A 57671-nucleotide genomic window follows, 5' to 3' on the forward strand; every position below is an offset into this window, starting at 1 on the left:
GCCTGCATCCAGCACCACGAGCGAGGCCAGCTTGCCTTTTGCCAGACCGTACTCCGCAAGCCCCATGATCGCCGCATTGGTCTCGGTCACCATCTCGAAACAGTGCGCCATCTCTGCAGGCGCGGTCATCTGCGCAACATGGAGCCCCATGAAGGCCACATCCAGCATGTCGCCCGTCCCCAGCGAGTACCAGGGATCGCGCACGCAATCCTGCCCCCAGCCCACGGGGATGCCCAAGCTTTGCATTTCCTTGACCCGGGTCAGCCCGCGCCGTTTCGGGTATGTATCATGCCGCCCCTGCAGCACGATATTGATCAGCGGGTTCGGGATCGCCGCGATCCCGGCTTCGGCCACCATGGGCAGCAGTTTCGAGACATAATAATTGTCCATGGAATGCATGGAGGTCAGGTGCGAGCCCGCCACCCGGCCCTGCAAGCCGCAGCGGATGGTCTCGGCGGCCAATGTCTCGATATGGCGCGACATGGGATCGTCGGTCTCGTCGCAATGCAGGTCTACGGGCAGCCCGCGATCCGCCGCGATCTCGCAAAGCGCGCGCACGGAGGCCGCACCATCAGCCATGGTCCGCTCGAAATGCGGGATCCCCCCGACCACATCGACGCCCATATCGAGGGCGCGGAGCGTGTTCGCCTCCGCCGTGGGGTCGCGGTAGAACCCATCCTGCGGGAAGGCTACAAGCTGCAAATCGAGATAGGGCTTCACCGTCTCGCGCACCTGCAACATCGCCTCGACACCCTTCAGGCTGTCATCGCAGGTGTCCACATGGGAGCGGATCGCCAAGAGCCCCATGGAAACCGCCCAATCGCAATACTCCAGCGCCCGTTCGACCATGGCATCGACATTGGTCTGGGCCTTGAGCTCCCCCCACAGCGCAATCCCCTCCAGCAAAGTGCCCGAGGCATTGATCCGCGGGGTGCCATAGCTGAGCGTCGCGTCCATGTGGAAATGCGGATCGACAAAGGGCGGGCTCACCAGATCGCCGCGCGCGTCGATCACCTGCCCGGCCTCGGCCTCAACCTTCGGGGCGATCTCGACAATGCGGTCCCCCGCGATCGCGATATCGGCCACCTGCCCGTCCGGCAGCGTCCCCCCCTGCACGAGAATGTCGATCATCCCGGCTCAGCCCCCGCTTGCTTGCGCCTCGGCGGCCTGCGCCTCTTTCTTGGCCTTGTGGGCAGCTTGCCGGGCCATCATATCCGTCTGCCATTGCCGCAGATCCGAGATGTCGCGCCCAAAGCTCAGAACGACCTTGTTTCCGACCTCCAGAATCTCGCAGCCGCTCTCGGCCACAAACTCGGTGATCGCCTTGGCCACCCCGTCAAAGCTGTAATCATCACAGAGCATCAGCCCCTCGGGCGCCAGTGCATCGCGGTAGCTGCGCAGGTCCTCGAGACAACCCTCATAGGAATGGTCGCCATCGATATAGATCAGATCCGCCTTGATCCGACGCTTGACCAGCACCGTTGCCGCCTCTCGCGAGGGGAGCGGCAGAGCGGTGATCACATCCGTCAGACCGGCATCGATCACATTGCGCATGAAGGTCGCGTGGATGGACGGGATCCCCGCCTGCATCTTCAGAGTGTCTTCGGCATAGCCCGCGCGGAGCCAGAGCCCGCTCGCCCCGAGAAACGTGTCGATGCAGAGGATATCGGTCTCGATCCCGGCCTCTCGGCAGGTCTCCGCCATATGGATCGCCGAGGCCCCTTTCCAGGTGCCTACCTCGACGATCTTGGCGGGTTTTAGCTCGGTCAGGAGCTTGGCGAAGATGCCCGCCGTGCTGCCCCAGCCCTGTCGATCGGGCGGCACGGAGGCCGCATCAAACCCGGCATAGGGGTCCTCGGTGTAGAAATAGTCGCGAAACTTCATGAGCTTGCCTGTCTTTTCTGCGCGAGCACCACCTCAGCGTGCGCCCTTGTTATAGGGCACCATGAGCGCGGCGGGAACCTCTGCGCGGCGCGACATGACCACAAGGGCGAGAATGGACAGGATATAGGGCAGCATCAGGAAGACCTGATAGGGGATATCCGCGCCCAGAGGCGTCTGTTGCAGCCGCACCTGCAGCGCGTCAAACGCCGCAAAGAGGAGCGCTCCGAGGAGCGCCTTGCCCGGACGCCACGCGCCGAACACCACAAGCGCGATGCAGATCCAGCCGCGCCCATTCACCATCTCGAAGAAGAAGGAGTTGAAGGCCGACATGGTCAGGAACGCGCCGCCCACCGCCATCAGGCCCGAGCCCACGATCACCGCTCCCATGCGGAGACCAGTGACAGAGAGGCCCTGCGCCTCCACCGCGCTGGGGTTCTCGCCCGCTGCGCGCACCGCCAGCCCTAGGGGCGTCCGGTAAAGAATGATCGCCGTCAGGATCGCCACGGCAAAGGCCAGATATGTCAGCGGCGTCTGGGAAAAGAGCGCCTCGCCCACCAGCGGCAGGTCCGACAGGAGCGGGACCTCGTAAGTCTGAAACGCCTCGATCCGCGGCGGGCTCGACACTTCGGGCAGCGCCACGCGATAGGCGAAATAGGTGGCCGACGTCGCAAGTAGGGTCACACCGAGGCCCACCACATGCTGGCTCAGCCCGAAGGGCACGGTCAGCGTCGCATGCACCAGGCCAAAGAGCATCCCGGCCATGGCCGCAATCGCCACCCCGGTCCAGAGATCGGTCCCGGAATAGACCGCCATCCAGCCCGCGAAGGCCCCGGCGACCATGATCCCCTCAATCCCGAGATTGAGCACGCCTGCCCGTTCGCAGATCAGCTCTCCCATGGTGGCAAAGATCAGCGGGCTCGCAATGCGGATCGCCGCGGCCCAGAAGCTCGCCGAGAGCAGGATATCGAACAGCTCTGCCATCTCAGCCTCGCACCACCCGGAACCGGGTCAGCATGATCGCCAGCACCATGCTCAGAAGCGCCAGCGCCAGCAGGATATCCGCAATGTAGGTGGGCACGCCCGCCGCCCGGCTCATACTGTCTGCGCCGACAAAGATCCCTGCCACGAAGAGGGCCGAGATCACCACGCCCAGCGGATTGAGCAGCGCCAGCATCGCCACGATGATGCCCGTGTAGCCAAAGCCCGGGCTCAGATCGAGGGTGAGCGAGCCCTTGAGCCCGGCCACCTCCGAGAACCCGGCCAGGGCCGCGAGCCCGCCGGAGAGGAAGGCGGTTTTCAGGATCACCTTGCCCACGGGGATCCCCGCGAACCGCGCGGCCTGCGCATTCAGGCCCACGGCCCGCATCTCATAGCCGAGCGTGGTGCGGGTCTGGATCACCCAGACCACGCCCGCCGAGATCAGCGCCAGCCCGAAGCCCCAATGGAGGCGCAGCCCCTCGATCAGGCGCGGCAGGCGCGCCTCCGCCACCAACCGCTCGGATTTCGGCCAGCCCATGCCCATCGGGTCCTTCATAGGTCCCTCGAGCAGCATGGAGACAAAGAGAAGCGCGATGAAGTTCAGCAAAAGCGTGGTGACCACCTCATCCACCCCGAGCCGCGTCTTTAGGATCGCCGGGCCCAGCAGCAGGAGCGCACCGGTCACCATGGAGGCGATCACCAGGGTCGGCAGAAGGATCCCCGAGGGCCAGGGCAAAAACCCTGTACCCAGAAGCACTGTGATCACCGCGCCGCCATAGAGCTGCGCCTCAGCCCCGATATTCCAGAGCTTGGCGCGAAAGGCGACGGCGACCGCCAGCCCGGTGAAGATCAGCGGGGTCGCGCGGTTGAGCGTCTCCAGCAGGGCGAATTTCGAGCCCACCGCCCCTTGCACAATCAGGCCCAGCACCGAAAACGGATCGCCCCCGGCCACCAGCGCCAGCCCGGAGGCCGCAATCACCGTCAGGGTCAGCGCAATCGCCGGCAGGCCCAGCGTGCGGCCCATCCCCGGGTCTGCAATCGGTTCAAGCCGCATGGGCGCCCTCCGCAAATCCATCGCCAGCCATCCAGACGCCCAGCTCCGCCGGGGTCATGGTGCCGCGCGCAAATTCGGGCGAGAGCCGCCCCTCGGACATCACATGGATCACATCCGACAGGGCCAGAACCTCGTCGAGATCCTCGGAAATCAAAAGCACTGCCGCCCCGCCATCGCGGGCCTTGATCAGCTGCTCCTGCACGTAGGTGACCGCGCCGATATCGAGGCCCCGCACGGGTTGGTTGGCGAGCACGATCCGCGGCGCATCCTCCAGCACGCGGCCCAGAATGAGTTTCTGCATATTGCCGCCGGACAGAAGCCGGATCGGCGTCTCCGGTCCCGGGCAGCGCACGTCATAGGTGTCGATCACCTCGCGCGCGAAGTCCCGCGCCGCGCCCCAGCGCATCCAACCGCGACGGCTGAACCCTGCGCTCAGATAGGCCTCGAGGATCGCGTTTTCGGTCAGGGAGAAATCCGCGATGGTCCCGGTCTTGTGTCGGTCCTCGGGGATCCGTCCGATGCGATGGGCCAGCGCCGCGCGGGGGGACCAATCCTCCACCGGGGCATTGCCGAACCGCATCTCGCCCGAGGCGGGCGCGATCAGCCCGCCGATCAGATCCGCGAGGGCCACCTGCCCGTTGCCCGAGACGCCCGCGAGTCCGGTGATCTGGCCCGCGCGCAGATCCAGCGTCACCTTGGCCAACCCCGGCGCCGCGCCTTCGCTGGGTGTGCTGACCTGAGCAAGGCTCAGAAGCGCCGGACCGGGCGTCGCCGGGCGTGGCGCCACCGGTGCGATCTCGGCCCCGACCATCATCTCTGCCAGCTTGTGCCGGTCAGTCTCAGCCGTGGCCACGCGCCCCACAACCTTGCCATGGCGCAGGACCACAACGCGGTTCGCAATGGCCGTGACCTCATGGAGTTTGTGGGAAATAAAGATCACCGACATGCCCTGGGCCACCGCCTTGCGCAGGGTGGCAAAGAGCGCGTCGGCCTCTTGCGGGGTGAGCACAGCCGTCGGCTCATCCAGGATCAGGATCCGGGCATCGCGGTAGAGCGCCTTGAGGATCTCGACCCGCTGCCGCTCTCCAACGGTCAGCGTCCCGACCCGGGCGTCCGGATCCACCTCAAGCCCGAAGGACGACGCCAGATCCGCCAGTTTGCGCCGCGCCGCGCCGGTGCCCAGGGCCGCCCGCCAGATCGATTGGGTCCCGAGGATCACATTGTCCAGCACGGTCAGGTTATCCGCGAGGGTGAAATGCTGATGCACCATCCCCACCCCCGCGGCGAGTGCCGCGCGCGGCTCCCCGGGCGGGAGCGGCTGGCCAAACACCTCCACCCCGCCCTCATCGGCGGTGTAATGGCCAAAGAGGATATTCATCAGCGTGGTCTTGCCCGCCCCGTTCTCGCCGAGCAGGGCCAGCACCTCGCCCTCGGCCAGATCAAAGGAGATCTGATCATTGGCCGTGAGCGCGCCGAAGCGTTTGGTAATGCTGTCGAGGCGCAGCACAGGCTGCGCCCCGGAAGGGCTGGTCATCAGGAGGATTTCGGCTCGGTGTCGTTGATCTCCACCGTGAAGCTGCCGTCGCGTATCGCCGCGTCGCGCGCCTTCACCAGATCCATGACTTCGGCGGGAACCTTGCCCTCGAAGGTGCCGAGCGGTGCGAGGCTGCTGCCACCTTCCTTCATGTAGGAATAGACGCCGTAATTGTCGGCCTCAAAGGTGCCCGCGTTCACAGCAGCAATGGCGGCCTGCAGGGTCGGTTCGAAATGCCATAGGGCGGAGGCGACGACCGTATCGGGGTAATCCGCCTGGGTGTCGATCACGTTGCCAATGGCCAGAAGCCCCCGTTCCTGCGCGGCATCGGACACGCCGAAACGTTCGGCATAGAGCATGTCCGCCCCGTTCTCGATCATCGCAAAGGCGGTTTCCTTGGCCTTGGGCGGATCGAACCAGGAGCCGATGAAGCTGACCTGGAAGGTCACGTCCGGGTTGGTCTCGCGCGCACCGGCCATGAAGGCATGCATCAGGCGGTTCACCTCGGGGATCGGGAAGCCGCCGACCATGCCGATATTGCCCGCCTCGGACATGGATCCCGCAATCAAACCAGTCAGATACGCGGCGTCCTGAATGTAGTTGTCGAAGACTGCGAAATTCGCGAGCCCCGGATCTTCCAGGAAGGACGAGCCCATCAGGAAGGCCACTTCCGGATAGTCGGCAGCCACCTCGCGGGCCTCAGCCTCGACGGCGAAGACCTCCCCGATCATCAGCTCGACACCGCTCTCGGCATATTCGCGCATGACGCGCGGATAGTCCGTATTCGCGACATTTTCCGAGAAGGTATAGGTGATCTGACCTGCGGCCGCGGCGGCCTCCGCGGCGATATGGATGCGGCTCACCCATTGCTGCTCGACCGGCACGGTGTAGATCCCCGCAACCTTGATCGGCTCGGCCGCGCGGGCCCCGGGCACCAGGGCACCCGCCGCCACGAGGGCCAGGGCCGAGCTGAGCAGCGCGCGCCGGGAGAGGCCCGTGCTGGGCGTGAGGGTCTTGCGGTGGGTCATGAGGTGGGCTCCCTATCGGTGTTTTTTTGTAATCCGCCCTGACGGAAAATCGGCATGCAGAGGGCTTCAAGCTGAAACCGGCGCCGAGCCGTGTCCGGGCTGGGGCGGCTTGTGCGCCCGCTGAAAGAATAGGCACGGAACAGCAGAACGCTCAAGACGCAGGCGCACGCCGCGAGACGATTTCCGTGGGCGCGGCCCAGCTTGCCGGGGCCACGAAAAAGGGCGGCACCCGAAGATGCCGCCCGTTGATCCGATGCGCGGAAGGGCTCAGTCCTCCTTGGCCGCGTCTTTCTTCCAATTGGTCCAGCCGCCTTCAGGGGCTTTCGAGGCTGCTGGCGCCTCGGGTGCTGCCGCAGGGGCTGCCTGCGCCGGAGCGGCCTCTCCGCCCTGGTTGCCGCCACCGAAACGTCCGGCGAACCGACCGGGTTGGACATTGCCGGGCGCTGCGTTGTCATCACCGCCGCCCTGAGCGTTGCGGAAGCGTTCGGCAAATCGGCCACCGCCGAAGCCGCCACCCTGTCCGCCTTGCGCATTGCGGAGACGTTCGGCCAGACGACCGCCGCCAAAGCCACCGCCCTGCTGGCCCTGGGCACCGCCCTGGGCCCCTTGGCCGCCACCCTGCCGGTTGGCGAGGAAGGCCGCGAGGCGTCCGTTGCCGAAGCCGCCCTGCCCCCCTTGTCCGCCCTGCTGGCCGCCCTGGCCACCTTGTCCGCCGCCGAAGCGCCCGCCGCCAAAGCCGCCGCCTTGCTGGCCACCCTGACCGCCCTGTTGGCGATTTGCGAGGAAGGCTGCGAGACGCCCATTGCCGAAGCCGCCCTGACCGCCCTGTTGGCCGCCTTGGCCACCGCCCTGCTGGGGCCGCTGACCGAAGCCGCCACCCTGACCACCGCCGAAGCGGCCGCCGCCTTGGCCCGCAGCCCCTTGGCCACCACCGAACCGGCCCGCGCCTTGCCCGGCACCGCCTTGGCCACCTTGGCCGCCACCGAAGCGACCGCCGCCAAAGCCACCGCCTTGCTGGCCACCCTGGCCGCCGCCGAACCGGCCCCCGAAGCCGCCCCCGGCTTGGCCACCGCCCTGGCCCGCCTGGCCACCTCCAAAGCGGCCGCCGCCAAAGCCGCCGCCCGCCTGACCGGCCTGGCCACCGCCTTGGCCGCCACCCTGGCCGAACCGGCCTCCGAAACCGCCGCCTTGCGCCTTGGCAAATCCGCCCTGGCCTGCGCCGAAACCGCCTCCGGCGCCCGCACCAAAGCGGCCACCACCACCGCCTGCGCCACCGGCACCACCAGCACCGCCCGCGGCGCCGCCGCCCTGAGCCTGTGCGGCAAAGCGACCGCGCCCGAAGCGACCCCGCAAACCGCCCGCAGGTGCAGCGCCGCCGCCAAAGCCCGTGGCCGGTGCTTGCGCGGCTTCAGTCGCCGGAGCGGCCGTCGCTGACGCCGGTTTCGCTGCGGCCTTCGCAGGGGCCTTTGCGGGAGCTTTCGCCGGAGACTTCGCCGTTGTGCTCTTGGCACGGGTGGTCTTAGCGGCGGGTTTGGAGGGGCTGGCCGGTTTCTTTGCCATGACAAAAATCTCCTGTGAGAAAGCGATCCGGGGATTTGAATGCGTTGATGTGACACAGCGCGCCTAGACGCGCCGTCCTCCTCTCCGGTATGCCGCGTTAGGGGTTTGTGTGTAAACACTCTTTGGAACCCCGCGCGGATACAGCAGCATCTTGCCCCGCGACTTTTGCGACGAAGGATCTTTCATGCACGACACTGTTGATTTTGTGGCCGTCGTGTCCGGCCTGCCCCGGTCCGGCACTTCGATGATGATGCGGATGCTCACGGCGGGGGGGTTCCCGCCGGTGGTGGATCACGAGCGGGAGCCGAATGACGACAACCCGCTGGGCTATTTCGAGTTCGAGCCGGTCAAGGCGCTGAAGGAAGATGACAGCTGGGTTGCGAAATCCACCGGGCAGGTGGTCAAGGTGATCTACAAGCTGGTCTATGACCTGCCCATCGACGTGCCCTATCGCATCGTTTTTCTTCAACGGGATCTGGGCGAAGTGGTCGCCAGCCAGGAAAAGATGCTGGAGCGCGAGGGGCTCGACCCGAACGCGGTGGATCGGGATCTGATGATCAAGCTCTTTCAGGGCGAGGTGTTCGATTTCCAGAAATGGGCGCGGGCCCAGCGGAATATCGAGATCCTCTTCGTGGATTACAGCACGATCGTGACCGATCCGGCCTCCTCCGCTGCGCGGATCGCCGAGTTCTTCGATTGCGGACTCGACGTGCAGGCCATGGCCGAGGCTGTGGACCCGTCGCTCTACCGCAACCGCGCCTGAGAGCTGCGCGTCCGCCAGCGGGGCAATTGGTCACAGGCGGGCGTCGACAGGCGCGCGGAGCATCGCATCACTGATTTGCGCGCCGCGCTAGGAGCCCGCGCCTACGGGATCCAGCCCCAGACCTCGATCAGGAAGAAGCGGACAAAGAGGCGGGTAAACGCCTCCCATGTCTTCATCTCCGCCCCGTCGATCTTGGCAAAGCCGGTCATTTCCGGGCGGAAGAACCCTTCCTCATTGGGGAACTGGGTTTTCACCCGCACCACCCGGCCGAAATCCTCGACCTCAGCCGAGGGGGCGATGGAGACCACCGTGCCCAACCGCTCTTCATCGGGGATGGCCCAGGCCTTGAGGCGGACCACGTCGCCCAGCTGGACCAATCCGATATCGGTCTCCGAGACACTGACCTCCGCCCGGGCGACCTCATGGTCTTCGATCTCAACAAACAGCTCGCCGACATTGAGATACTTGCCGCGCAGCAGATGCACGTTTTCGGAGACGATCCGACCCGGCGCGATGGCGCGCAGCTCCACCTTGTCGAGCTGATCCTGATGATAGACGAGCTCGGCTTTCAGCCGCTCGATCTCTGCCTCGGCCACGGCCACATCGGTGGTTGTGGGAGGCGCGGTGATCTCCGCATGGCGCGCCTCGGCAGTGCGCAGCTCGATCTGGCCGGTCTCGTATTGCATGCGGATCCGCTCATACTCGACCTGCGAGATGGCATTGCGATCCAGAAGCTCCTGCGCGCGCTCCGCCTGCGACAGCAGGAAGGGCAGCTCCGCCTGGGCGTGGGCGACGCTTTCCTCGACAATCGCGATCTCCTCGGGGGTGGCCCCGTCGAGCAAGTCTTCAAGCCGGGCCTCGGCCTGGGCCAGCTTGGCCCGCCGCACCTCAACCTCCATCCGCGGTTCCCAGTCGGACATCCGCGCCAGCAGATCCCCTTCGGCAACCACATCGCCCTCGGCCACAAAGATCTCGATCAGTTCCCCGGCGACGCGCGCGCCCACTTCGGAGCGGGTGTCGGGCAGGATGACGAATTCCCCGCCCACTTCGAACTCGTAGGGTTGGAAGGCCGCATAGGCCAGCGCCCCGAGAAGCACGAGCGCGCTCAGCCGGAAGATCCATTTGCTGCGCCGGGATTTGGCGGTGTTCTCGGCATAGAGCCCGGGCAAGGGGCGCGGCCCGGCCTTGGTCAGGTCCCGGCTCTGTCCGAGTGCGAGGGCGCGGCTGCCTTGGGGCACGGGGACAAGGGCGCGGCTCTGGGCGGCCGCCCCGCCGCCAGCGGCATAGGCACCAGCCCCCCCGGCCCCGCCAAACCCTGCACCGCCCCCAAAACCACCGGCCATGCCGGCGCCCGCCTGTCCGCCCCGCCCGCCCTGGGCGGCCTTTTCGGCCATTTTCTCGGCGATCACCGTCTTCATGGTCGCCTTGGCCATCTCTTCCTTCTTGGCCTTCATGGAGAGGATCCAGATGCCAAACGCCACCAGGAGCGCAAAGAAGATCGCCACGCCCGAGCCACCGAAGCGGCCCACCAGAGCGGTCGACACAAAGACCAGAAGGAAGCTCAGGATCAGCCCCGTGAAGAGCGTCGAGCCGATGATGTAGGAGACGAAGATCTTCTTCTCCCCCGGTGTCGGCTCCGGAAGGGTCATGCCCAGCTTGCTCTGATTGCCCTTGAACATCCACGCATAGGCGCGCTGCTTGAGCATTTCCTGCCGGAAATAGGTGGTCAGGTATTTGTACCCGTCCCCGGATGAGAGCGGGAAAGCCGTGAGCACAAGCGTGATCAGCGCGATTTGGGACACGAGCAGCGCCACATCCGGCAGCACTGTCTGCGAGGAGCGCGCAAAGGCCCAGAACACCGTCCCCAGGGCGAAAATCGCCAGCCGGGTGCGCATGGTCGTGGCATAGACCGCAAGCTTGCCTTCGCGTGAGAGCTTGCGCACCCCTGCCTCGTCCACCGCGAAACGCGGGATCACAAAGAAGAGCATGCGGAACCCGAAGCCTGGCGTCTCGCCGCCTTGGCGATGGATCGCCAGCCCGGTCAGAAACGCGGTGAAGAAGTTCACCGTCAGGGTCGAGGCGACGATCCGCCAGAAGAGATCGATCGCGCCCCGCGCGCTGCTGATGCTGGTGCCGTATTCCGAAAGCCGTGTGAAAACGGCCATGAAGGCAAAGATCGTCAGCGGCCAGAGCAGCCATTTGAACCAGCCCAGCCAGCCAAAGACCGCGTTGACCGCCGCAAAGAGCCCGGTCGGATTAAAAAGCGAGCGGATGCTCTTGATAGCCGGATCCGATTTCAGATCCGCGTGGCGCTCGAACTTGACCTTGCGCCCGGCAATGGCCGCGTTGGCGATTTGCGGCGCGTCTTCCTCGTGGGGCGTCCCGGGATCGGCGGGGTCTTCGGCGCCAGCACGGGCATGGGCGTCTGAACCACTCGCGGCACCAGGGTTGCCGGGCTTCGGCGTGGCAGGCTTGTGGGGGACCCCGTCACTGAGCCCGGTCTTGCGAAAGACCGGCTTTTTCGGGCTTGGTTTGGGTGTTTCCGCATCGGCACCGGAGGTCGCGGTCTCCCCATTGGGCTCGTTCGCGGGCTTGGGTGCGGCGGCGGACGTATCTGCCCCGGCCGGGGTCTCAGGCCCACGACGGCCGGCAGAGAAGCGGGAGGTCTTGGGATCAAAGCTCGGCGAGACCCGCGCAGCCTCTGCGGGCGGATCCTCCGGCGTGGGCTCCGCAGGGGCCGGATCCTCGTTCGGGGTCTCCGCAGCAAGCGCTTCCTCTGCCTCCGCTGCGGGCTCTGAGGGCTTCGGGACAGTGTCATCGCTTGGCGCAGCGCTCTCCGTCCGGGCGCTCCCGGCCTGGGTGTTCTCGATCCGAGCGCTCTCGGTTTGGGCGCTCTCAGCCGCGGTGCTCGCAGGCTGCTGAGCAATTTCCGCGGCCTCAGCCGCTTCCTTGATTTCCCTGGCCTTGGCTTGCAGGGCCTCCCGTGCGGCCATGGCCGCCGCCCGGAAGCTTGGCGGTGCTCCGCTCTCGGCAGGCTCCTTCGTCTGATCCGTCTCGGACGCGTCGGTTGGCGTCGGTTCTGGCGCAACCGGCGCGGTCTCGGAGAAAATCAGATCCTCAAGCCCGTCGATATCCTCATCCGGGTTCGGCAGCGTTTCCGGCTCGGAGGCCAACAGATCGGCATCCATCTCCGCCGCTTCGGCCTTCTCCACCGGGCTTGCACCGTCGCGCGCGGGCGGCTCGGCGCTCGGCGGCTGCGGCGCCGCGCCGTTATCCTCTAGCAGCACCCCCGCCGCAACCATCTGGGCGGCGAAGCCCGCAACGGTGGATTTGCGCACCGCCTGCCCGAAGGAGGTCTTGAACGCGGCCCCGGCCTGTTCGAAGCTCCGGCCCCGCCCCAGTTGCGACAGCAGAAAAAACTCTTCCGTACCAAGACGAAACAGCCGACCGGACTTCGCATCCTTGTAGAACCCATGAGTGCCCTTGCCCCCCTCCGACCGGGAGACCTTGGCATCTGGATTGAGTTTGTATCGTTTTGCCGGGGCCCCGTCGGGGACCAGCGCTGCATTGCCTCGGGGCATGGGTCCCGCCTGCTAAAAAACACAATCGGCCTTAGGGTTTAATTTCCACAACACTGCCTGTTTTTCAATCGCAGAGCGTGTCGCAGTTGACTAATGTTGCGCGGAACACGCGCCCCACCGGCCAATGACCCCCTAGGACATCTGTTTCTACATTGCCGACAGTTTACTGCTATTTGGTGTGCGCTCTGCGGTTTTTTCGCCTGCAAAACGACGCAGTTCGTGCAAATGCGTAGATCTTAAGCTAGAATTCACCCTAGGCTTGCGATGTAGTGATACAGCCAGTCTACACTCCCGTAGCTATTCAGTGACACAGGTCCCTCATGAGTCTCGAATTTATTTCCGAATGCGCCGCCGTTCAGTACGGCGATCCCGATCACCTGATCATTATGTTCAGTTCCAACGCCGCCGTGCGGCGCAAGTCTTTTGATTTCAAGGACTACGCCCGCGATCTGCCCCAGACCTTCCTATTTTTGCGCGAAACCAGCGTGCATACGGGATTCCATAACGGGATCCTCGGGCTGAGCAACGATCTCGATGAGACGGTCGAATTCCTGCAATACTTCATCAAGAAGATGGGGCCCAAGCGGGTCACCATGTTCGGTGCCTCTATCGGGGGCTACGCGGCCCTGATCTATGGCTATCTGGTGGGCTGTGATGATGTGATCACCGTGGGCACCGTGACCTTCGTGGATCCCAACACCCGTGATGCGCTCAATGGCGCGGGCGAGCGTGTGCCCGGTGCCATGGAAGGCATGGTTGAGTTCTACACCAGCCAGGGGATGGAGCCGCGCTATCTCGATGCTTGGCCGCTGATTGAGGCCAACCCGGACAAGGTGAAGGCCGTGCGCCTCTACTACACACCCGAGGATGCGATCGACACGACCCAGAGCCTGCATGTCGCGCGTCTGCCGAACATCAAGGCGATTCCCTGTCCGGGCACGACCCATCGCTATATCGGCGTGATGTTGATCAGAGACGGCACAATTGGGAATGATTTCGCCAATCCGGTGGAAGTCTTCGACGCTGCTCCTGCCTGATACTATCGGATAGCAAGGGGCATTGGTGTAGGGTAACGTCAGCCAAGTTTACACAAGGTATGATGATGCTGCGCACCAGACTTCTCCAGTTTATGTCCCTGAAACTCAGTTGCCTCGCGATCCTCGCGGCGGTGGCCGTGACCACCGCCCCGACGCCTGCGCAGGCGAAGTTCGAGCTGGTCGAACGGAAGATCAAAGTCGGCAATCGGGAGCGGAGCTACCGCGCCTATATTCCCGACCGCGTCCGCGCGGGACGCGAGACATCCGTGATCTTCGCCTTCCACCCGGCCCTCGGGTCGGGCAAGGGCTTCGTGGATCAGGCAAACCTGCATCGGGCCTCCGGGGCCGAGGATTTTATCATCGTCTATCCCGAAGGCTTCCGTCGCACCTGGAATGGCGGCGATTGCTGCGGACCGGCCCAGCGCCGCAAGATCGACGACCTCGGCTTCGTGAAAGCGATGTTTCAGGATCTCGAAAACTTCGGCCCGATCAGCAAGAGCCGGAACTTCGCCGCCGGGTTCTCCAACGGCTGGGTGATGAGCCAGCAGGTCGCCTGTCAGATGCCGGACCGGTTCCGTGCGATCGCCGGTGGTGGCGCGGTGAAACAGGATCTGAGCGGATGCGGGCGCGGCTCGGCAGTGTCCATCTTCATCATGCATGGTCTTGAGGACACGATTGCCCCCTATCAGGGCGGTAAAAGCTCCTTGAACAAGACCGGACGTGGGGCCGAGCTGCCCTCGGTCGCGCAAATGGCCAACTTCTGGAAAGGCGCCAACAATTGCGGTTCGAAATCGTCGAGCTCTCGTCTGCCCGGTGCGAGTTGTGAAAGCTTCAAGGGCTGCTCTGGCGGCGCCGAGGTCACGGTTTGCGCGGTCCCGAATATGGGCCATTGGTGGCCAGGACATGGCGGCGGCCGGAAGGGTGAAAAGACCTTCGGGCCTTCACGTGGCGATCTGAACGGCGCAGGAGCCGCGATCAGCTTCTTCCGCTCGAAACTCTGAGGGATTTGTTAGGCGGCGGTCTCGAAAGAGCCCGCCGCTGACCCAAGCTTTGGCTTACAGCTGGATTATTGAGGCCGGTTCGTCCTGGCTCGCATGCGCCAATCCGGTCAACTGCGCAGCCTCTTCCCAGACCTTCCAGGCTGCCTCCTCGTCATAGGTCGCCGGCGCCGAGGCGCCAATTGTGTCCATCTCCAGGTAGAGACCGGTTTCGCCTGCGAACTCGGGTGCGGTCGCCAAGGTCACAATGGCCATCGCGGATTCCTTGACCGAAGTGGCGCGTTGCTGCGGCTGGTCCGGGATCTCTCCATCTCCAGCAGCTTCCGGACGCGCCTCACCGGGATTGATCGCATTGACGGTGACCGAACTGCCCTCCAGCAGTTGCGCCATCACATAGCTCGCCTGCAAGTTCTGAAACTTGGCCTCCGCGTAGGCGTCCGTTCCCTGAAAAGTCGTCTCATCCGCATCCGGACCTTTGGCGTCGCGATGCTCGTCCGAACTGACCATGATGATCCGCGCGGCGTCTGCTGCTTGCAGAGGAGCTGCGAGCAAGTTGGACAACAGGAACGGCGCGATATGGTGGAGCGCGAGGGTCATTTCGAGCCCCTCCTCCGTTTCGCGCCGCGTATTGAAGCGCCGATCTTCGCTGTGGATCAGCAGATCGATCTTGGGGAAACGGGCAGAGAGGTCCATGGCGACGTCGCGCAGGGCTTCAAGGCTCGAAAGATCAGCTTCCAGAAAGGTGCCGGAGACACCGTTGAACCCGGTCTCGACTTCCTTGAGTAAGGCTTCGCCGCTTTTCGCGCTGCTATCCACCGCAGCGATTGTCGCTCCGAGGCGCCCCAAGAAAAGGGTTGTCGCCCGCCCGACCCCGCGCGTCGCCCCGGTGATCACGACGACCTTTCCGGCCAGTGGCGCCTCCCCCAATTCCAGCGCGCGTGAAACAAAGCCGCTTTTGCGCGGCAAAGGATCGAGTGCACCGTCCGACTGCAACTCATGGATCACCGCCTGCACCGTTTGCGACAGGGCGGGCCAAATGGACTTGCGGGGCACGAATCCGGTCCGCGCTTCCAACGCCTCAGTGGAGAAAACCGCGACCGTGGGCTGGTGGGACGGGCGCAGCGCGTCGTAGGCCTCTGCCTCGTCGGTCAGTAACCGTGCGATCCGGCCCAATTCCTGATCCAGTACCCGATCCGAGAACGCGACAGGGGCGGCCATATGGGTCGCCATCCCACGGGTTTTGTCAGATCGCGCAATCGCCAGCAGGGCCGCGATCACATCCTCGCTGTCAACAGGATGAAAGCGTCCCGGGGCGGCAGCATCCTCGGCCAGAATTCCACGTACCAGGTTGCGCGCGGCAGGGTTATTTGGGTCGAGGATCAGCGGCACACGCAGCACTGCCCAGTCCGCAGCGCTTTCTGCGAGCCGAGCCTCAAGCGTATGCGCAAGCCGGGCGCGTGGAGACATATCGTCCTCGGCGCGCATCGGAGCATCCTCATCGAGTTGTCCCGCAACGCCTTGCGGCGGCGCGTAAATCTCGGTCGTTCCGAGCAGTACGAGACGGAAGGCGGCAGAGGCCTCCACCGCCTCGATCAGTTTGGTCAAACGCTTGTCACGCGCCGCCTCCGGATCACCGGGAAGCTCCGCAAGATCCACCGCAAGCGCCAGCTCGATCCCCTGGAGCGCCTTTGCAAACACGTCCTTCCGCGTCGGCCATGGGCGCCATGTAATCCGAGGATCTTCGGCAAAGCGCGACGGCGCCGACGTCTCTGTCGAGAACGCGGTGACGCTATGCCCCGCTGCCCGCAGGGCTGCAATCAGGCGCAGCCCCAGAAAGGTCTCGGCCCCGGTGACAAGCACGTTCATCTTTGATCACTCCCCTTCACGCGCTCAATCGCCAATCAGATGCGGCGGCAGCTTGATGCCCGCGGATGAGTAGAATTCGAGGCGGCCCAGCACTTCGGAGATGCAGGCTTTCACGTCTATCCGCGCCGTCCAGCCCAAGGCATGCAACTTGGCGGGCTCGTATTTCCGCAGACCGAGATTGTTGCGCTCGGCCACATCGCGAAACGGGTTGTCGGTTTTGCCGACATTCATAATGTCCCAGGTCAGGGCCTGAACGTCATAGATCGTGATCGGCTCACTATTGGCCACGAGGTAGCGTTGGTTTGCCGCCTCGGGATGCTCGCCCACCAGCAGCGCGGCAGAGGCAACATCGGACCCATGAACCCATTGCATCGTGTCCCAGACTTGGCGCTGCGTGTCGAGCCCGTCCGGCGTGCGCAAAACGGCGATCACCATTTGCTCGATGAAATAACTCTTGCGTCCGGACACCAGGGTCGGGCGCACGATGGCATAGTCGAGACCATATGTGAGATGGGCGCGGGTAACCGCATCCTCGGCCGCCATCAGGGATTCCGAATGGGCGATCTGCTGCGCCCCGCCAAAGGCTTCGCGGTGGGTGGTGTCCGTGATGGGCCACTGCCACGGCTTTTCATGGGGCGAATAGACCACACTGGAGCTGCAGAGGACAAAGCGCTTCACTCGCCCGATCGCGTGGTTGATCAGGTTTTGCGTCCCGTCTGCATTCACATGCATCATGTGCTTGGCGGATTTCGCGGGCGGCGGTCCGACCAGCGCGCAATGATAGATGATGTCGACGCCCTCCACCGCCTCGGCAAGCGCCGTCTCATCGGACAGTTCGCCCATCACGATCTCGATCCGGTCGCGATAGTTGATGCGGTGCATGCTGTCCGGCAGGGACAGGACCCGGACCTCGTGGTCGGTCTGCATCAAGGCTTCGAGCACGTACTGCCCGATGGCGCCGGTCGGTCCGGTCACGAGTATGCGCACGCTGAAGTCTCTCCGGAGGGGTGTCATCCCGGGCACTGGCGCGCCCGGGACAGGTTAGTCTTGGTGGTGTCAGGCTTGCGGGGCGTTGTTGCCGCGGCGGCGCTGGATGATGTTGCGCATCAGGCCTCCGTTACGGCGGCGGCCCTGCCCTTGGGGCGGCAGCACTTCGCCGGTGACGGCGCCATCGCCTTGAGCGGCAGCCCCGTTTTGCTGCTGGGCGCGACGCTCCTGAATGCGGGCGCGCAGGCCGCCGGTCTGGGCCTGACCATTGGCGTTGTTGCCGTTGCGCTGCTGCGCCAGACGTTGCAGCACCTGCTGACGCCGGGTTGCGTTCGGACCTTCGCGGTTCTCCTGACGCTTGGCGCGACGGGCGCGGCGACGGGCGCGCGGATCCTCATCCTTGCGCGCGGCCACTTGCTCCGCGCGCTTGGCAGCGAAGACATCCTTGTAGATCTGGATCAGAGCCGCGCCAGACGCGCCGGGATTGGCTGCCTTGGCCGCATCGATTTCCGCCAGCAATTCGTCCCCTCCCTGACGCATGGCAGCGACGCCCGCGCGATAGGATTGTTCAGCGGAGTCCCATTTTTCTTCCTCGACAAAGGCATCGCCATAGAGCCGGTGTACCAGGCTCGAGGTTTTGCTGCCACGGGAGCTGCGCGCCAGAAGCGAGCGCGCTTCGCTCAGCTTGTGCTGGGGAATGAGGCTTTGGACCAGCGCGATGCGCGCCAAAGCGCCCCGCTCGCTGGAAGCCAGCGGGCGCAGCACCGTCTCTGCCCCTTCATAATCTTCGGCCCGCAGCTTCATGCGGCCAAGAGACATGGTCAGACGGCGATTGCCCGGCTGACCCTCAAGTGCCTTTTCGAGGATCGAGATCGCCTCGGCCTTATCCCCGTCGCGCATGCAGACATTGGCCAGTTGAACCGCTGTACCCCGGTCCGAGGGGTTCGCCGCCAAGGCATGCTCAAGCTGGGCCTTGGCTTCATCCGCCTGGCTGTTCTGACGCAGAAGCGCGGCGAGCTGACGCCGCACACGCGCGGATTGCGGATCCACTTCAACCGCGGTTTTGAGCACCTCTATCGCGGCTTCGGGTTTTTTGTTCTGGTTGTGCAGGCGCGCGAGCCCCATCAAGGCGCGCATATTGCGCGGATCGGCCTGAAGCGCCTTGTGATAGTTCGCTTCCGCATATTCGGAGTTGCCGCCGCGCACACCGATTTGCGCCGCCATGAGGGCAGCGGTGGTGTTGGTCGGATCAATCTCCTGAACACGCTCCACATAGGGCGCGGCCTCGTCCAGACGCTTTTCGCGCACCAGCGACACGCCATAGGCCAGCATCGCGCGCGTGTCCTGGGGATCCGCTTCCATCATCATCTGCAATTCGGCGCGGGCCTCGTCATTGCGGCCCTCTTTCATCAGGCTGCGAACGTAGTTCATCGCCTCGTTCTGGTCGCCGCCGACCTGTTGTACATTTGGGGTCCAATCTGGGGTTTGGGACATTGTCCTCACTCCTTCCTGTTTCGTTGAACGGCTTCTGCCGCTCTTATGACTTCAATCAATCACTGCGCGCTGATGGCCGCGCCTCGTTCCTCATTCGGCGCCGATGAGCCCGGCGCCGCCTCCTGATCTGACCCGGTCCGCCCCATCGGGGTCGGTCCGGTCTCCGCCAAACGGGGCTTTTGCCCCGGGCGCGGCAGCTCGCCCTTGGCTTGTGCAGCTTCCACAATAGCACGAAGTCCCTCGGCAAAGGGAACCGAAGGGTAGAACTTCAAATGCGTTTTCCCCTTCGAGATATCGTATTGCTGCACATAGCGACGCCAGACACGGGTCCGGTCCGGATCCATGTCGTCATTGGTCGCGCGTCCGATCGCGATCCGGGTCATGCGCCCGATATCGCGATAGCTGACCACATCCGGCCCTGCGACCGTGAAGGTGTCATTCTTTCCATCCGCCTCGAAACAGGCACGGAGGATCGCCTCAGCCGCGTCGGTCACATGGACGAACTGACGCGGGAACTTGCCCGCATCATCCTGGCCAAATTCGGGGTCCGGCGCTTCGGCCTTGACCATCTGGTCGATCACCGGATCACCGACGCCGTAGACCAGTGCGAGCCGAAGGATGGAATGCTCATAGCCGAACTTGCGGCTATAGAAACGCGTCAGGTTCTCCCCCGCGATCTTGGTCATCCCGTAATCCGCGAGGTCATTGCCGCCATCCACACGCAGGGGCGCGCTCTCATGGATCGGCCATTCCTTCTCGATGAACTGGCTCTGATAGCAGGCCACCGAACTGCAGAAGACGAAGCGTTTGCAGGCTTCCTCCCGGTTCACGGCGCGCAGGAGCTCGTGGGTCTGGGCCACATTCACCCGACGCAGCTGTTCATAGGATCCTGAGGAGGGCTGCTGGTCCGACATGTGCAGAACGATCCTGGCCCCCTTGACGAACGCCGCACGCGTCTCGGCATTGTCCAGATCGCCGGTCATGATTTGCAGATCGGGCTGGGGATCGATCTTGTCCGCGCGATCCTCGGCAACGAGGGCGCGGACCTTGTATCCCTTGTCGAGCAGCTTGGGCAGGACATGCCGCCCGAGATACCCATCGGCCCCAAGGATCGCCACATCGCAGGCCGCCTCCGGCGCCTCGGCCGCGACCGGTTCAGGCCGCGCGGGAGCGGTATAAGGCTCAATCCCGTCATCGCCGAGCAGGATCTCGGTCCCGCCATCGGGGTTCTCGACATATTGCCAACCGGAGGCAAACCGCGCCGGGCTCTTGCCGCCAAAGACATTTGCCGTGCCCACCGCCAGACCATGGGGCGTCGAAACCATGGTCCGCCCCCCATAGTTATAGGGGTTGTTGAGCCCGTTGATGGTCACGGGCTGCCAGTTCACACCGTCTTTCGTGCGCCAAAGCTCGAACCCACCGCCGACCTCGGCCAACTGCTCAAAACTCACCGCATCCACGAGGCGTTTGGCCGTGGGCGAAGGTCGGTGCGCGTATTGCAGGAAGACCGACCAGTCGAAGGTCGTTACATAGAGCCAGCCGTCATGGACACACATCCGCCATGTGTAGCCCGAGAAGATATTGTCAAAGCCCGGCGCGATCCCGGACAGCGGGTATTTGAACCCGTCCGGTGTGTCGCGCGGCATCCCGATCAGCAGATCCCAGCTGTCATCGGGCCAGATCCGGATGATCTCCCCCGCGCCCGGCCCCACAAGGTTGGTCCGATCATACCCGCCATTCTGGATCGAGGAGCCCACATAGAGAGCGCCGTTGAACTCCACCATCCCCATGGCAATCTCGGAAAGCGGGCCACGATAGGCCCCTTTCTCGATCACCCGGCGCCATTTCAGCGGACCATCCCCACAGGGCGGGGTCGTCCAGACCTGATAACCCTCGTAATGGTTGAAGGTGCCCGCATAGAGCTGATTATTTGCCTTTGACATCATGAAAATGCCGTTATTCGTCTTGTCTCCGAAACCCAGATCGCAGGCCACTTCCCAATTGCCCGGCTTCGGGTCATTGGAGCGTTTCAGCACCCCGGTCCGGTTAGAGTTGAACTGGATTCCCTCCCCCGCGGGCGGCGCGTAGAGATAACCGTCGAAATCCACCAACTCGCGGAAAGTCGAAATGTTGTCATTGCCGATGCCCGGTTCGCAGGCGGGTTCGAAATTCAGCCCGTCCTCGGAGCGCAGGACATGGGCCGCGCAGCCGCGCAGCACTGTGGACATGGTCGAGACATAGAGGTTCGGCTTGCTGTCGGATTTGCCCTGGAACACGCGCATGCCGCGATAGCCGAGATCGCGTGGCGCCTCCTCACCCGTCTTGCCCTCGATCAGAGGAGAGCGATAGGCCAGCTCCCAACTGTCGCTTTCCGGGGTCCAGCGCCAGATCTGCCCCTGCATGTCGAGATCGCGCACATTTGGTGGCACATCCACCGGCCAGGGGTCCAGCGCGGGCGGATCGATCGGGGGGAACAAGTTGAGCAGTTTGAAGGAGTTGCGGGTCATCCCGCAATAAAGACGCCCTTCGAAATACTCCATCCCATGGACATAGGCATTGGCCGGATCACCGATGCCATTCTTCGCCAGACGCCGGAAATTGCCCGCGGTCAGCGCGGGCCCGGCATCCGGGTGCGGCTGGCGTCCGCGCGGCACCTCATCCGTCAGAGGGGCAGCAGGTGTCTTCGGCTTCGTCAAAATCTTGCTCGCTCGGTTTGTCTGCGCCGGAGGGGTCGGGCCGGGGTTTTGGGTGCCTCAAGGGCATGCAACAACGCATCGGGTTTCAGCAAGGGGAAGAAATGTCCCGCATTGGGCACGGTCACCGTGGTCGTATCCTGCATCAACTGCTCCAACCCATCGCGGGTCTTGAGGTACCGCGAGCGGGAGCCGTAGATCAGGTCCACAGGGCGGCGCACCAAGCGGATTTTCTCTTCTTCCAGACCGCGTTGGTCGTGCATTTCCTCATGGGCATTGGTGCGGGCCATCAGCTCGCGCCATCGACGCATGGCCCGGGAGGGGCGCCTTTTGGCTCCGGTGCTGACCGGCATGGCGGAGAGAACCGCCGCATCCCCGAACCCACCGGGTTTTCCATTGGTCCCGTCCGCATCCGTTTCCAAAAGCTCCTCGAAGAACCCGTGTGCAACACGCGGCAACTCGCCTTCGATAACGATCCCGCGCGCGCGCAGGCGTTTCTGCAGAGAGGGCCAGGCGCTCGTATCCGAAAGCGGCGGCATAGCCTGCAAGGACGGTACCCAGGCATCCGCGAGGGTCAGACGACGGACCTTGCCGTCATCCAGCGTCGCCACCGCCAAAGCCACTGCACCGCCGAAACTATGCCCGATCACATGGGCCTGCTGAATGCCCAGATGGTCCATCAAAGCGATCACGTCCTCGGCCAGATCCACGGTGCGATAGCCCTCGTCGGACATGGCAGAGAAGCCATGCCCCCGCAGATCAAGGGCAGTCACACGGCAGGTCTCCGCGAGTTTTGGGGCCACGCGGAACCACCAAAACGCGATATTGCAGAACAGCCCATGGATCAGCACCACATCGGGACCGGTCCCGATCTGCTGATAATGGATGGTCTGCCCGCGGAGGGACGCCCTGGGCATGGTCTTACAGATATCCCAGGGATTTCAGGCGTTCGCGGATCTGCTCTTCGGCGTCGCCGGTGAGCGCGGCATCATCCGCCTCGCCCGCCGCGGCCTCATCGCTCTCCGTGTAGCGCACGGGGTTATCGGTTTTATACGCCTCGGCAAAGGCCTGCACCGCCACCTTGCCTTCCATATCCGAAGGCACCTCGACCCCGCAGGAGTAGAGCGCCGTAGGCGCCACATCGGCGATAAAGAGCGGATCAATCCGGGCCCCGGCTTCGATCCCCGGCCCGGTGGCCACGAAGATCCCGTCCGGGTGGTGCGTGGCATAGGGCACGCGCCGATCTTTGATCGGTTGATCTGCGCGCAGCACCGACAGGAAGCTGAAGTCGTGGAGCTGAAGGGTCAGATCCGGCGCACGATCGGTTTGCGTGCCCGGGAAGGCATCCTCACGCTTGAAGACCGATTTGATCACCGGCTTGCCCGTATCCGGGTCCTTGAAATCCAAGAGCTGCGCAATGAGGTCGTCGCGGAACGCCTCATACTCTGCATCGGTGACGCCCGGATCGCCCGGGTTCGCCGCGCGACGAATAAAGATTGCGTTGGAGGAGGAACTCAGGGAATAGGCCTTGGTGCTGGCCCAATCGATCAGCGTGCTGGCCTCGGTATTCTCGTCGAGAGCCACCCTCCCCTGGTCATCCATGGGCGTCCCTTCGTTCCAGGCGAGCATCCCCGCATGTTCGAGGAAGGTATTGGCGTAGAAAATCCGGGTGCCAGACCGGGTAAAGCCGTGATCGGACACGATAAAGACCTGCGCCTGTGGCCCGGCTTTCTCGATGATCTGGACGATGTAGTCGTCCACATTCCGGAAATACTGCAGCACGAGCTCTCGCGCGGCCACGGAGTCAGGTGTCATATAATCATCGCGGGTCGCCGGATCGATCAGATGCCAGCAGAGATGCTGGATCCGGTCCACGCCATCAAACAGCACCGCAGTGAGCTCAGAGGGCTCTTCCTCCATCAGCGTCAAAAGGATGTCCTGCCAGCGCTGCTCCCGCGTGATGTGGAACTCCACCCAATCGGTCAGCTGGTTCTCGGAGAGGCCCTGCACCGCCTTGCGCTCATGCTGCCAATCCGTGGACATCTCGGAGGCTTTGAACACGCCTTTGGCCTTCAGCATCTTGAAGGTCTCGCGCGGGTGGATCGCGCGGCCCAGATAGGACCAGGGCACATAGCCCGGGATCACCACGCCATCGATCGGCTTGGCCGGGAACATCACCGGATAGTTCAGGGTCGTCGCCCGCTTGCCCGCGGCACTGGCCAGCTGCCAGATCGTCGGCACCTTCACATCCGCGGAGGTGGCCAACGTATAGCTCGGCTTGGAGCCCTCGCGATCCACGCGGATAAAATCAAAGACCCCGTGATTGCCCGGCGAGCGCCCTGTCATCAGCGTCGCCCAGGCGGGCGGCGTCAGGGGGTGGATGGTCGAGGCGAGAATGCCGCGGGCGCCCTCCTCCATGATCCGGCCGAGATTTGGCATGATCCCATCGGCCACCAGATGGTCGAGCATATCGTAGGTCGCGCCGTCGAGACCGATGATCACGGTTTGAATGGTTGTCTCTGACATATCCAGTCCTTCCTCAGGCGTTCTGTCGGGCGCTCAGCTCGACGACAGATTTTAGGATATCGTCTACGGACATATCCTTAAGAAGTCGGTCCTCTTCCCGCATCTTTCGGAAGAGTTGGTCGCCGAGGCCATAATTCTGCTGCAGCTCGGAGATCAGATAGACAAGGCTGATCGATTCCACCCCGAGGTCGAGCACCTTGCTCTCGGGGGTCAGTTCGATCTCGTCCTCGCCCAGATCATCCGCAAGATCCTCAAAAATCTCCTGCATTACCTTGTAGGCGTCATCATATGTTACGGCAGCCATGTTCTATTTCCTCTGCGCTAATGCGGTGGTCCGTCATGCGGTCTGAGCACGACAGCGGCGATGAGATCGGGGGCAATCTCGGCAAGTCCATTCACCGCGATATTCAAGTTTAGAGACCGGTCGCGAACGACAGCCGGGCGGTCGCCCTGTGCATCGCTCTGGACCTCGAATCGATCAAGGGCTTGGGCCAATCCAACCCCAAAGCTTTTCCCAACTGCTTCCTTTGCGCACCAGAGACGGGTGCTGATGCGCGCTTGCGCAGCGGGATCAGGCTCGGCCGCTATCATCGCACGCTCAGCGGCGGTGAAGGCCGTTTCGAGAAAGGCGGGCGTGCGCGGCGCGACCTGTTCAAGATCGGCGCCGACACCGGCATAGCGCGCAGGATCCGCCGCCACGGCGATCGCTTGTGCGCCCTTATGGGCGATGGAGATCCGCGGCGCGCGGCCCCAGGCCTCCGGGAAGGCAGGGTCGATCACCGGGCCATCATCCTCCCCCGGCACGACCAGAGGCAGATCCGCCGGCGCAATTGCCAGCCCAAGGCAAGCCCGCGCCGCGTCCTTGGCCGCCGCACGCCCGCGCAGCCATTCCCAACGGCGTTTGTCTGTGGCCTGCGCCATGGCTGCAAACTCGGCGCGCTCTGGCGCCGAAAGGATCAGCCCGGCGAGCACTTTGGCCCAGATCCCGCCGGAACCATCGAGCAAATCATCGGAGATGTCATCGCAGGCCATGAGCGCCACGCCTTCCGGCAGCGCTCCCATCCCCGGTAGCGACAGGGGGCGCGACAGAGGGTTCTGGGCCGGAGCCAACCGGGCTTGAAAGAACCGATCCGGGAGCTCGAACCGCTTGTCCCACCAACCTTCGATCCGGCACTGCAGCCGATTGTCGGCGGTCACCACATCGATATAGGCGCGCATCTCGTCACCGCCGACGAGGCCGATCTGAGCGCGGCAGCGCGCGCGTTCACCGGGGGCGAGACGCGGGCGGAAGATATCCAGCCGCTCCACCCGGAAGGGGAAGATATGGAAGGCCTCTGGCAGCATCTCCGCCGACCAGACCCCGACCAATTGACCCACCGCATCGAGCGTGATCGCATCGGTTTCAAACGCGGGATTGGCGATCCCGGCATAGAGATCGTCATGGGGCAGGCCGACCAGCGTGCCTTCGACACCTTCGGCGCCGACCACATCCATGTTCTCAACCGCCCGAAGCCGGGGACCATGGAACATGATCCGCTCATAGACATCCGACTGGCTCCAGACCACGTCACGAGGGGCGCCATAGGACAGCGCTTCGGCAACCGGGGGTTCCGCATAGGCGGGCGCCAGGCGCACATCCGCCTCGATCAGGATCGGACGCAGGGCGGGCCCATCTGCGGTGCGGATGCGGACACGTACAATCGTCTCGGCCCCCTCCTCGCGCAACTCCGCCTGAGCCTCCACAACCAGTGGTGGCGTGTCCAGCGCGAACCAGCGCGAGGCGCGGACCTCAGTCATGCCGACCACGGTCAGGTTCGGGCACAGCGCGGCTGCCGTCTCAGCCAAAGCTTCCATGGAGAAGGTCAGCGGCACGACCGGCAGGCCGGTGAGATGGGGATCCCGCTGTGACAGTTCGCGACCAAAGCTATGATCGGCCAAATAGGGCGCTGTAGCCGGATCGATCTCGATCCGGGCAGTCAGGCTACGCCCATTGGCTGCGGGCGTCACGGCGGAGAGCATGGGAAAGCGCCGAGGCGCCGCCTCCGTCGGGTTGGGCGCGGGGGGCGCTACGGGCACGGGCGCGGCTCCACCAAGATAAGCGGACATGATCTCGGTTTCCGAAGACAGGAAGGTCTCGAGCGTGTTGAAATAGGCATCCACCACGGCAGTGGCCTCGGCAGGCACGTGCTGCGCGACGGTCGCCGCGGGCGGTTGGGAACCACCAGACACAACGGGCGGCTGCGGGGAATTGGCGACGGGCGTTGGCGGTGCCGAAGTCGGTGCGACGGGCGGCTTTGGCGCTGCCGGAGCAGGCGCTGGTTGCGACACCGCCTCGGTATTTTGGCGCGGCGCACGGTCCGGAACCTTGTCCACATCCATAGGCTGCACGCCCATCTTCAAAACCTGAGGCCGGCTGGGACCGGAATAGCCCGACGCGCCATCCTCGGGCGCGGCGAAGGCCGAAAGATCGAGGGCAACCCCTTCGACGGTGAGCTGCGCTGCGAGGTGATGCAGCTGATCCAGCCCCTTGACCGATGGGGTATCCACGGCCACGGCCAGATGATCCTGCCCGCGCAGAATGTCGTTCACAAAGGCCGAGAGATTGTTGCGCGGCCCGCATTCCACGAAGATCCGCGCCCCATCGGCATACATCTTCTGCACGGTTTCGACAAAGCGGACACGTCCGGACCATTGCTCCGCCGTCAGCGCGCGGATGGCCTGCGGATCGTCCGGGAAGACCTCGGTGCTGAGACAAGAATAGACGGGCCGTTCCGGCGCGGCGATCTCCATCCCTTCGAGGAAGGAGAGCAGCCGTTCGCTGAACGGCGCAAAGGCCGGGCTGTGATAGGCCCGCGCGAAGGGCAAGAGCTCTTCAAACCCGCCCAGCGCAGGGGCTAGGCTCAGGGCATAGTCGCGACCTGCATCGGTGAAAGCGGCCACGACTTTCTGGTTCGGGCAGTTGTCCATGGCGAGGTAAACGTCATCGCGCCCGGCCAGCTTGTCTTCCAACGCGGCACCGTCGACGGCCCCGAGCGCAACCAGCGCGCCTTCGGCAATCAGGCCTTCGGCAGACAAGGTCTCATAATGGTCGTTCAGGGCGCGCATCTCCTGCTGGAGTTGGGCCATATCCGACCGGCGGGTCACGCCGCCTGCATAGAGGGCCGAATACTCACCCGTGGAGTGGCCCACGAGCATATCCGCTTTCAGACCGATCTCATCATAAAGCGCCGCCACCGCCTGGTTTGCCGCAAAGATCGCCTCGGGGCCGATATCCATGCGCCAGAGCGCGCCGCCCTCCTCCGCCGTGTCGGGCGGCGGGAAGATCACCTGGCTCGGCAGGAGGTTGCGGCTGTGTTCGGCAAAGGCGCCGTCCACCAGATCGAACCAGTGCCGCATGGCCGGTTTGTGCAGCATCAACTCACGCAGCATGCCGATATGCTGGCTGCCCTCGCCCGGGAACATGAAGGCGACCTTGCCTTCGGCCCCGAGCGGCTTGGCGTTCAGATAGGCGCCTTTGCGGTCCTTGAGCCGGTCCTTGCCCTTGGCGATCCGGGACAGGATCTTGTCAATCTTGGCAGTCGCATCGGCGATATCGCGCGCCACCACGGCCGCGCGCCAGGGCCCGGTGTCGGGCGCGGCGTTCTGGCTGCGGGCAATCTCGGCGAGCGTTTCATCCGCAGCAAGCGCATCGCGGATTTCGGTCAGCCGCGCGCTCAGTCCCGCCGAATCCGGGGCGGAGGCCACCAGCAACTCGCTACTGCGGGTCAGGTTCGGCTGCGGCTGCGGCGCGCCGGTATACTCCTCGAGCACCACATGGGCGTTGATGCCCCCGAAGCCAAACGCGTTCACCCCGGCCCGGCGCGGGGTCGCCGCACCATGGATCCAGGGGCGCGTTTCAGTGTTGAGGTAAAAGGGTGACCCCTCGATCCCGAGATCCGGGTTCGCCTCATCCAGCAGCGTCGGCGGCAAAGTCCGATGATAGAGCGCCAGCGCAGACTTGATCAAACCGGCGGAACCCGAAGCCGGAAGACAATGGCCAATCATCGATTTGACAGAGCCGAGCGCACAGGAGGGCGCCTCACCCTGGCGCGGCCCCATCAGACCGGTCAGAGCCTCGACCTCCGTCGCATCGCCCAGCGCGGTCGCCGTGCCATGGGCCTCGATCAGGCCCACCGTCTCCGGCGCGATCCCGCCATCCTCATAGGCCCGCTCGAGGGCCAGGGTCTCCCCCTCGATCCGCGGCGCGAGGATACCGAGACCCTTGCCGTCGCTCGCCACACCAACCCCGCGGACCAGCGCGTAGATGCGGTCCCCAGCCGCCTCGGCATCGGAGAGCCGTTTGATGCACATCAGGCCAACCCCTTCGGCCAGCAATGTCCCATCGGCATTGGCGGAAAAGGGTTTGATCGCCCCTTTGCGGGACAGGGCCTCAAGCTGGCAAAAGATCTGGTAGATCGGCGCCGGGGTGGAGGCATGCACCCCGCCCACCACGGCCATATCGCAGCGCCCGGCCCGCAGATCGGCAACGCCCCGATCCATCGCGATCAGCGACGACGCGCAGGCCGCATCCACAATGTAATTCGCCCCCTTGAAGTCCATACGGTTCGAGATTCGACCTGTCACGAGGTTGGGGACCAGTGCTGGCGCCATCTCCGCATTAAACGGCGGCAGTGAGGCCTTGAGCTGCGCTTTGACGTCGGCAAGCTCACCCTCGGACGTGTCCGGGTGAAGCTTCTTCAGGATGGACAAAAACCGATCCACCATGATGCCGTGTTGCACGACGCTGGTGAAACCGCGATTGATATAGGTCCCCCGGCCAAGGATCACCGCGACCCGGTCGCCGGGCACGGGACGGGTTTCGAACCCCGCATCCTGAACCGCATCGGCAGCGACTTGCAGAGCCAGAAACTGGTCCGGCTCCCCCCCGTCGATGGAGTTGGGCATCACGCCATGGCGCAGGGGATCGAAAACCGCCAAGTCGCGGAGAAACCCACCGCGCTTGGTGTAGATCCGATCATTTGCCTTGCTCTCCGGATCAAAAAACAGATCGCCACACCAGTCATCCGGCGCGTCAGCGACAGCGTCTACCTTGTCGGTAATGTTGCGCCAGAACGTGGATGTATCGGGCGCCTCGGGGTAAATGGAGGCCATCCCGACAATCGCGATCGGTTCATTCTCCGGCAGGCGCGAAGGCCCACCATGTGATGTCATTCAGCGGCCTCTCTTGTACCACCCGCACCATAAGCCGCGGCGTAGGCCTCTGCATCGTCCTCCCAGGGGCCCCTACCCCAGACGACTTCTGATGCGGCCTCGTCACCACGCGTAATTTCAAACTCCAGCGCGCGCACACCGAGATATGGGTCAATCGGCTCGATCTTCATGGCATCGAACTGCGCCTTGATCTCGGGCGATACCATGCCGCCGCTGTCCCAAGGCCCCCAACTTATGGCGGTCACGCGCCCGGCCCATTGCGCATCGAGCACGCGGGCAAGCTTCGACACGGTCTCATTCGCCGCGCCATAATCCCCTTGGCCGCGATTGCCAAAGCGTCCGGCCACCGAGGTGAAGAACACGAGGAATTTCAGGGTCTCAGGACGCAGGGCACGGCTGAGGGCAAAGGCGCTCTCCGTCTTGGTCCGCGTGACATTGTCGAAGCTTTCGACCGTCTTATCGAGCACAAGCTTGTCCTCGATCACACCGGCGCCATGGATCACGCCATCGATCCGGTCGAAGCGGTCATAGAGCCCTGAGACCAACGCCTCGAGCGCATCCTGATCCCGCACATCACAGGCCACGTATTCCGCCGTGGCACCCGCCTCATCAATGCTGGCTAGCGCATTGCGAATGTCGCGCGCCTTCAAAAGAGTGTTGAACGCCGCCTCGATCGACGCGGGCGTTACGGCACCACCGGCGGCTTTGGTTTCGGCGATCAGAGCGGCTTTGAGGGCGCGCGGATCGTTGATCCCCGCCGTCGCTGCCGCCTCGTCCCCAGTTGGCGGGTTCGTGGATCCGGCCAAGATGAAGTGCGGCTTGTGCAATTCAGCCAAGTGACGCGCGATTTTCGCAGTGATGCCACGCGCGCCGCCTGTCACGAGCACGATCGCTCCGGGTTCAATATCCTGGACAACGCTCGAGTCCGCGCCGATGGGCACAGGCTCGGCAAAAAGACCGTGGCGCGCACCTTCGAGGAAGCCAACCTCAGTCTCCGGGCCCGGACGCCCAGCTTCGGCAATAACCTCGCTCGCGCATGTCTGAACGGTGGTGGCAGACGCGAAATCGACCGCCCGGCAATGGACCGAAGTCCATTCTTTCGCGACCGTCTTGAGCAGCCCCGGCGCGCCCCCTGCAGCAGGATCCACCGGCACCGTGCCATCAAAGCCAAATGCGCCGCCCATCCGCGTTGCGCAGAGAACAAGGCCATCGTCACGAATGCTCAGGCCTTCGCCCAACGCATTGAGCAGCGTGTAGAACGCGCGCGTGGTGGTATCCACAGACGCACGCCACTCGGCGCGCGACATCTCCATGAAACTGCACGCTTGAGCGAGCGGTGCCAGATGCAGAAGCCCGGCCACAGCCCCATCCATCTCGATCACGGCCGACCGCAAGGCCGCATCATCTGAGAAATCTAGCGTGCTCGGCTTTAACAGGCGAACACTACCGCCCTGCGCTTCAATATGCGCGGCAACTGCGTCTGCAATACCGGTCTCATCATCGGTCACGACATAAGTGGCCCCCGCAACAACCCATGGTTTCGGCGGGTCGGCCGGAATGGGCCGGGCCGACATGACAAAGCGCGGGCGCCAGGCATCCGCGTCAACCGAGGGGGATGCCGGACCGTCCATGGGCGCGGCAGCCTCGGTGGGCACGCCTGGCTGGAACTCGGCCACGACTGTCATGAATTGCGCCACAATTCCACGTACGGTCCGCTCGCGGGAGACGGGCCCCATTTTCTCGCGCGCGGCCTCGCCCGCATCGGGAAGCAGGTCACCGCGCAAGGCTCCAAGGATCTCAACACGCTTGATCGAGTCGACCCCGAGATCTGCCTCAAGGTTCAGGTCGAGATCCAGCATTTCGGTCGGATAGCCCGTGCGGTCGGAGATCAGATCCAGCAGAGCCGCTGTAACAATTTCAGTCGACAACTCCGGAGATGCCTCCACGGCGACCGGCGCAGGCGCGGCAGGTTCGGTCGCCGCTGCTGGTGCGAACTCTGATGCAACATCCATAAACTTCGCCACGATCCCGCGCACGGTCCGCTCGCGGGACACAGGCCCCATCTTCTCGCGCGCCGCATCGCCCGCATCCGGAAGAAGATCACCGCGCAGAGCACCGAGAATTTCCACGCGTTTGATCGAGTCGACCCCGAGATCTGCCTCAAGGTTCAGGTCGAGATCCAGCATTTCGGTCGGATAGCCCGTGCGGTCTGCGATCAGATCCAAGAGCGCGGATGTGACCGTCTCGGCCGTCAAACTCGGGCTTGAGGCTGCCGGCACGGGTACCGCCGCGCTAGCGGGGCTGGCGGCGTCAGACGGCGTCGCGAACTCAGCAACCACCTCCATGAACTTCGCCACGATGCCACGCACGGTGCGTTCGCGGGACACAGGCCCCATCTTTTCACGTGCGGACTCACCGGCATCGGGAATGAGATCTGCGCGCAACGCACCAAGGATTTCCACACGCTTGATCGAATCCACCCCAAGATCCGCTTCGAGATTGAGGTCGAGATCCAGCATTTCAATCGGGTAGCCTGTCCGGTCGGATATGAGCGCCAAAAGCGCGTCGCGCGCCTGCTCCTCAGTAATCGCTGCGGAAGCCGCAGGTGCTGGCTCTGTTGCAACCGCGGGCGCGGTAGGCGTGGGTTGTTCGACGATAGGAGGCGTGGGCACCGCAGGCGCGACGGGTTGTGCAGCGACCACCGGCTCCGGCGACGCCATGGGCAGGACGGGAACCGGTGCGGGGGCGGTAGCGGGTTGTGCGGTGGGTCGCGCAACAGGTTGCATGGCTGTGGGGATCACAGCCTGCGTGTCGGCCCCGCCAGCCTGCAGCCAGTTCATCATGATGGCCCGATTGTTCTCGAGAAACTGCGCCATCAGCTCTTGATGACGTCGCATAACCGTCTCACTCATATCGCTTCTCGCTGCAGCAGGCACTTGGGGTGTCGGAACAGAACTCGCCCCTGTTCTAACAGATTCGGGTGACGTCGTTGTGAGGTGAAGCGGCGCAGGCGCGCTCGGTGCCGGGGTGGCGGCAGAGGGAACCGCTGCGGCAGAAGGAGCGGCCTTTTCCTCGATCGGAGCGTTGTCCACTGGCGCCGGGTCCTCTTCAATGCGAGCGGCAAAGCCACGACGGGGCGTTTCCCCATCGATCGGCCGCGCATTGGCTGCATCCAGCTTCCAAAGCATGGCCCGCTGGGGATGGGGCGGCACGGCGAGGTTCCACGTCTTCACATCAAGCGGTCGGGTCTCACGTCCCGCCCAAACCTGCGCCAGGTCGAGCTTGAGACCTGCCGTGGCTGCGCCCGCCAGAAGGCAAAGCAGCTGCTGAACGCCGGAACGCCCTTTCATATCTGCGGTCAAAGCCAGGTGCGGCTTGCCGTCGAGGATGCGGTTGGTTAGCCGCGAGAGAACGGCGCCGGGCCCAATCTCGAAAAACAGCCGGGCGCCAGCATCATGCATGGCCTCGACGCTGCCCGCGAAGTTGACAGGATCCACCAGATGCTCTGTCAATTGCGCACGCACATCCTCAGGCGCGGTTGCGTACGGTGTCGCGGTCGCATTGGCAAAGACAGCCGTCTGCGGTGCCGCGATCTCAGCCTTTTTCAGCGCCGATGCGAGAAGATCCCGCGCAGGTGCCACACAATCCGAGTGGAACCCGCAGGCAACCGGCAGAAGCTTGGCGCTCAAGTCTGCATCCGCCAGCCGTTGCTGTGCGGCGTGCACGGCTTGAGTCGGCCCCGCAATGACGGTCTGATCCGGGGCATTCATATTGGCCAGGGTCACCCCCTCCAGATCGCCCAGAGCCGCGCGAACGGCCTCTGGTCCGGCATTCACCGCTGCCATGGTGCCGAGGTCATCCCCGCCTGCTTTGACAATCGCATCGCCGCGCGCATGGGCAAGCGCCATCAGCGTGTCGGCATCAAAGCTGCTGGCCGCATGAAGGGCCGTGTACTCACCAAAGCTGTGGCCGGCGAGTTGGCTGGCCTCCAACCCAAAGCCTCGAACGAGGTTGAGCACGGCATGCGACACCGCCCCAATCGCGGGCTGCGCGACAAAGGTCTGCTTGAGCGCTTCGATCTGGGCATCGTGCTCCGAAGGATCGAGCGTCGGGCGCGGATAGATATAGTCGGACAGGGGTTGATCCAGCCGATCCGCTAGGCTGCGCGTCGCGCCTTCGAGATCCTCGCGGACCTGCGGGAAGGTCATGGCAAGATCCGCTGCCATCCCGGGATACTGCGAGCCCTGCCCCGGGAACAGGAACGCCACCTCCGCCGTTGTCAGGGGTTCATCTGCCGAGAAGAACGCGCCTTGGGGGTCGATCGACCGCAGGTCCGTTTGATCCCCGCGCAACCCTTCAGCTGCGCGAGAGATCCGGGTGCTGGCATCGTCGAGAGAGCTCGCAACGATTGCAAACCGCGCCTTGGCCCCGGGATCGAACTGCGCGGCAAGGCTTGCTGCCACATCCGCCGGACGGATCTCGCGCGAGGCCTGGGCCATGGCCGCCGCGGCACGCTTCAGATTGTCGGCCAGATCGGTCTGGGACTCCGCTGAGAAGAGGAACAGCTCATGCGACCAATTCTTGCGGAAGGGCGCCTGATGCTTCGGCAGGTACCCCCCGGTATACTCTTCCAGGACCACGTGGAAATTCGTGCCTCCGAAGCCAAAAGCACTGACCCCGGCGCGCCGTGGCGTGGGCGCGGTGTTCAGCCAGGGGCGCGTTTCCGTCATCACGTAGAACGGACTGTTCGGGAAATCCGCCGAGGGGTTGGGTTCGGTGACATTCAGGGTCGGAGGCAGCACCCGGTGGTGCAAGGCCATCGCCATCTTGATCATGCCCGCGCAACCCGCAGCTGCTTTGGTATGACCGATCATCGATTTCACGGAGCCCACGCCGCAGAACTGCGTATCCTCGCGGGACTCCGCAAAAACCTTGGACAGGCTTTGAATCTCAGTCCGGTCCCCCACGACGGTTCCGGTGCCATGGGCCTCGACTGCACCAACGGTCCCGGGCGAGATCCCCGCATGGGCATAGGCGCGGCGCAGCGCCTCCTGCTGACCCTCGGCGCGCGGCGCCGTGAGCGACAAATCCTTGCCATCGGAGGACCCGGCAACACCGCGCATCACCGCATAGATCCGATCGCCGGACGCCTCAGCCTCGTCCAGTCGGCGCAGCACCATCATCGCCAGACCCTCGGAGATCGCAATCCCGTCCGCGCTTGCGTCGAACGTCCGGCACTTGCCGCGCGGGGAAAGCGCCCTTGTCTTTGAAAATGCGACGAAATCAAACGGATTCTGGAAGCTGTCGACACCGCCGACAATCACCATGTCGGAGGTTTCGTTCTCCAACTCGCGCGAGGCCATCATGACCGCCGCGAGGGAGGAACCGCAGGCCGCGTCCACGGTGAAATTCACGCCGCCCAAGTCAAACCGATTTGCAACCCGCCCGGCAATCACGTTGAGCAAGATGCCCGGGAAGCTGTCTTCGGTCCAATTCGGCAGACGGGCATCGGCCACTTCGGTCATGTGCCCATTGATCGCGGGCATGGAGGAGCGCACCGCGTAGCGCTGGCCCAAGGGCCCGGCCCCGCCGCCGACGCCGATAATCACCGAGGTCTTGCGTCGCAGCTCGGGATCCTCGATCACACCGTCCTTGAAGCCAGCGTTTTCCAGCGCCTGACGCACAGTCTCCAGCGCCAGAAGCTGTAGCGGCTCGATGCTTGGCATGGTCTTGGGCGGAATGCCGTACTTCACCGGGTTGAAGTCGATCTCGTCGATAAACCCACCCCATTTGGAGTAGATCTTGTCCGGCGCATCGCGATCCTCGTCGAAATACCGCCGCCAATCCCAACGCCGCTCGGGCACCTCTTCGATGGCGTCAACGGCGTCGAGAATGTTTTCCCAATAGGCGGCAAAATCACGGGCCTTGGGCAGGATCGTCCCGACCCCGGTGATCGCAATGCGCGCGCCGGGACCTTCGGGCATGGGCTCAACGCGCGCCTCGGGCGCAGCGGGCAGCGCCTCAGCGAGCAAGTCGCTCGCGCCGCTGCAAATCCCTGCATGCAGCTCGGCGATACTCATGGGTTCGGAATGCAGGCTTGCCGCCTGCCCGATCATATAAACCCCCAGCTGTTCCTGGGTCGCGGGATCAACTGAAACGAATTTCTCTGCGCCATCGACTTTGCCGAAATCCGGATTCCGGTCGATCCCTTTGGACGCAATGCGCGACCGGCCCACGTTGAACTTCTCCAACGTGTCCTTGATCTCATCGGGATCCACGCTGGCCGCCCGCAGGCGCGCCTTCTCCGAGAAGAACTCATCAACGATGGGGCTTTTGACCACGCGGGTCGCGTGGCCGGGCGCGGACTCAAGGAGCATCGTCTTGGCCGATGTCAGCGCAAGCTCCTGATATTTCTCAAGGACAGCTCCGGTCGCTACGGCTTCATGGGTCAGGATGTAGCCGGTGCCAACCACAACCCCGATTTTTGCCCCACGTGCCGCCAGACCCGCGGCGAGCGCAGAGACCATCGCGCCCGATTGCGCATCATGCACACCGCCCGCAAAAAGCAGCTCGCAATCGATCTCGGCGCCATCTGGATAGTAGTCTTCAATGGCGTCGATCGCCTGTTGCCAGAGAACAGCGCTCGACCGCGGTCCCACATGCCCACCGCATTCACGCCCCTCGAAAATGAAACGCCGCGCGCCGCTCTCCAGGAAAAGCGCGAGCAGTCCCGGCGACGGGACATGGAGGTAGGTCGGGATCCCTTCCGCCTCGAGCGCCAGCGCCTGATCCGGGCGCCCCCCGGCAATGAGTGCGAAGTCAGGCTTGTGGGCAGTGATGACGGCGGTTTGCTCGGCCCGCAGTTCATCATCAACGAACCCCAGAATGCCGACGCCAAGCGGCTTGTCGCCAATCTTCTCCTTGGTTTCCGAAAGCAGCGCGGCGCATTCCGCTTCGCGCATGAGCGCAAAGGCCAGAAACGGCAAGGCGCCTCCTTCGGCCACCGCGACCGCAAACCCGGACACATCGCTGACCCGGGTCATCGGGCCTTGAATGATCGGATACTCAGTGCCGGTTGTTTGCGTCAGCGCGCTGCCCGGCGCGAGGGGCGCGAGATTCTGCGCTTGGGCGACGAGGTCCCGTGCCGAGGCTGCGATCCCGTCGAGGGCCGCCTTCAAGGAACCGAAACGCGTTTGCAGACCGCGGGCAAAAGCCGCGTCTTGACCGACGAGCCAGAGGGCCTCATCGGCAGGTTTCGAGGTGATCGCGTCGCGCACGGCGGCGCGGAAGGCCTGCGGATCGCTATTCGGAATATCAAGCGCGTCCAGAGCCCGCGCAGGCTTATGGTCCGCCCGCCAGAACACACGGTGCCCTGCGCCGAAATCCTGGCCGAGGCAATTGGTCTCGCTGCCATCCATGCGCAGAACGCTGCGGGAGAGCCCCTCGGGCGCCTGGGCTTCATCACAACCGAGCAACGGCCAGTCGAGCATCACGCCAGCTGCTCCGGCAACCTTGAGCGCGGCTGCCGTATTCGGCGCGACGCCCCCCAGCGCGAAGACCGGCAAGTCCGTAAGCTTGGTCAGCCGCTGCACAAGCAGAAACGTGGTGTCGTCCCCAACACGACCGCCCGCCTCATGCCCTTTGGCCACCAAGCCGTCCACCGATAGGGTCGCGAGTTCGGACACAAGCGCGTCATCCAGCACCTCGACCAAGAGGCGCGCTTCCGGGGACAGAGATCGCGCCGCCGCCACGGCGGCAGCCAGATCCACGGGATCCTCCGGCACGAGAACCAGAAGGGACGCCGCCGCAAGCGCGTCACCGTGCCGCGCCGTCAACTGCGCGATATCTGATTGGGAGGCTTTTACCCCCCAGAGCCCTCGCGCTTTCATTGACAACGTCTGCAGCGCCCGCGCCACCTCTGGCGCAGAGGGATCGGCGTATTCCAGATCAAGAAGCCCGCCATGCCCTGCCCGGCTGGCCGAAATCGCGATCGCGGGGCTGATCACATTCGGTACGGACGATGCCAGAACCAGAAAGTCACTCGAATACAGTGGCATAGGTTGCGCTCCCAAAAGCACTTCTTGAAACCGCCGCTCGAAGGCGGCACGCCTAGAGGGGCAGAAGCCCCAAATCTCCAATGTCAACAGCCAAGATGAAAGGCGTTCGCACCTTGCGTATCAACACGCGGCCCTGACCTGTTTCCTAAATCAAACGGACGTTAGAAAACCGTTAGGACCGGCTTAAAACCTCGCTCATTTCAAAGCTGCACCGTAAGAGGCGCTCGAAATATTGCAATGCAGCAAATGTCACAGCAGCAAGCGTTCCCAAACTAGCTTTTCGTGGCATCTCTCGCAAGTTGTGCTGATCGTGTGAGGACCCGGGCCGATCGATCCTGTCGCAGTTAACCTCATGTCTTACTCTTGCCGCCGCGCTCACGCTCCGCGCGACAACTACCATCACTCGCAAAAAGTGTATCCAGACTCGCAAGTTTACGCAACGAAATGATGACTATGAAACGCGGGGATAGCGCAATCACTGTGCACCTGCCCGATTTCGCGTCACGATTCAGATCAAGATGGCCACTACAGGAAACATGGGCGATGCGCTGTGCTACTCCGCAGCGACCTCGGGCAGATGTGCTGCCGGGCCCGCTTGCGTCATGAAATCATTGACGCATGTCGCGATCTTGAAATAGCCGGCGCGGGTGTAGTGATCGCTGTCCTGGAAATCCTCCTCCAGCAGCAATACATCCAGATCCACCAGATGAGCCTGATCCTCGCCATCGCAAAACGCGCGGCACATGGCGTTATAGGCGTGGCGCATCTCGCCGGTTCGCTCGGCCTGCGCACCAGTTTTCGTCGCCGCTGTCAGCAGGAAGACCTGCGCTGTGGGTGAGACGAGGCTCATCGCCCGCTCAAGGCTGCGACGGGTCAGCTCGAGGCTTTCCTCCAGGGTGTAACGCCGATGATAGAAGCTTTTGGCGAACCATAGGGCCTGGTCGGATTTGATGAACTTCTTTAAGGTCCGTGGCGGCACCTTGATGAGATACTCCCCACCCCATTCCTTGCCGCCAAAGGTGAAGAATGTATCCCCCGGCACCGCATAATAGAGAGAGAGCAGAACCACGTCGGAACTGGCCAACGCATGATCGAGCGCCTCCATGTCCTCATGGGACCAGCTCGGGAACTTCTTCAAGGTCTGATCATGCTTGAGCGGTTTACGCGGGTTCAGAAAGAACCCGGGGTCATCGTAGCGCACGAGATAGCCGCGATCTTCCTTGTTGACGAACTCGTGGCGGTTCGTTCCGCAATAGAACGAGACCTGCAGGAGATCGCAGCCCCCGACGAGGCAAAGCGTCCGATCGTCCTGCTCGGAAAAGACCTGATCAGATGAGGACGCCTCGGAGATCCAGTCGATCTCGTCATGCTGATCAAGGGGATTGGCAACTGGCCCTTTTACCGGGAAGTCTGGCGCGCCGATCCGGCGCCAGACGAATTGCTCCACCCCCATATTCAAGGTGCGGCAGGAGAAACAGAAATGATGCACAGTCGTGCCATTGAACTTCACCCGCGCCGCAAAAAACCCGACGATCCCGTAGTCGCCATAGCGATCCGTGACCCGCACAAGCCCGGCATGGACGCCGGATGTCGCCAAGAGCGCCTCCAGCTCGCTGCGCGCCTCCGCTGTCTCGACTCGCTTCTTGGTGAAATTCAGCTGGTTCGTGCGATTGATCAGCTCGAGCACGCGATCCATATGCGGCTCCAACTCGGTGATGATCTCGACCCGGATCTGCGACTGGCGGAGGAACTCCATATTGTCGAGCGCGCCCGCCGCCTGCTCGGCCTGTTTGGTTTCGAGCATCTTGTACTGCGCAAGACGGGAATGCCCGCGGTCATCTTTGGCCTTCAGTTGCGGCCGATCGAGCAACCCGCTGAGATCGCCACGTGCCTCAACGCACATGAGACCTTCATTGAAGAAGGCTGCCTCTTCCAGATTCATCTGATTGTCGTCCAGAAACAGGACGTTGGGCGCACGCAGCTGCGCGCGCTCCAGAATGCTCGCGATCGCCTGCCCCTTCGGCGTCCAGTCGATATGCGGAAAGACGAAATACTCCCAAACGCCCAGCTTCGTGAGCACGGCGCGCGCAGTCTCGAAATCATTCTTGGAACAGATAGACGACATGATCCCGCGATCGGCCAGCGTCTTGATCATCCGGGTATGGGCGGCAATCTCGGTCATACCCCCTTCGGACAAGGTCCCTGCCCAGAAGGTTTCGTCGAGATCCCAAATCACCAGTTTGACCTGAGACGTCACAGCTTCGAAGGTCGTGCTCACGCCACGTGCTCCTGTCTCCGTGCGCTCCGTTCGAGAGCGACTTAGGCCCGGGCAGGCCGCGCGCCTTCTGGCGCAAATCTCGCGTGTTTTCCGCGGTTCACCGTAGGACCTGCGCCCCCGGCCAAGGCTGTTGCCAACAGCTTAGGCCTTGGATCGCATCAAATTGCAAATTTATCGTTTCCAAGATCCTAAAAAACTCGGAAACGCGCGCATATCAGCCGTCTTCATAGCCAAAGAACTTGGCCATCTCGACCACGTGATCCGCGAACGGCATGCCATCCTCCCGCCAGGGCAGCGCTCCGGTCAGGGGTTCCGGCTTGGTCTTGTAAGGGCGCAGCGCAGGCTTTTCCTGAAAACTCGGATCGCCGCCCCAGGGCGCGTTTTCCGGCCCGGGCTGCGCAAAAGGCGAGGTCTCGGGATGCTTCATCGCCTCAATCGCGGCGTCATCGGAGGCCACCCCGATCCAGTCACAGATCTTTTTCAGCCAGTGGTCCGGGTCAGTCAGCAGGTCCTCGCCCCGGATCCGCATATGACGCCCCGGTTCGATCGTATCGAGGAAGTCCATGATCCGTTCATGGGCGACAAACCAATGAACTTGCGGGTCGAGCACGGGCGGTGTCATCCGACGATCCCAGGAATCCCCGAGCGGGGAGGCGAGGATCATCGCATACCACTCCGCTGTCATCATCGAGCGCCCGGCAGACATCGGATGGCGCGTGATATGGAGGTAATTGGCCCCGGGCAGGATCTGATCCTGGCGGAAGGGATAGTGCGGGTCAGCCACGATAGACGGGCTCTTCTCCACAATCGCCTTGGGGGCCACCGCCGCCTGCAGCTCGGCCATGAGCTCTGCGGTGGTCATGCCCGGATTGTTGAAGAGAAAGGCGCGCATCTCATCCACGCCCGCGGCAGTCACCTCCCCATATTCCAGCTGCGCCATGGCGCGGACAATGCCATGGGCCAGCCCGTTGCGCCCGCCCCCGGTATTGCGCAGAAACTCCCCGATGGTTTCGCCCAGCGTCAGGTTCAGCTCCGGCATCCCGTAATGCTCGGGGTGCTGGCCGAGCATGCCGGCTGCGACGGTGGTGAAAGAACGACCGGGGCCCAGAAGAACAAGGGGCTGCGCCATGAATGACCTCTTAAATTTCAGAGACTTGCGGCACCAGTCCTGGACGGAGCGACGGTCTCGAGACTGGGGTCACTGAACCATGATCCCGGATAGGTTGCAAATGAAGGCTGCGCCCGGCCCCGCGGCCTCTTGGCGCGAAGCAATCCGGGGCCCAGCATGTCAGCCATTCGAGACCGCGCGCGGCTCGGCGCGGGCGCGCGCCTGTTCCTCGCGGCGTTTGGCGAGATTGGCGGCCTGACGCTCTTTCTGGAGCTTCAACCGCGCCTGCCGGCGTTCTTCCATGATCACTGCGCGCCGTTTCTCGAACTCTTCGCGTTCCTTGGCTTTCTGAATGCGCAGCTCCTCAGCGCGCACCACGCGCAGCTCAGACACCTCGTCATAGAGGGCCGCGAGCAACCGAACCTCAGCCAGATAGGCATCATCCTCAAGCGGGCCGTAATCGATCCCTTCGTCGGTCAGGACCAGCGATGCCTGCTGCCAATAGGACCCGCCCATCTGCTCACGCCAGGTGGGGAAACTTTGATCCCGGATCATCTCCAGTGTTTCGCGCGGCAGCCAGAGGTTCTTGTCCAGCGCCAGCCAGCGGAAGCCGAGACCGGTCCGCTCCAGCATCTGGAAGAGCGCCAGCATCTCGTTCCAGAGCGCATCGGCGTAGTTGATCAGCTCATCGAAATAGATCGGCAGACCGGGGCGCAGATGACCCTTCGCCTCAAGCGCGGTGAACACATCCACGGTCGAGGAGTAGATATCGCAATCGATATTCACGAAGGCGATAGGCTCTTCATTTTCCTCAAGAAACCCGGGCAGCGTGTCCGAGAAATACCCTTTCACGAGGCGCACATTCTCCGGCACCTCCGGCAGGTCCACCACCTTGAAAGGCTTTTGCCAGTCAATCCGGCCATCCTCCGGAAAGCCCTCGAAACTGTCGAACCCGACCCAGGTACGATCCGGCTGGGCCGCGGCACAAAGGTTGATCGAACGCCCGCGCCAGACCCCAAACTCAAGCCCGAGCCCAGACTCATCCGCGACCACATCAATCGTCGTCGGCAGAACAGTGGTGCGGGTCACACGATCACTGTCCGGAGCGTGAAGGGCGCAATCCTTGAGCTTGTGCAGGTTGGCCAGCAGAAACGCTGCGTAGCGCTGGGACTCCGTCAGATCGGTCACGTCCATTCTCACCTCTCGGTCCGAGATTAATCAATCTTCTTCGGTATAGAGGGATCTTTGCAAACCAACCGTAAACGCCAGCGCATGAAAGGAAAGCGCCCGGCTCGAACAGATCGAACCGGGCGCCAAATTGCCAATATTCAGAGGGCCTTAGGCTTTCTTTTTCTTCTTCGGCGGCATCAGGTCCGTGATGGTGCCTTCGAACATCTCGGCAGCGAAGTTCACCGTCTCCGACAGCGTCGGGTGCGGGTGAATGGTGTGGCCGAGATCAACCGCATCCGCGCCCATCTCGATGGCCAGCGCCACTTCGGAGATCAGATCACCCGCATTGGTGCCTACGATGCAGGCGCCGATCACGCGGTCATCCGCCGGATCAAAGAGCAGCTTGGTGATCCCTTCGGACCGGCCATTGGACAGGGATTTGCCCGATGCTGCCCAGGGGAAGACGCCCTTCTCGAATTTGATACCCTTGGCCTTGGCTTCGGATTCGGTGACGCCACACCAGGCGACCTCGGGATCCGTATAAGCCACGGAGGGGATCAGACGCGCATCGAAGTGACGCTTATGCCCGGCCGCGACCTCGGCCGCCACCTTGCCCTCATGGACGGCCTTATGCGCCAGCATGGGCTGACCCACCAGATCGCCGATGGCAAAGATATGGGGCACTCCGGTGCGCATCTGGCTGTCCACGGCGATGAAACCGCGCTCATCCACGGCCACACCGGCCTGATCCGCATCGATCAGCTTGCCATTGGGCTTGCGCCCCACGGCCACCAGCACTTTGTCAAAGGTGTCGGTCGTGACCTCGCCCTTGTCATCCTCGAAGGTGACCTTCAGGCCCTTCTTCAGCGCTTCGACCGCAGTGACCTTGGTCTTGAGCTTGATGCCCTCATACCGGCCCTCAATCCGCTTGTGCAGAGGCTTGACGATGTCCTTGTCGGCGCCCGGGATGATCTGATCCATCAGCTCAACCACGGTGATGTCCGAGCCCAGCGCATCGTAGACACAGGCCATTTCCAGACCGATGATCCCGCCGCCGAGCACGAGCATCCGCTTCGGGATGTCGGCCAGTTCCAGCGCACCGGTGCTGTCGATGATCCGGTCGTCTTCCGGCAGGAAGGGCAGGTTCACAGGCTCGGATCCCGCCGCGATGATGCACTGGTCAAAGCTGACATTGGTCACCTTGCCGTCCTCATCCGCGACCGCGATCATGTTCGGGCCGGTGAACTTGCCGTAGCCATTCACGACCTGAACCTTGCGGCCCTTGGCCAGCCCGCCCAGACCGCCGGTCAACTGACCAATGACGCTGTTCTTGAAGCTACGCAGCTCGTCCAAATCGATCTTCGGCTTGCCGAAGCTCACCCCGTGACCGCTCATCTCCTCAGCTTCGGTGATCACCTTGGCCACATGGAGAAGCGCCTTGGAGGGGATACAGCCCACATTCAGGCAAACCCCGCCGAGGGACGGATACCGTTCGATCAGAACGACCTTCTTGCCCAGATCAGCCGCGCGGAACGCCGCCGTATAGCCGCCCGGGCCGGAGCCCAGAACCACAACTTCGCCATGGACATCGCCCGGACCCGTTGCGGTGCCCGTGGCCGCCACAGCGCTCGGCGCCGCGACTGCGGCCGCGGCGGGCGCGGCCTCGACGGGCGCGTCAGCCGCCCCTGCCCCATCAAACACCATGATGACAGAGCCTTCGGACACCGTGTCGCCCTCGGCAACCTTGATCTCCTTGACCACGCCAGCGGCGGGGCTCGGCACTTCCATGGTTGCCTTGTCGGATTCCAGCTCGATCAGCGGATCCTCGGCAGAGACCGTGTCCCCCACCGAAACCAGGATCGAGATGACGGGCACATCGGAGAAATCACCGATATCAGGTACTTTAACTTCCATCGATCTATCTCCTTACCACATCAGCTTGCGCATATCGCCGAGCAGGGTCTTGAGCGTCACGACAAAGCGTGCGGCCAGAGCCCCATCCACGGCGCGGTGGTCATAGCTGAGCGAGAGCGGCTGCATCAGGCGCGGCACGAACTCTTCGCCATTCCAGACCGGGGCCATCTTCGACCGGGTCAGGCCGAGGATCGCCACTTCGGGGGCGTTCACGATCGGCGTGAAAGAGGTCCCCCCGATGCCGCCCAGGGACGAAATGGTGAAGGTCGCGCCCTGCATGTCGGGGCCTTTCAGCTCCCCTGCGCGCGCCTTGCCCGACAGCTCCATCAGGTCCTTGGAGATCTCGACCAGACCCTTGCGGTCCGCATCCTTGATCACAGGAACCATCAACCCGTTCGGCGTATCGGCGGCAAAGCCGATATTGTAGTAGTCCTTCTTGATCAGTTTGTCGCCATCGGGATGGATCGAGCTGTTGAACTCCCAGTGCTCCTTCAGCGCGCTGACGGAGGCCTTGATGACAAAGCTCAGAAGCGTGACGCGGTAGCCATTTTCCTTGGCCATCGTGTCCATTTCCTTGCGGTACTTGTCGAGATCCGTGATGTCCGCTTCGTCATTATGGGTGACATGCGGCACGTTCAGCCAGGACCGGTGCAGCGCCGGGCCGGAGATCTTCTTGATCCGGGGCATCTCCACATCTTCGACCGGGCCGAATTTCGAGAAATCCACGACCGGGATCGGCGGGATCCCCATGCCACCAGCGGCCGCGCCACCCTTGGCCGGGGCCGGTGCCGTCGAGGCTTTCAGGAAGGCGGTGACGTCTTCGCGCAGGATGCGACCCTTACGGCCCGACCCGTTCACCTTGCTCAGATCGATCTCCAGCGCGCGGGCAAAGGCCCGGACGGAGGGCGAGGCGTGCGCTTTGCCAAAACCTGCATCGGTGACCGGTGCGGGCGCTGCCGCAGCGGCGGGCGCCGGGGCCGGAGCAGCGGCCGGGGCCGCAGCCGGAGCTGCCGCGGGGGCTGCGGCGGGCGCTTCGGCCGCGCCCTCCCCTTCGAGGATCAGCAGCAGCGTGCCTTCGGAGACATTGTCCCCCTCGGCCACTTTGATCTCTGCAACCTTACCAGCGGCGGAGCTTGGGACCTCCATCGTGGCCTTGTCGCTTTCCAGTTCCACCAGCGGGTCTTCTTCGGCGACCACATCCCCGACGCTGACCAGAATGCTGATCACAGGTACGTCGGTGAAATCCCCAATGTCAGGCACTTTGACTTCGATTGCCATGTTCTTAACTCCTCTCGTCCCTAGCCTTAGACCAGCCGCGGGTTCGGCTTCTCGCCGTCAATTTCGTATTTTGCCAAAGCGTCCTTGAGGACTTTCTCGGTGATGTTGCCCGCCTTGAAGAGCTGGACCATCGCCGTGGCTGCAATGTGGTTCGCATCCACCTCGAAGAAGCGCCGCAGGTTCACGCGGCTGTCCGAGCGGCCAAAGCCGTCGGTCCCGAGCACGGTGTAATCCCCGGGCACAAAGGCGCGGACCTGCTCGGCATAGTTCTTCATGTAATCGGTGGCGGCGATGATCGGCCCCTTGGCCCCCTCAAGCTGCTGGGTGATGAACGGCACTTGCGGCTCGGCCAGCGGGTTGAGGCGGTTGTTGCGGGCGGCATCCTGGCCGTCACGGGCCAGCTCGTTGAAGCTGGTGGCCGACCAGATATCCGAGGTCACACCGAAGTCTTCCTCGAGCATCTCTGCCGCCTTGATCGCCTGCACGAGGATCGTGCCCGAGCCCATCAGGTTGACATGCTTCTTGCCCGGACGAGCGGTTTTCTTGAACCGGTACAGACCTTTGACAATGTCATCCTCCACACCCATCGGCATATCCGGATGGCTGTAGTTCTCGTTCATCAGCGTCAGGTAGAAGTAGACATCTTCCTGATCTACATACATCCGCTTCAGACCGTTATGGACAATGACGGCAACCTCATAGCTGAAGGTCGGGTCATAGGTGATGCAGTTCGGAATGGTCCCCGCGAGGATATGGCTGTGCCCGTCCTCGTGCTGCAGACCTTCGCCGTTCAGGGTCGTCCGCCCGGCGGTGCCGCCCAGCATGAAGCCCCGTGCGCGGCTGTCGCCTGCGGCCCAGGCCAGATCGCCGATCCGCTGGAACCCGAACATCGAGTAGTAGATGAAGAACGGGATCATCGGGACGCCGTGGTTGGAGTACGACGTTGCCGCCGCGATCCAGTCGGCCATGGCGCCGGCTTCGTTGATGCCTTCCTGGAGAACCTGCCCGTCGATGCTCTCTTTATAGAACATCATCTGGTCGGCATCCTCGGGGGTGTAGTTCTGACCCATCGGGTTGTAGATGCCTGCGGACCGGAAGAGGCCTTCCATCCCGAAGGTCCGGCTTTCATCGGGCACGATCGGAACGACCTGCTTGCCGATATTCTTGTCCCGCAGAAGCGTGGTCAGGATCCGGACAAAGGCCATGGTGGTCGAGATCTCGCGGTCGCCGGTGCCCTTGAGCTGTCCGTCAAACTTCGACAGCGCCGGGATGTCCAGCTTCGGCGTGTCCCGCCATTCGCGCTTGGGGAATTCCCCGCCGAGCTCCTTGCGGCGCTCGAGGATATAGGCCTTCTGCGCGTTGTTGAGCGACACGAACGGGGCCTTGGCCACATCCTCGTCGCTGACCGGGATCTGGAAGCGGTCGCGGAAGGCGCGCAGCTGATCCTCGTTCATCTTCTTTTGCTGGTGGGTGGTGTTCTGACCTTCACCGGCCGACCCCATCCCGTGGCCCTTGACGGTCTTGACCAGAAGACAGCTCGGCTGACCCTTGGTGTCCGAGGCCTTCTTGAACGCGGTATAGACCTTTTGCGGATCGTGACCGCCGCGCCGCAGAGCCCAGATCTGATCATCGGTCCAGTCTTCAACCAGCGCTGCCGTCTCCGGGTACTTGCCGAAGAAATGCTTGCGGATATAGGCGCCGTCCTTGGACTTGAAGGTCTGGTAGTCGCCGTCGACGGTCTCTTCCATGAGCTGACGCAGCTTGCCGGAAGTGTCTTTTTCCAGCAGCTCGTCCCAGCCCTTGCCCCAGAGCAGCTTGATCACGTTCCAACCGGCGCCGCGGAAGTCGCCCTCAAGCTCTTGCACGATCTTGGAGTTGCCGCGAACCGGGCCGTCGAGCCGCTGCAGGTTGCAGTTGATCACGAAGATCAGGTTGTCGAGGCCTTCACGGGCCGCGAGATCAATCGCGCCACGGCTTTCGGGCTCGTCCATCTCGCCATCGCCGAGGAAGACCCAGACCTTGCGGTCGGCCATGTCGATCAGACCGCGGTTGTGCATGTATTTCATGAACCGCGCTTGGTAGATCGCCATGAGGGGACCAAGACCCATGGAAACCGTGGGGAACTGCCAGTAATCCGGCATCAGCCAGGGGTGCGGATAGGAGCTCAGGCCCGACCCATCCACTTCGGAGCGGAAGTTTTCGAGCTGCTCTTCGCTGAGACGCCCTTCCATGAAGGAACGGGCATAGATCCCCGGGATCACGTGGCCCTGGAAGAAGACCAGATCGCCACCATGGATCGCGGATTTCGAGCGCCAGAAGTGGTTGAGACCAATGTCATACATGACAGCGGAGGAGGCGAAGGACGCGATGTGCCCGCCATATTCCGAGGACACCTTGTTACGGCGCACGACGGTCGCCATGGCGTTCCAGCGGTTGATCGTGCGGATGCGCCATTCCATGTCGAGATCGCCAGGGAACTCGTACTGGTCATCCACGGGGATCGTGTTCTGGTAGGGCGTCGTCGCCGAGAACGGCAGCGTGGCACCAGCGGCGCGGGCTTGTTGCACCGCCTTGTCGAGCAGGTAATGCGCGCGATCCGCGCCGTCCCGGGCAATCACATCTTCAATGGCTTCCTGCCATTCCTGTGACTCGACCGGATCAATGTCATGTTTGGTGTCAGTCATGGTCCTCTATCCCTCAGGAGCCCCGTTCGGAGCTGGCTCCAATTCGTTTAGCACTAAATCAATCGCAAAGTCCGGTTGGCAAAATGCCTCCCCCCCTTCCGCTCACACCTGGTCAGGCGATGTGCGATTGACGCTCCAATGTCCGTGGACTTGTGTTAACACGGGGTCTGTTAGGTCAGAACCCCTGCCAGATGCATAGCGCTACGCACCTGACGCATACCAATAGTTCAACATTAAACCTCCTCCAGTTTTTCGCCGTAATACTTGGCTTTCGACATCTTGCCAATTCCCGGATTCAGGGAGTTCGTCGGATCCACAGACTTGTAGAACGCCGCCAGATCCGGCTTGGCAGGATAGAGGTGGCCGACATTATGCTCTGCCGGGTATTCCGCACCTCTTTCATCAAGCAATTCAAGCATTTCTGCCTTGAGCGCCTTCACGTCGACGCCCTTCTTCACAATGTAATCCTGGTGCAGAACGTGACACATGAAGTGCCCGTAATAGAGCTTGTGCACCAGCTTGTCGGCAATGGAGGGTGGCAGCTCTTCGAGCCAGGCCCGCTCGTTGCGCTTGAGCGCGATATCGAGCGCGAGGATGTCCTCGACCTCGTTGAAATGAATGTTCTGATAGCGGATCGCGGCCCCTGCTGCGGCAAAACGGTTCAGACCCGCGATCTTCCCCTCTTTCGGGGTGCATTCGAAGTAATCCCCATCGCGCGCAGCGAAGAACCCGTTGAGGAACACGCGCGCCTCATCGATGCCCGTGTCGCGCATCTTGAGGATGAGATGATGCTCATAGCGGTCGCGATACTCCATCAACCGCTGCGGGATGAGGCGCGGCACCAGTGAGCTGGCGAATTGCATGAACTTGTCCGTAAAGCCCCGGGTCAGCGCGAACTTGTTCAGCCGCGCGTCCACAGCGCCCTTGATGGCAAAGAACATCGGCAGTTTGTCCGTGCCGAGCCAGTTGATCATCATCACCGTGTCTTTGCCGTACTTCTCGGAGATGTCGAAGATCTCGCGCTGCATGTATTCGGCAGAAACCGGCAGCGTCTTGAACTGGGCCAACATGTGCCGGCGCAATTCCGTCAGCTCTTCGGGATCATTGGTCCCGATATAGAAGACCTGCTCGGCCTTGTTCTTGGGATAGGAGTCGAGCCGCACGGCAAAAACCGCCAGCTTGCCCGCACAGCCCGCGGCCTCATAGAGCCGCCGTTTGTCGGCGTTGAACCGGGCCGGCGTGTCCGCATCCACATCGCGGACGCGGGTCGCGTATTCGGTATCGGAGGCCTGCTTGTTGGAATACTCCACATCCGCATCAGAGAACTGACCCTTTTGCAGACGGGTCAGGATCTCTTCCGGGGTGTCGCCCAGATTGATGCCCAGATGGTTCACAAGCTCCAGCTCGCCATCCACAGTCACTTGGGCAAAGAGAGACAGCTCGGTATAGGACGGCCCCCGCTCGATGAGGGAACCGCCGGAATTATTGCACACCCCGCCGACGATGGACGCGCCGATGCAGGAGGAGCCGATCACCGAATGGGGCTGGCGCCCCAGAGGATCCAGCAGCTTTTCCAGTGCAAACAGCGTTGCGCCTGGCAGGCTGATCACCTGACGCCCGCCATCGAGCGTCATCAGCTTGTCCATCCGCCGGGTGTTGATCAGGACAACGTCCCGATCATAACCGCCATTGGGGGTGGAGCCTTCGGTCAGCCCGGTATTGGCCGCCTGCATGATGACGATCTTATCCGCCTTCACGCAGGCTTGCAGGACTTTCCACTGCTCGAGGATTGTGGCCGGTTGCACGACCGCCAGGGCGTCACCCTCGCCCGACCGGAAGCCCTTGCGGAACCGTTCGGTCTTGCGGGCATCGGTCAGGATATGGCGTTTGCCAACGATGCCACGCAGGGTGTCGATGAGCTCTTGATCGGTCATGTGCCCAGCCTCCTTCAGTAGGCTACGGAGGGTAGCCAGGTTGCAAGTGCAGGCAGCAGGAACACCAGCGCCAACCCCGTCAGCTGCAGCAGGACGAAAGGAATGATCCCCTTATAGATGTCCAGCAGCTTGATCTCCGGCGGGCATACCCCCTTGAGATAGAACAGGGCAAAGCCGACCGGCGGAGTCAAGAATGATGTCTGCAAGGTGACTGCGACAAGAATGACGAACCACACGAGCGCCGGCTCGTCGATGACATCAAATCCCGGGATATCGATGCCCAGCCCGTTCACGATCGGACGCATCAGCGGCAGAACGATCAGGGTGATCTCGATCCAGTCCAGAACGAAGCCCAAGAGGAAGACGATGAACAGGATGAAGAGCACGGTGCCATTCGGGCCCAGACCCGTGGAGGCGATCATATGCTCGATCAGCTCATCCCCGCCCAGCTCGCGCAGGACATAGGAGAAGACCGTCGCCCCGAGGAAGATCGCGAAGATATAGGCGGTCGTATTGAAGGTGGAGACCAGCACATTGACGAGCTTCTGCACGGTCAGCTTGCGATAACCCAGCGCCAGCAACGTCGCGCCCAGGGCGCCCACACCGGAGGCTTCGGTCGGCGTCGTAATGCCGGCAAAGATCGAGCCCAGCACAGCAAGGATCAGGCCCAGCGTCGGCAGAACCGCGATCAGCACGTCCTTCACCGCATCCCAATCCGGGGACACAGCCCCTTCGGGCACCGGCGCCACATCAGGCTTCAGGTAGGAGATCACGAAGATGTAGACGAGGTAGAGCCCCCCGATGATCACGCCCGGGAAGACCGCGGCCATGAAGAGATCGCCCACGGACAGCGCCATCTGGTCCGCCATGATCACCAGCATGATCGAGGGCGGGATCAGGATACCCAGAGTGCCCGAAGCCGAGACCACACCGGCGGCCAGTTTCGGAGAATACTTCTGCTCCATCATCGACGGCAGGGACAGAACCCCCAGCAGCACGACCGAGGCCCCGATAATGCCCGTGGAGGCCGCGAGGATGATCCCGATCATCGTCACCGTGATCGCCAGACCACCGCGTGTCTTGCCAAAGAGCCGCTGCATCGAGGTCATCAGACGCTCGGCCACACCGGATTCGTCCAGCATCAGGCCCATGAAGATGAACATCGGCAGCGCGACGAGCACCGCGTTGGACATGGTCGCATAGACCCGGTTCACCGTGGCGCCCAGGGTCAGATAATCGAGCCCGGTCAGCGTGCCCTCAAGCCCGGTCCAGAGCATCAGGTCATTGTCGAAAAGGAAGGCAAGCCCGCAATAGGCGACACCCACCCCCGCCAGGGTCCAGGCCACCGGATAGCCGGTGAAAAGGAGCGCGATGAAGGTCATGAACATCGCCACAACCAGCTTCTCCTCGGTGGTTTCCACCAGGAAGGTCAGACCGAAGGCGACCACGGCAAAGGCCGCCATGGCAGCGAGGATCAGCCCCAGCCCCTTGCCGGACTTCTCATCCTCGTAGCCGACCATCAGCGCATGGATGTCATGGACCAGACGCGCCACTGCGGCGAGCGCCAGCAGGACAAAGCTCAGCGGGATGATCGCCTTGAACGCCCAGCGGGCCGGAAGGCCAGTGGGGCTGTCGGAGCGCTCATTCACCCGGTAGCTCTCGTAGAAATAGTCATAGCCCTGATCCACCATCAGGTAGATGAAGGGCACGAGCAGGGTCAGGATCCCGATCACCTCGATGATCCGCTGGGAGCGGCGGCTGAGCTGCATATGCAGCAGGTCAACGCGCACATGGCTGTCCGTGACCAACGCGTAGGAGATCCCGATCATCGTGACCGCCCCGTAGAAGTGCCACTGGATCTCGTCGAGCTTCGGGAAGTTCTGGTTCAGCAGATAGCGGAACGCCACCTGTGCCACGATCGCGGCGATGAGCAGGATATTTGCCCACATAACCACGTGACCGACGCTTTTAACGGTCTTGTCGAGCGCGACGGCAACGGATTGCGTGTCCCGCTCCTCATGTTCGAGCAAATGCTCATAAGTTTCGATTGGATCTTGGATCTGAGTGGGCTGCACCGCCATTTGTCCTCTCCTTAAGTCCCCAGAAGGCAGGCGCAATTGCCCAGCCGCTTTTGTCTATGTTCTTGAAATTTCTGAAAATCAGGGGTGTGGGGCGGCGCGGAATTGGGAGGGGGGAGGGGCGCCGCCCCAGTCCAGACGCGTTACTGACGCGGCAGGAAGGCGTTCCGCTTCCAAAGGGCATAGCCTTCGCGGAATTCGGTCATGTCGGCGAGAACCTTGGCAAAGTACTCGTCATTGGCAGCTTCTTCGGCAGCCACTTCGTCCCAGGTGGTCCGGAACAGTTCGAGCATCTCGGGCGACCACTGCTTCATCTCGACACCGTTGTTTTCCACGTTGTCGATCAGAGCGGCGTGCTGGATGGCTTCGCCTTCGGCAAAGCTGTCCGCCATGGAGGCTTTACAGGCGCTCTCGATGATCGCTTGGTGCTGCTCGGAGGCTTCGTTCCACACGTCCTTGTTGATCATCAGTTCGAACACGGTCGCTTGCTGGTGCCAGCCGGGGAAGTAGTTGAATTTCACCAGCTTGTGGAAGCCGAGGCGGGCGTCGATGGCCGGCATGGAGAACTCGGTCGCGTCGATCGCGCCTTTTTCCAGGGCCGGGAAGATCTCGCCGCCGGGCAGCAGGGAGGTGGCCACGCCGAGCTTCTGCATGACTTTGCCGCCCAGACCGAAGAAGCGCATCTTCAGGCCGTTCAGATCGTCAGCGGAGTTGATTTCCTTGGCGAACCAGCCGGAGGTTTCCGGAGCGATGATCGCGCAGGGCAGGACTTTGACGTTGTAGCCCGCCTGGTCATACATCTCCTGATAGAGGTTCATGCCGTTGCCATAGTAGAGCCACGCCATGTATTCGCCAGCTTCCGGGCCGAAGGGCACAGCGGAGAAGAGCGGCGCGGCCGGGATCTTGCCCGCCCAGTAGCCCGCGGTGGTGTAACCGGAGTTGATCTTGCCAGAGGAGACCGCGTCGAGGATCTCGAAGGCCGGAACCAGTTTGCCGGGCTCATAGACTTTCATCTTGAGCGTGCCGCCGGACATGGTCTTGAGCGCTTCGGCCACACGGGGGATCGGGGATCCCAGACCCGGCAGAGCGGTCGAGAAGGCGATGGGTGTCTTCAGCAGCATCTTGTCTGCTGCGTGCGCGACCGGTGCGGTCAGCATGGTCGCGGCTGCCAGCAGGCAGGTCAGGGTCTTTTTCATGTGTTTCCTCCACAAAAAACCGTGGCTCGGGGCCAATTCAAAGTTTGGGGCGCTGGATGTGTCCTCCGCCACCCTGTCATGGTTCATAAACTTTACCACGGCTTGGTGGCAAACTTTATTTACCAGCCGCGACAATCTGTACGCATACCACCTATGCGTGTGGCGCAGAGCGCTGACCAAATTTTAATCGGTATCTGGGATGTCGAATTGGCTAAATCCTGCCGTATACAAAAGTATTCGGCCTTCTTCGGCACGAAAGGCGTATTGCCAAATTGAATTCCAGGACAATATTATTTACCACGTAGGCCAACACAGAGGATGTCTCCATGCCTGTCGAAGCTTCTATTTTCCAACCCATCGACCACGAATCGGTGGCAGACGCGGTCGTTGAGCGGATCGAGGAGCTCATTGTCAGCCGCGTTTTGCGCCAGGGCAGCAAATTGCCCCCCGAACGGGATCTGGCCGAGGCGCTCTCGGTCTCGCGGCCAAAGCTGCGCGAGGCCCTGCGCCGGCTCGAGGATCACGGGCTGATCGAAACGCTCAAGGGCGAAGGCTCTTTCATTGCCCAGCTCACGAACAAGGCGATGTCCCCTGCCCTGCTCGATCTCTTTTCCCGGCACGGGGAGGCCTTCTTCGAGTATCTGGAATACCGCAAGGAGCAGGAGGCCTTTGCCGCCCGCCTCGCCGCCGATCGCCACACGGAATTCGATGCCAAGGTGATCACCCAGCATCTCGAGACCATGCGCGTGGCCCATGAGGCGCATGATGCCCGCACTTCCATGGAGGCGGATATCGACTTCCACTCCTCCATCGTGGATGCCTCGCACAACACCATGCTCAGCCACATGATGTCGTCGATATATGAGCTGACCCGCCGCGGGGTGTTCTACAACCGCGACTACCTGCGGGCGATTGACGGCACGGGCGAGATGCTTTTGGCCCAGCATGAGGCGATCGGCGCGGCGATCCTGCGCCGTGATGCGGATGCCGCTGAAGCCGCTGCGCGGGAGCATATCGACTTTGTCGGCGACAGCTTTCGCAAGGGCGAAGAGCAGCAGCGCCGCGAGGCCCTGGCCCAGAAACGCTATGCCCTCACGAGCAAGGTGACGACCCACTGACGCTCGACCACGCCCGGACGCGCCCTAGCTCTGCGAGGATGACAAAGGGGGTGCCATGGCGCTGAACGCAATGACCGTGTCGGCCGGAACGGCGCTCGACGTGCTGCGCACGGCTTGGGCGGCGCAGAAAGCCGGACATCTGACCGCCGCCTATATGCTCCATGGCGCGCCCGGCGTGGGCAAGACCGAGATCATCCAGCAACTCGCCGATGAGATTGGCGCACGGCTTTTCGATCTGCGCCTGACCACGATCGAGCCGCAGGATCTGCGCGGCCTGCCCTACTATGATCACGACGCGCAAAAGACCATTTGGTACCGCCCGGAGGATCTGCCCGACGATCCAGCGACACCGTCGGTGCTGTTTCTCGATGAGCTCACCGCTGCCGCACCCAACCTGCAACCCACGGTCTATGGCCTGCTGCAGGAGCGGCGCGTGGGCCAGCATCGCTTGCCGGACAACGTGTTCCTCGTGGCCGCCGGGAACACGGTCGAGGACGGCGCCATCGCCTATGAGATGGGCAGCGCCCTGTCCGATCGTCTGGTGCACCTCCATGTGGTGGCGAGCGCGTCGGACTGGCTGGAGAACTACGCGATCCCCCACAACCTGCACCCGGCGGTCATCGCCTTTCTGCGCAGCCGGGGGGACCTGCTCAGCACGGTCCGCGACGCCCAGGAGCGCGATGACGTCATCGCCGCTACGCCCCGCGCCTGGGCAAGGGTCAGCGCGATCCTGCGGGCCACGTCCGAGCGGCGCCTGCGCAACATCCTCGTGGCTGGCACTGTGGGCGAGGCCATCGGCGCAGAGTTCGCTCTGGTCGCGGACGAGGTTGCCGCCACCGTGCGCATTGATGAGCTTTTGCGGACCGAGCCCGGCAAGCGTCTGGCCCTCTATCCCAATAGCATGCACGGCCTCCATGCGCTGGTCTACGGGCTGATCGGCGCGCTCACTGCCGAGACCGCTCCGGGGATCATCGCCTGCATGGCGGACCTGACCAAACTGGCGGACAAACGCCCCGAATCAATCTTTCGCACCCTCCCCCTTGAGGAGCTGCGCACCCACGGGTTCGAGCTCTTGATCCAGCGCGGTCTCGCCCTCGATCTCGCCGACAGTTTTCTCGACTCGCCAGCCTATGCCGATTACGCGCGCCAGCGCGAAGAGGCCGGGCTCGCCTGAGCATGGCCAGGGCCTCGGCGCATTCCGCGCGTGCCACGAGGGCGCTGCAAAAGCTTTCTGAGGCGGATCCGGCCCTCGCGGCCCTGGCCCTTTGGTGCCAGCACCGGGATCGCGATCTCGGGGATCTGCCCGCGCAAAGCCAGGGCATCCGCATCGCCTATGGCCCCGCTTTCGAGGGGCTCAGCCTATCCGAGCAAATGGGGCTCTGCGCCCATCACATCCTCCATGTTGCCCTGCGCCACAGCGCGCGCGCCGCGACGCTGGAGCTGCGGCTCGGCCCCGCCTATGCGCCCGACCTCTTCGGGATCGCGGCAGATGTGCTGATCAACGAGACCCTGCGCGCGGCGGGCTATATACAGCCCCGCCCCCATGTGACCCTCGCCACCCTTGGCCGCGCCGCCCCCGTGGAAACCCCGCGCGATCTGTTGGGCCAGTATGATGCGGAGCGGCTCTATATGGCTCTGCGCGGCGGAGGCGGCGACGAGGGAAACTCAGAGAGGGCGCGCAAAGCGCTTGCCGAAGCCGCCGAGGCGGATGGCTACCGCGCCGATCTCGCGCCGGAACGCGACGAGGGCGCGGGTCAAGAGGAGACCAGGGAGACGCAGGATTTCGAGTGGCGGCAGCATCTGGCCCGCGCTTTGGAGGCCGGCAAGCTCGCCGGGCGCGGGATCGGAGCGCTTGGCTTTCGGCTTGCCGATATCCCCGAGAGCCGCACCCCGTGGGAGCAAACACTGCGCGGTCTCCTCGCCCGCGCCCTGCGCGACGCGCCCCAGCCGAGCTATCGTCGCCCCGCCGGGCGTTGGGTCGCCGCCGAGGCTGAGGCGCGCGCAACCGCCCGCCCCGTGCCCGTGTTCGAGCCCGCAAGACAGCGCGACAGCCTTCAGCCTCGGATCGTGCTTGGCCTCGATTGCTCCAGCTCGATCACCGGGACGGATCTTGCACATTTCGCGGCCCAGATCGCCCGGATCGGGCGCCGGGTGATGGCCGAGATCCACGTCATGCTCTTTGACGAGGTGGTCCAAAGCCACCGCCAGATGCGCGGCGCGCGCTGGTTCGAGACCCTGGCCGAGTGGGAGTTCAGCCGCGACGGAGGCACCTCTTTTGTGGACGTCATCGCGCAGGCGCGCGCGCTTAGCCCCTCGGCGCTCGTGCTTCTGACAGATTGCGACGGCCCGTTCGGCGAGGCCCCCGGACGGCTCCCGGTGATCTGGGCATGCGCCGAGCCTCCCGCGACCCGCCCGCCCTTCGGCACGGTCCTGACGATGGAGCGCTAGGCAGGACGCGACCGCGCCATGGCCGCGAGGCGCGCATGGGCGGAGACCTCGGCCGGATCAAAGGCGATGCTCACCTCAAGCTTGTTCTGCGAGAGGTTTACCCGTTGGAGCTCTTCCTCGGTCAGGCCCTCGGCGAAGATCGTATCCTGCAGGTCCTGACGCTCTTCAGGGCTCAGGGACAGGAACCGCGGATCCTCGCCCCCCTGCTGCACCGACAGAAAGGTGAGCTGCGGCACCCGGATCAGGCCCGACTGCTCGACCATCAGATGCAACTCGCCCGCGCGCATGTCCCGCGCCGCCGCAATCCGGGCCAGCACGGACTTTGCCCGCACTTGCAACAGGTCCTGCACCCGCGCGACCTCGGCCTCCGTCGCCAGCGCGCGCCGCTTGTCGCGGTCCGAGACGGTCAGCACATAGGTCTCGATGATCAGAACGAAACCGAACATGGCCAGCGGCGCCTGGCTGAGCCCCAAGGCCCAATCCGGGCGCGCGATCATCAGGAGCGGAAAGGGCAGCAGCGCAATCACGTAGCGCGCCAGTGATTTCTCAAAGACGATCCGCCAGAAGAGTTTCGTGAAGAGCCCCCCGCGCGGATAGACCCAGACACCAAGCGACATCAGCCGCCGCGGCACATAGGTCGTGTCGAGCGTCGACTTGCCGAGCACCGTCTCGGGCGTGACCACAAGGATCATCGGATGCGCCTCGCGGGGGTCGGCTCAGAAGGTCGCAAGAAACGCCTCGATCTCTGCCCGTTTTGGCATGGAAGGGCCCGCTCCCGGACGCGTCACCGAGATCCCTGCGGTTGCGCAGCCAAAGGCCAGAGCGTCCTCCATGGATTGCCTTTCGGCGAGCGCAGTGGCGAGCCCGCCATTGAACGCATCCCCCGCCCCGGTGGTCTCAACCACGGGACCGGGCGTTTTGGAGGGTTGGTGGATCCGCCGCGTGGCATCCTTGTAGAGCACCCCTTGCGCCCCGAGCGTGATGATCGCCGCCCCGGCGCCCCGGGCACGCAGGGCGTCCGCGGCGGCCTCGGCCTTGTCCAGGGTGGTGACCGGTAAGCCCGTCAGCGCCTCGGCCTCGCTCTCATTCGGGGTGACGAGATCGCAGAGGCTGAGTAGGGCGTCAGAGAGCTCCGCCGCCGGGGCCGGGTTGAGGATCGTCGTCACCCCGGCCGCGCGCGCAAGCTCCAGCCCGCGATGGGCCGCGGCCAGAGG

Annotated in this window: 34 protein-coding genes (2 of these 34 running past the window's edge); 7 read left to right on the forward strand and 27 right to left on the reverse strand. The window is 63.4% G+C overall.

The annotated features are described in order from the left end of the window. The 6 genes in view from ACP153_RS01405 to ACP153_RS01430 are tightly spaced (at most 33 nt apart) and all read right to left on the reverse strand, a layout consistent with a single transcriptional unit that may run on beyond the window. Positions 1 to 1131: the 5' portion of an amidohydrolase family protein gene (locus ACP153_RS01405; RefSeq protein WP_424969179.1), read on the reverse strand. It extends 138 nt beyond the left edge of the window; 1131 of the gene's 1269 nt are visible here — the first part of the coding sequence; its start codon is at positions 1129 to 1131; its stop codon lies off the left edge, out of view. Positions 1132 to 1137: 6 nt separating this feature from the next. Further along, a complete protein-coding gene (locus tag ACP153_RS01410; protein WP_424969180.1) occupies positions 1138 to 1884 on the reverse strand; it encodes a class I SAM-dependent methyltransferase in 747 nt (248 codons plus the stop codon). Positions 1885 to 1917: 33 nt separating this feature from the next. Further along, a complete protein-coding gene (locus ACP153_RS01415; protein ID WP_424969181.1) occupies positions 1918 to 2865 on the reverse strand; it encodes an ABC transporter permease in 948 nt (315 codons plus the stop codon). Between the two features lies 1 nt (position 2866). Then, positions 2867 to 3916, reverse strand: coding sequence for an ABC transporter permease (locus ACP153_RS01420; protein WP_424969182.1), 1050 nt, complete (start codon positions 3914 to 3916; stop codon positions 2867 to 2869). Next, on the reverse strand, positions 3906 to 5450 hold the full coding sequence (locus ACP153_RS01425) for an ABC transporter ATP-binding protein (protein WP_424969183.1): 1545 nt from the start codon (positions 5448 to 5450) through the stop codon (positions 3906 to 3908). The genes ACP153_RS01420 and ACP153_RS01425 overlap by 11 nt, the downstream gene beginning before the upstream one ends. After that, positions 5450 to 6478, reverse strand: coding sequence for a BMP family protein (locus tag ACP153_RS01430; RefSeq protein ID WP_424969184.1), 1029 nt, complete (start codon positions 6476 to 6478; stop codon positions 5450 to 5452). The genes ACP153_RS01425 and ACP153_RS01430 overlap by 1 nt, the downstream gene beginning before the upstream one ends. A gap of 426 nt (positions 6479 to 6904) precedes the next feature. Between ACP153_RS01430 and ACP153_RS01435 the strand changes: the two genes are divergently transcribed. Together ACP153_RS01435 and ACP153_RS01440 are read left to right on the forward strand one after the other, a co-directional pair. Next, positions 6905 to 7912, forward strand: a complete 1008-nt coding sequence (locus tag ACP153_RS01435; protein ID WP_424969185.1) for a hypothetical protein — start codon at positions 6905 to 6907, stop codon at positions 7910 to 7912. Positions 7913 to 8222: 310 nt separating this feature from the next. Then, positions 8223 to 8801: a sulfotransferase domain-containing protein gene (locus ACP153_RS01440; RefSeq protein WP_424969186.1), complete on the forward strand. Its 579-nt coding sequence runs from the start codon at positions 8223 to 8225 to the stop codon at positions 8799 to 8801. 101 nt (positions 8802 to 8902) lie between these two features. Here the strand turns inward: ACP153_RS01440 and ACP153_RS01445 are convergent, their stop codons facing one another. Then, the gene (locus ACP153_RS01445; RefSeq protein ID WP_424969187.1) at positions 8903 to 12382 is read right to left on the reverse strand and encodes an efflux RND transporter periplasmic adaptor subunit; all 3480 of its coding nucleotides are present in this window, start codon (positions 12380 to 12382) and stop codon (positions 8903 to 8905) included. A 320-nt stretch (positions 12383 to 12702) separates the two neighbouring features. Between ACP153_RS01445 and ACP153_RS01450 the strand changes: the two genes are divergently transcribed. Together ACP153_RS01450 and ACP153_RS01455 are read left to right on the forward strand one after the other, a co-directional pair. Continuing rightward, entirely contained in the window at positions 12703 to 13419 is a 717-nt protein-coding gene (locus ACP153_RS01450; protein ID WP_424969188.1) for a hypothetical protein, read from the forward strand. A 92-nt stretch (positions 13420 to 13511) separates the two neighbouring features. Further along, positions 13512 to 14420, forward strand: coding sequence for an alpha/beta hydrolase family esterase (locus tag ACP153_RS01455; protein ID WP_424969189.1), 909 nt, complete (start codon positions 13512 to 13514; stop codon positions 14418 to 14420). Between the two features lie 54 nt (positions 14421 to 14474). On the opposite strand, the gene ACP153_RS01460 is transcribed toward ACP153_RS01455, so the two are convergent. From ACP153_RS01460 to ACP153_RS01545, 18 genes are all read right to left on the reverse strand, one after another. After that, a complete protein-coding gene (locus ACP153_RS01460) occupies positions 14475 to 16283 on the reverse strand; it encodes an NAD-dependent epimerase/dehydratase family protein (RefSeq protein WP_424969190.1) in 1809 nt (602 codons plus the stop codon). Positions 16284 to 16307: 24 nt separating this feature from the next. Beyond that, a complete protein-coding gene (locus ACP153_RS01465) occupies positions 16308 to 17270 on the reverse strand; it encodes an NAD-dependent epimerase/dehydratase family protein (protein ID WP_424969191.1) in 963 nt (320 codons plus the stop codon). Positions 17271 to 17339: 69 nt separating this feature from the next. Beyond that, on the reverse strand, positions 17340 to 18764 hold the full coding sequence (locus ACP153_RS01470; RefSeq protein WP_424969192.1) for a tetratricopeptide repeat protein: 1425 nt from the start codon (positions 18762 to 18764) through the stop codon (positions 17340 to 17342). 59 nt (positions 18765 to 18823) lie between these two features. Next, entirely contained in the window at positions 18824 to 21460 is a 2637-nt protein-coding gene (locus ACP153_RS01475) for an NAD-dependent epimerase/dehydratase family protein (protein ID WP_424969193.1), read from the reverse strand. After that, positions 21457 to 22374 (reverse strand): alpha/beta fold hydrolase, encoded by a 918-nt coding sequence (locus tag ACP153_RS01480; protein WP_424969194.1) that lies wholly within the window; start codon positions 22372 to 22374, stop codon positions 21457 to 21459. The genes ACP153_RS01475 and ACP153_RS01480 overlap by 4 nt, the downstream gene beginning before the upstream one ends. A 4-nt stretch (positions 22375 to 22378) precedes the next feature. Continuing rightward, the gene (locus ACP153_RS01485) at positions 22379 to 23983 is read right to left on the reverse strand and encodes an alkaline phosphatase family protein (RefSeq protein WP_424969195.1); all 1605 of its coding nucleotides are present in this window, start codon (positions 23981 to 23983) and stop codon (positions 22379 to 22381) included. A 13-nt stretch (positions 23984 to 23996) separates the two neighbouring features. Further along, positions 23997 to 24287, reverse strand: a complete 291-nt coding sequence (locus tag ACP153_RS01490; RefSeq protein WP_424969196.1) for an acyl carrier protein — start codon at positions 24285 to 24287, stop codon at positions 23997 to 23999. Positions 24288 to 24304: 17 nt separating this feature from the next. Continuing rightward, a complete protein-coding gene (locus ACP153_RS01495; protein ID WP_424969197.1) occupies positions 24305 to 29194 on the reverse strand; it encodes a beta-ketoacyl synthase N-terminal-like domain-containing protein in 4890 nt (1629 codons plus the stop codon). After that, positions 29191 to 37251, reverse strand: a complete 8061-nt coding sequence (locus ACP153_RS01500; protein ID WP_424969198.1) for an SDR family NAD(P)-dependent oxidoreductase — start codon at positions 37249 to 37251, stop codon at positions 29191 to 29193. Before ACP153_RS01500 ends, ACP153_RS01495 begins: the two co-directional genes overlap by 4 nt. A gap of 553 nt (positions 37252 to 37804) precedes the next feature. Continuing rightward, the gene (locus tag ACP153_RS01505; protein ID WP_424969199.1) at positions 37805 to 39529 is read right to left on the reverse strand and encodes an HAD-IIIC family phosphatase; all 1725 of its coding nucleotides are present in this window, start codon (positions 39527 to 39529) and stop codon (positions 37805 to 37807) included. Positions 39530 to 39743: 214 nt separating this feature from the next. Then, the gene (locus ACP153_RS01510; RefSeq protein WP_424969200.1) at positions 39744 to 40658 is read right to left on the reverse strand and encodes a sulfotransferase family protein; all 915 of its coding nucleotides are present in this window, start codon (positions 40656 to 40658) and stop codon (positions 39744 to 39746) included. A 159-nt stretch (positions 40659 to 40817) separates the two neighbouring features. Continuing rightward, entirely contained in the window at positions 40818 to 41831 is a 1014-nt protein-coding gene (locus ACP153_RS01515) for a TylF/MycF/NovP-related O-methyltransferase (RefSeq protein WP_424969201.1), read from the reverse strand. A gap of 144 nt (positions 41832 to 41975) precedes the next feature. Further along, complete coding sequence (gene lpdA, locus ACP153_RS01520) at positions 41976 to 43721, reverse strand: dihydrolipoyl dehydrogenase (RefSeq protein ID WP_424969202.1); 1746 nt, start codon at positions 43719 to 43721, stop codon at positions 41976 to 41978. A gap of 12 nt (positions 43722 to 43733) precedes the next feature. Continuing rightward, positions 43734 to 44999, reverse strand: a complete 1266-nt coding sequence (gene aceF / locus ACP153_RS01525; protein WP_424969203.1) for a dihydrolipoyllysine-residue acetyltransferase — start codon at positions 44997 to 44999, stop codon at positions 43734 to 43736. A 26-nt stretch (positions 45000 to 45025) separates the two neighbouring features. Next, complete coding sequence (gene aceE, locus ACP153_RS01530) at positions 45026 to 47683, reverse strand: pyruvate dehydrogenase (acetyl-transferring), homodimeric type (protein WP_424969205.1); 2658 nt, start codon at positions 47681 to 47683, stop codon at positions 45026 to 45028. A gap of 233 nt (positions 47684 to 47916) precedes the next feature. Then, positions 47917 to 49617, reverse strand: a complete 1701-nt coding sequence (dld, locus tag ACP153_RS01535) for a D-lactate dehydrogenase (RefSeq protein ID WP_424969206.1) — start codon at positions 49615 to 49617, stop codon at positions 47917 to 47919. 14 nt (positions 49618 to 49631) lie between these two features. After that, positions 49632 to 51698, reverse strand: coding sequence for a TRAP transporter large permease subunit (locus ACP153_RS01540; protein ID WP_424969207.1), 2067 nt, complete (start codon positions 51696 to 51698; stop codon positions 49632 to 49634). Between the two features lie 140 nt (positions 51699 to 51838). After that, positions 51839 to 52891, reverse strand: coding sequence for a TRAP transporter substrate-binding protein (locus ACP153_RS01545; protein ID WP_424969208.1), 1053 nt, complete (start codon positions 52889 to 52891; stop codon positions 51839 to 51841). A 326-nt stretch (positions 52892 to 53217) separates the two neighbouring features. Between ACP153_RS01545 and ACP153_RS01550 the strand changes: the two genes are divergently transcribed. The 3 genes from ACP153_RS01550 to ACP153_RS01560 are packed head-to-tail and all read left to right on the forward strand — an operon-like array spanning position 53218 to position 56457. Continuing rightward, positions 53218 to 54009 (forward strand): FadR/GntR family transcriptional regulator, encoded by a 792-nt coding sequence (locus tag ACP153_RS01550; protein ID WP_424969210.1) that lies wholly within the window; start codon positions 53218 to 53220, stop codon positions 54007 to 54009. 55 nt (positions 54010 to 54064) lie between these two features. Beyond that, positions 54065 to 55183 (forward strand): AAA family ATPase, encoded by a 1119-nt coding sequence (locus ACP153_RS01555; RefSeq protein WP_424969211.1) that lies wholly within the window; start codon positions 54065 to 54067, stop codon positions 55181 to 55183. A 2-nt stretch (positions 55184 to 55185) separates the two neighbouring features. After that, positions 55186 to 56457, forward strand: coding sequence for a DUF2201 family putative metallopeptidase (locus tag ACP153_RS01560; RefSeq protein WP_424969213.1), 1272 nt, complete (start codon positions 55186 to 55188; stop codon positions 56455 to 56457). Here the strand turns inward: ACP153_RS01560 and ACP153_RS01565 are convergent. Both ACP153_RS01565 and ACP153_RS01570 read right to left on the reverse strand, forming a co-directional pair. After that, positions 56454 to 57149 (reverse strand): hypothetical protein, encoded by a 696-nt coding sequence (locus tag ACP153_RS01565; RefSeq protein ID WP_424969214.1) that lies wholly within the window; start codon positions 57147 to 57149, stop codon positions 56454 to 56456. The two genes, ACP153_RS01560 and ACP153_RS01565, sit on opposite strands and share 4 nt — an antisense overlap. Positions 57150 to 57173: 24 nt before the next feature. Next, on the reverse strand, positions 57174 to 57671 hold the 3' portion of the coding sequence (locus tag ACP153_RS01570) for a ribokinase (RefSeq protein ID WP_424969215.1). Its footprint extends 426 nt past the window's final position; only the last 498 of its 924 coding nucleotides appear in the window; the start codon falls outside the window, past its right edge; it ends in the stop codon at positions 57174 to 57176.

This window comes from Dinoroseobacter sp. S76 (assembly GCF_049801095.1).
Classification (GTDB): Bacteria; Pseudomonadota; Alphaproteobacteria; order Rhodobacterales; family Rhodobacteraceae; genus Dinoroseobacter.

Bases quoted from the DNA above. Each gene is read 5' to 3' on its own strand.
- ACP153_RS01440 (WP_424969186.1), top strand. From the start codon at position 8,223: ATGCACGACACTGTTGATTTTGTGGCCGTCGTGTCCGGCCTGCCCCGG.
- aceF (WP_424969203.1), bottom strand. From the start codon at position 44,999: ATGGCAATCGAAGTCAAAGTGCCTGACATTGGGGATTTCACCGACGTA.
- ACP153_RS01510 (WP_424969200.1), bottom strand. From the start codon at position 40,658: ATGGCGCAGCCCCTTGTTCTTCTGGGCCCCGGTCGTTCTTTCACCACC.
- ACP153_RS01450 (WP_424969188.1), top strand. From the start codon at position 12,703: ATGAGTCTCGAATTTATTTCCGAATGCGCCGCCGTTCAGTACGGCGAT.
- ACP153_RS01550 (WP_424969210.1), top strand. From the start codon at position 53,218: ATGCCTGTCGAAGCTTCTATTTTCCAACCCATCGACCACGAATCGGTG.
- ACP153_RS01495 (WP_424969197.1), bottom strand. From the start codon at position 29,194: ATGACATCACATGGTGGGCCTTCGCGCCTGCCGGAGAATGAACCGATC.
- ACP153_RS01555 (WP_424969211.1), top strand. From the start codon at position 54,065: ATGGCGCTGAACGCAATGACCGTGTCGGCCGGAACGGCGCTCGACGTG.
- ACP153_RS01515 (WP_424969201.1), bottom strand. From the start codon at position 41,831: ATGGACGTGACCGATCTGACGGAGTCCCAGCGCTACGCAGCGTTTCTG.
- ACP153_RS01410 (WP_424969180.1), bottom strand. From the start codon at position 1,884: ATGAAGTTTCGCGACTATTTCTACACCGAGGACCCCTATGCCGGGTTT.
- ACP153_RS01545 (WP_424969208.1), bottom strand. From the start codon at position 52,891: ATGAAAAAGACCCTGACCTGCCTGCTGGCAGCCGCGACCATGCTGACC.
- ACP153_RS01430 (WP_424969184.1), bottom strand. From the start codon at position 6,478: ATGACCCACCGCAAGACCCTCACGCCCAGCACGGGCCTCTCCCGGCGC.
- ACP153_RS01460 (WP_424969190.1), bottom strand. From the start codon at position 16,283: ATGAACGTGCTTGTCACCGGGGCCGAGACCTTTCTGGGGCTGCGCCTG.
- ACP153_RS01445 (WP_424969187.1), bottom strand. From the start codon at position 12,382: ATGCCCCGAGGCAATGCAGCGCTGGTCCCCGACGGGGCCCCGGCAAAA.
- ACP153_RS01490 (WP_424969196.1), bottom strand. From the start codon at position 24,287: ATGGCTGCCGTAACATATGATGACGCCTACAAGGTAATGCAGGAGATT.
- ACP153_RS01565 (WP_424969214.1), bottom strand. From the start codon at position 57,149: ATGATCCTTGTGGTCACGCCCGAGACGGTGCTCGGCAAGTCGACGCTC.
- ACP153_RS01420 (WP_424969182.1), bottom strand. From the start codon at position 3,916: ATGCGGCTTGAACCGATTGCAGACCCGGGGATGGGCCGCACGCTGGGC.
- ACP153_RS01415 (WP_424969181.1), bottom strand. From the start codon at position 2,865: ATGGCAGAGCTGTTCGATATCCTGCTCTCGGCGAGCTTCTGGGCCGCG.
- lpdA (WP_424969202.1), bottom strand. From the start codon at position 43,721: ATGGAAGTTAAAGTACCTGATATCGGTGATTTCTCCGATGTGCCCGTC.
- ACP153_RS01540 (WP_424969207.1), bottom strand. From the start codon at position 51,698: ATGGCGGTGCAGCCCACTCAGATCCAAGATCCAATCGAAACTTATGAG.
- ACP153_RS01500 (WP_424969198.1), bottom strand. From the start codon at position 37,251: ATGCCACTGTATTCGAGTGACTTTCTGGTTCTGGCATCGTCCGTACCG.
- ACP153_RS01455 (WP_424969189.1), top strand. From the start codon at position 13,512: ATGTCCCTGAAACTCAGTTGCCTCGCGATCCTCGCGGCGGTGGCCGTG.
- ACP153_RS01425 (WP_424969183.1), bottom strand. From the start codon at position 5,450: ATGACCAGCCCTTCCGGGGCGCAGCCTGTGCTGCGCCTCGACAGCATT.
- ACP153_RS01560 (WP_424969213.1), top strand. From the start codon at position 55,186: ATGGCCAGGGCCTCGGCGCATTCCGCGCGTGCCACGAGGGCGCTGCAA.
- ACP153_RS01485 (WP_424969195.1), bottom strand. From the start codon at position 23,983: ATGTCAGAGACAACCATTCAAACCGTGATCATCGGTCTCGACGGCGCG.
- ACP153_RS01480 (WP_424969194.1), bottom strand. From the start codon at position 22,374: ATGCCCAGGGCGTCCCTCCGCGGGCAGACCATCCATTATCAGCAGATC.
- dld (WP_424969206.1), bottom strand. From the start codon at position 49,617: ATGACCGATCAAGAGCTCATCGACACCCTGCGTGGCATCGTTGGCAAA.
- ACP153_RS01470 (WP_424969192.1), bottom strand. From the start codon at position 18,764: ATGTCCCAAACCCCAGATTGGACCCCAAATGTACAACAGGTCGGCGGC.
- aceE (WP_424969205.1), bottom strand. From the start codon at position 47,683: ATGACTGACACCAAACATGACATTGATCCGGTCGAGTCACAGGAATGG.